Source organism: Burkholderia sp. 572 (assembly GCF_040545135.1).
Lineage (GTDB): Bacteria > Pseudomonadota > Gammaproteobacteria > Burkholderiales > Burkholderiaceae > Burkholderia > Burkholderia cepacia.
In genome coordinates this window covers 674825-732006 of the sequence record NZ_JBEPLH010000001.1, presented here as the reverse complement: position 1 = coordinate 732006, position 57182 = coordinate 674825, and the positions used below count along the sequence as shown (strand labels likewise).

At 65.2% G+C, this 57182-nt stretch carries 49 protein-coding genes and 2 pseudogenes (1 of these 51 cut by a window edge); 28 read left to right on the top strand and 23 right to left on the bottom strand.

The window, feature by feature from the left end:
• Positions 1–429 carry the 5' portion of a MetQ/NlpA family ABC transporter substrate-binding protein gene (locus ABIC51_RS03360; protein ID WP_027790482.1) on the bottom strand. 402 nt of this gene lie to the left of the window's left edge, so the window shows 429 of its 831 coding nt (coding positions 1–429); its start codon is at positions 427–429; its stop codon lies off the left edge, out of view.
• A gap of 422 nt (positions 430–851) precedes the next feature.
• On the opposite strand from ABIC51_RS03360, the gene ABIC51_RS03355 reads away from it, so the two are divergent.
• The 4 genes from ABIC51_RS03355 (at position 852) to ABIC51_RS03340 (ending at position 5921) form a co-directional block, all read left to right on the top strand.
• Positions 852–2216: a 2-hydroxycarboxylate transporter family protein gene (locus tag ABIC51_RS03355; RefSeq protein WP_021156390.1), complete on the top strand. Its 1365-nt coding sequence runs from the start codon at positions 852–854 to the stop codon at positions 2214–2216.
• 115 nt (positions 2217–2331) lie between these two features.
• Positions 2332–4215 (top strand): sensor histidine kinase, encoded by a 1884-nt coding sequence (locus tag ABIC51_RS03350; protein WP_354006349.1) that lies wholly within the window; start codon positions 2332–2334, stop codon positions 4213–4215.
• Positions 4205–5566: a sigma-54-dependent transcriptional regulator gene (locus ABIC51_RS03345; protein WP_146253715.1), complete on the top strand. Its 1362-nt coding sequence runs from the start codon at positions 4205–4207 to the stop codon at positions 5564–5566. The genes ABIC51_RS03350 and ABIC51_RS03345 overlap by 11 nt, the downstream gene beginning before the upstream one ends.
• A 25-nt stretch (positions 5567–5591) precedes the next feature.
• Entirely contained in the window at positions 5592–5921 is a 330-nt protein-coding gene (locus ABIC51_RS03340) for a DUF3579 domain-containing protein (protein WP_354006361.1), read from the top strand.
• A gap of 169 nt (positions 5922–6090) precedes the next feature.
• Here the strand turns inward: ABIC51_RS03340 and ABIC51_RS03335 are convergent, their stop codons facing one another.
• Positions 6091–7149, bottom strand: a complete 1059-nt coding sequence (locus ABIC51_RS03335) for a cation:proton antiporter (RefSeq protein ID WP_301764105.1) — start codon at positions 7147–7149, stop codon at positions 6091–6093.
• A 371-nt stretch (positions 7150–7520) separates the two neighbouring features.
• Between ABIC51_RS03335 and ABIC51_RS03330 the strand changes: the two are divergent.
• Both ABIC51_RS03330 and ABIC51_RS03325 read left to right on the top strand, forming a co-directional pair.
• A pseudogene (locus ABIC51_RS03330) lies at positions 7521–8006 on the top strand (STY4528 family pathogenicity island replication protein); the annotation flags it as partial.
• A 360-nt stretch (positions 8007–8366) separates the two neighbouring features.
• Positions 8367–8771 (top strand): annotated as a pseudogene (locus ABIC51_RS03325) (integrase domain-containing protein); the annotation flags it as partial.
• Between the two features lie 37 nt (positions 8772–8808).
• Here ABIC51_RS03325 and ABIC51_RS03320 read toward each other — a convergent pair.
• The 3 genes from ABIC51_RS03320 to ABIC51_RS03310 form a co-directional block, all read right to left on the bottom strand.
• Entirely contained in the window at positions 8809–9297 is a 489-nt protein-coding gene (locus ABIC51_RS03320) for a hypothetical protein (RefSeq protein WP_146253717.1), read from the bottom strand.
• Positions 9298–9422: 125 nt separating this feature from the next.
• Positions 9423–9812, bottom strand: a complete 390-nt coding sequence (locus ABIC51_RS03315) for a hypothetical protein (protein ID WP_175862866.1) — start codon at positions 9810–9812, stop codon at positions 9423–9425.
• Positions 9809–14632, bottom strand: a complete 4824-nt coding sequence (locus ABIC51_RS03310) for an RHS repeat-associated core domain-containing protein (RefSeq protein ID WP_175862865.1) — start codon at positions 14630–14632, stop codon at positions 9809–9811. Before ABIC51_RS03310 ends, ABIC51_RS03315 begins: the two co-directional genes overlap by 4 nt.
• Positions 14633–14763: 131 nt before the next feature.
• Between ABIC51_RS03310 and ABIC51_RS03305 the strand changes: the two genes are divergently transcribed.
• Complete coding sequence (locus tag ABIC51_RS03305) at positions 14764–15102, top strand: DUF6616 family protein (protein WP_319002915.1); 339 nt, start codon at positions 14764–14766, stop codon at positions 15100–15102.
• Positions 15044–15193, top strand: coding sequence for a DUF6616 family protein (locus ABIC51_RS03300; protein WP_319000661.1), 150 nt, complete (start codon positions 15044–15046; stop codon positions 15191–15193). The genes ABIC51_RS03305 and ABIC51_RS03300 overlap by 59 nt, the downstream gene beginning before the upstream one ends.
• A gap of 265 nt (positions 15194–15458) precedes the next feature.
• Here the strand turns inward: ABIC51_RS03300 and ABIC51_RS03295 are convergent, their stop codons facing one another.
• Positions 15459–15722, bottom strand: a complete 264-nt coding sequence (locus tag ABIC51_RS03295; protein WP_186468194.1) for a hypothetical protein — start codon at positions 15720–15722, stop codon at positions 15459–15461.
• Between the two features lie 38 nt (positions 15723–15760).
• On the opposite strand from ABIC51_RS03295, the gene ABIC51_RS03290 reads away from it, so the two are divergent.
• The gene (locus ABIC51_RS03290; protein WP_048023420.1) at positions 15761–16612 is read left to right on the top strand and encodes an alpha/beta fold hydrolase; all 852 of its coding nucleotides are present in this window, start codon (positions 15761–15763) and stop codon (positions 16610–16612) included.
• A 93-nt stretch (positions 16613–16705) separates the two neighbouring features.
• Here ABIC51_RS03290 and ABIC51_RS03285 read toward each other — a convergent pair whose 3' ends face one another.
• Complete coding sequence (locus ABIC51_RS03285; RefSeq protein WP_027790477.1) at positions 16706–17146, bottom strand: PACE efflux transporter; 441 nt, start codon at positions 17144–17146, stop codon at positions 16706–16708.
• 101 nt (positions 17147–17247) lie between these two features.
• Here ABIC51_RS03285 and ABIC51_RS03280 point away from each other — a divergent pair, with 101 nt between their 5' ends.
• A complete protein-coding gene (locus tag ABIC51_RS03280) occupies positions 17248–18138 on the top strand; it encodes a LysR family transcriptional regulator (RefSeq protein ID WP_354006348.1) in 891 nt (296 codons plus the stop codon).
• A gap of 153 nt (positions 18139–18291) precedes the next feature.
• Here the strand turns inward: ABIC51_RS03280 and ABIC51_RS03275 are convergent, their stop codons facing one another.
• On the bottom strand, positions 18292–19227 hold the full coding sequence (locus ABIC51_RS03275) for a LysR family transcriptional regulator (RefSeq protein WP_027790475.1): 936 nt from the start codon (positions 19225–19227) through the stop codon (positions 18292–18294).
• 377 nt (positions 19228–19604) lie between these two features.
• Between ABIC51_RS03275 and ABIC51_RS03270 the strand changes: the two genes are divergently transcribed.
• Genes ABIC51_RS03270 through ABIC51_RS03260 form a run of 3 tightly spaced genes read left to right on the top strand, consistent with a single transcriptional unit; the run spans position 19605 to position 22423 of the window.
• Positions 19605–21041 (top strand): NAD-dependent succinate-semialdehyde dehydrogenase, encoded by a 1437-nt coding sequence (locus ABIC51_RS03270; RefSeq protein ID WP_059695390.1) that lies wholly within the window; start codon positions 19605–19607, stop codon positions 21039–21041.
• Between the two features lie 12 nt (positions 21042–21053).
• Positions 21054–21431 (top strand): carboxymuconolactone decarboxylase family protein, encoded by a 378-nt coding sequence (locus ABIC51_RS03265; protein WP_027790473.1) that lies wholly within the window; start codon positions 21054–21056, stop codon positions 21429–21431.
• Positions 21428–22423 carry an NAD(P)H-quinone oxidoreductase gene (locus ABIC51_RS03260; protein WP_175862862.1) on the top strand — a complete coding sequence of 332 codons (996 nt, stop codon included), beginning with the start codon at positions 21428–21430 and terminating at the stop codon, positions 22421–22423. Before ABIC51_RS03265 ends, ABIC51_RS03260 begins: the two co-directional genes overlap by 4 nt.
• Positions 22424–22516: 93 nt before the next feature.
• Here the strand turns inward: ABIC51_RS03260 and opcM are convergent, their stop codons facing one another.
• From opcM to ABIC51_RS03240, 4 genes are read right to left on the bottom strand one after another with little or no spacing between them, the layout of a single operon-like run.
• The gene (gene opcM / locus ABIC51_RS03255; protein ID WP_354006347.1) at positions 22517–24052 is read right to left on the bottom strand and encodes a multidrug efflux transporter outer membrane subunit OpcM; all 1536 of its coding nucleotides are present in this window, start codon (positions 24050–24052) and stop codon (positions 22517–22519) included.
• 10 nt (positions 24053–24062) lie between these two features.
• The gene (gene ceoB, locus ABIC51_RS03250; protein WP_027790470.1) at positions 24063–27263 is read right to left on the bottom strand and encodes a multidrug efflux RND transporter permease subunit CeoB; all 3201 of its coding nucleotides are present in this window, start codon (positions 27261–27263) and stop codon (positions 24063–24065) included.
• 45 nt (positions 27264–27308) lie between these two features.
• Positions 27309–28526 carry a multidrug efflux RND transporter periplasmic adaptor subunit CeoA gene (gene ceoA / locus ABIC51_RS03245; RefSeq protein WP_027790469.1) on the bottom strand — a complete coding sequence of 406 codons (1218 nt, stop codon included), beginning with the start codon at positions 28524–28526 and terminating at the stop codon, positions 27309–27311.
• A 33-nt stretch (positions 28527–28559) separates the two neighbouring features.
• On the bottom strand, positions 28560–29420 hold the full coding sequence (locus ABIC51_RS03240; protein ID WP_027790468.1) for an alpha/beta hydrolase: 861 nt from the start codon (positions 29418–29420) through the stop codon (positions 28560–28562).
• A 174-nt stretch (positions 29421–29594) separates the two neighbouring features.
• On the opposite strand from ABIC51_RS03240, the gene ceoR reads away from it, so the two are divergent.
• The gene (gene ceoR / locus ABIC51_RS03235; RefSeq protein ID WP_021156406.1) at positions 29595–30599 is read left to right on the top strand and encodes a putative multidrug efflux transcriptional regulator CeoR; all 1005 of its coding nucleotides are present in this window, start codon (positions 29595–29597) and stop codon (positions 30597–30599) included.
• Between the two features lie 24 nt (positions 30600–30623).
• Here the strand turns inward: ceoR and ABIC51_RS03230 are convergent, their stop codons facing one another.
• Positions 30624–31334 (bottom strand): hypothetical protein, encoded by a 711-nt coding sequence (locus ABIC51_RS03230; protein ID WP_354006346.1) that lies wholly within the window; start codon positions 31332–31334, stop codon positions 30624–30626.
• Positions 31335–31585: 251 nt separating this feature from the next.
• Positions 31586–31900: an H-NS histone family protein gene (locus ABIC51_RS03225; RefSeq protein WP_027790467.1), complete on the bottom strand. Its 315-nt coding sequence runs from the start codon at positions 31898–31900 to the stop codon at positions 31586–31588.
• 218 nt (positions 31901–32118) lie between these two features.
• On the opposite strand from ABIC51_RS03225, the gene ABIC51_RS03220 reads away from it, so the two are divergent.
• Together ABIC51_RS03220 and ABIC51_RS03215 are read left to right on the top strand one after the other, a co-directional pair.
• On the top strand, positions 32119–32913 hold the full coding sequence (locus ABIC51_RS03220; protein ID WP_226128775.1) for a response regulator transcription factor: 795 nt from the start codon (positions 32119–32121) through the stop codon (positions 32911–32913).
• A 550-nt stretch (positions 32914–33463) separates the two neighbouring features.
• Entirely contained in the window at positions 33464–33757 is a 294-nt protein-coding gene (locus ABIC51_RS03215) for a DUF4148 domain-containing protein (RefSeq protein WP_027790465.1), read from the top strand.
• Positions 33758–33965: 208 nt separating this feature from the next.
• Here ABIC51_RS03215 and ABIC51_RS03210 read toward each other — a convergent pair whose 3' ends face one another.
• The 3 genes from ABIC51_RS03210 to selD form a co-directional block, all read right to left on the bottom strand.
• On the bottom strand, positions 33966–35045 hold the full coding sequence (locus ABIC51_RS03210; protein WP_175898372.1) for a purine-nucleoside phosphorylase: 1080 nt from the start codon (positions 35043–35045) through the stop codon (positions 33966–33968).
• Between the two features lie 248 nt (positions 35046–35293).
• Positions 35294–35884 carry a LysE family translocator gene (locus tag ABIC51_RS03205; RefSeq protein ID WP_027790464.1) on the bottom strand — a complete coding sequence of 197 codons (591 nt, stop codon included), beginning with the start codon at positions 35882–35884 and terminating at the stop codon, positions 35294–35296.
• Between the two features lie 72 nt (positions 35885–35956).
• Positions 35957–37021 (bottom strand): selenide, water dikinase SelD, encoded by a 1065-nt coding sequence (gene selD / locus ABIC51_RS03200; protein ID WP_027790463.1) that lies wholly within the window; start codon positions 37019–37021, stop codon positions 35957–35959.
• A gap of 116 nt (positions 37022–37137) precedes the next feature.
• Between selD and ABIC51_RS03195 the strand changes: the two genes are divergently transcribed.
• Positions 37138–37974, top strand: coding sequence for an EamA family transporter (locus ABIC51_RS03195; protein WP_354006345.1), 837 nt, complete (start codon positions 37138–37140; stop codon positions 37972–37974).
• 51 nt (positions 37975–38025) lie between these two features.
• Here ABIC51_RS03195 and pdxR read toward each other — a convergent pair whose 3' ends face one another.
• A complete protein-coding gene (gene pdxR, locus ABIC51_RS03190) occupies positions 38026–39537 on the bottom strand; it encodes a MocR-like pyridoxine biosynthesis transcription factor PdxR (protein WP_059695399.1) in 1512 nt (503 codons plus the stop codon).
• Positions 39538–39663: 126 nt separating this feature from the next.
• Here pdxR and ABIC51_RS03185 point away from each other — a divergent pair, with 126 nt between their 5' ends.
• From ABIC51_RS03185 to ABIC51_RS03155, 7 genes are all read left to right on the top strand, one after another.
• On the top strand, positions 39664–40947 hold the full coding sequence (locus ABIC51_RS03185) for a 4-aminobutyrate--2-oxoglutarate transaminase (RefSeq protein WP_027790460.1): 1284 nt from the start codon (positions 39664–39666) through the stop codon (positions 40945–40947).
• 83 nt (positions 40948–41030) lie between these two features.
• The gene (gabD, locus tag ABIC51_RS03180; RefSeq protein WP_021156413.1) at positions 41031–42500 is read left to right on the top strand and encodes an NADP-dependent succinate-semialdehyde dehydrogenase; all 1470 of its coding nucleotides are present in this window, start codon (positions 41031–41033) and stop codon (positions 42498–42500) included.
• 545 nt (positions 42501–43045) lie between these two features.
• Positions 43046–43219 (top strand): hypothetical protein, encoded by a 174-nt coding sequence (locus ABIC51_RS03175; protein ID WP_155635659.1) that lies wholly within the window; start codon positions 43046–43048, stop codon positions 43217–43219.
• 50 nt (positions 43220–43269) lie between these two features.
• Complete coding sequence (locus ABIC51_RS03170) at positions 43270–43806, top strand: PAAR domain-containing protein (protein WP_081075790.1); 537 nt, start codon at positions 43270–43272, stop codon at positions 43804–43806.
• Between the two features lie 4 nt (positions 43807–43810).
• Entirely contained in the window at positions 43811–44458 is a 648-nt protein-coding gene (locus tag ABIC51_RS03165) for a M35 family metalloendopeptidase (RefSeq protein WP_048028574.1), read from the top strand.
• The gene (locus tag ABIC51_RS03160; RefSeq protein ID WP_226128779.1) at positions 44451–44909 is read left to right on the top strand and encodes an OmpA family protein; all 459 of its coding nucleotides are present in this window, start codon (positions 44451–44453) and stop codon (positions 44907–44909) included. The genes ABIC51_RS03165 and ABIC51_RS03160 overlap by 8 nt, the downstream gene beginning before the upstream one ends.
• Positions 44910–45324: 415 nt before the next feature.
• Positions 45325–45774 (top strand): OmpA family protein, encoded by a 450-nt coding sequence (locus tag ABIC51_RS03155; RefSeq protein ID WP_146253724.1) that lies wholly within the window; start codon positions 45325–45327, stop codon positions 45772–45774.
• 71 nt (positions 45775–45845) lie between these two features.
• Here ABIC51_RS03155 and ABIC51_RS03150 read toward each other — a convergent pair whose 3' ends face one another.
• Positions 45846–47390, bottom strand: a complete 1545-nt coding sequence (locus ABIC51_RS03150) for a methyl-accepting chemotaxis protein (protein WP_027790459.1) — start codon at positions 47388–47390, stop codon at positions 45846–45848.
• 421 nt (positions 47391–47811) lie between these two features.
• Positions 47812–49356 carry a methyl-accepting chemotaxis protein gene (locus ABIC51_RS03145; RefSeq protein WP_027790458.1) on the bottom strand — a complete coding sequence of 515 codons (1545 nt, stop codon included), beginning with the start codon at positions 49354–49356 and terminating at the stop codon, positions 47812–47814.
• Between the two features lie 324 nt (positions 49357–49680).
• On the opposite strand from ABIC51_RS03145, the gene ABIC51_RS03140 reads away from it, so the two are divergent.
• From ABIC51_RS03140 to ABIC51_RS03130, 3 genes are all read left to right on the top strand, one after another.
• On the top strand, positions 49681–50538 hold the full coding sequence (locus tag ABIC51_RS03140) for a class I SAM-dependent methyltransferase (protein ID WP_091920585.1): 858 nt from the start codon (positions 49681–49683) through the stop codon (positions 50536–50538).
• Positions 50535–51095 carry a GNAT family N-acetyltransferase gene (locus ABIC51_RS03135; protein WP_175862857.1) on the top strand — a complete coding sequence of 187 codons (561 nt, stop codon included), beginning with the start codon at positions 50535–50537 and terminating at the stop codon, positions 51093–51095. Before ABIC51_RS03140 ends, ABIC51_RS03135 begins: the two co-directional genes overlap by 4 nt.
• A gap of 109 nt (positions 51096–51204) precedes the next feature.
• Positions 51205–51705 carry a 2-thiouracil desulfurase family protein gene (locus ABIC51_RS03130; protein WP_175898694.1) on the top strand — a complete coding sequence of 167 codons (501 nt, stop codon included), beginning with the start codon at positions 51205–51207 and terminating at the stop codon, positions 51703–51705.
• 114 nt (positions 51706–51819) lie between these two features.
• Here ABIC51_RS03130 and pcaF read toward each other — a convergent pair whose 3' ends face one another.
• A complete protein-coding gene (gene pcaF, locus ABIC51_RS03125) occupies positions 51820–53022 on the bottom strand; it encodes a 3-oxoadipyl-CoA thiolase (RefSeq protein ID WP_146253727.1) in 1203 nt (400 codons plus the stop codon).
• Positions 53023–53249: 227 nt separating this feature from the next.
• On the opposite strand from pcaF, the gene ABIC51_RS03120 reads away from it, so the two are divergent.
• A complete protein-coding gene (locus ABIC51_RS03120) occupies positions 53250–54038 on the top strand; it encodes an IclR family transcriptional regulator (RefSeq protein ID WP_027790453.1) in 789 nt (262 codons plus the stop codon).
• 139 nt (positions 54039–54177) lie between these two features.
• Here ABIC51_RS03120 and ABIC51_RS03115 read toward each other — a convergent pair whose 3' ends face one another.
• Positions 54178–55692, bottom strand: a complete 1515-nt coding sequence (locus ABIC51_RS03115) for a M81 family metallopeptidase (protein WP_175862855.1) — start codon at positions 55690–55692, stop codon at positions 54178–54180.
• 84 nt (positions 55693–55776) lie between these two features.
• Positions 55777–57096 carry an MFS transporter gene (locus tag ABIC51_RS03110; protein ID WP_027790451.1) on the bottom strand — a complete coding sequence of 440 codons (1320 nt, stop codon included), beginning with the start codon at positions 57094–57096 and terminating at the stop codon, positions 55777–55779.
• Between the last annotated feature and the right edge of the window lie 86 nt (positions 57097–57182).

Sequence of the window (57182 nt, the reverse complement as noted above, 5' to 3'; positions counted from 1 at the left end):
ATCGTTCGCGATCGCGACCTTCGCGCCGTCCTTCAGCTCGCTGAAGCTTTTCACCTTCTTCGAATAGAGGCCGATCTTCATGATCGTGCCGGGCGCGATCGACACGAAGTTGTAGCCGCCCTGCTTGTTCGCGTTCTCGAGGAACGGGATGTGCTGGAAGTAGTTGACGTCGATGTCCTTGTTCGCGAGCGCCGCGTTCGGCGTATTCCAGTCGGTGAATTCGACGATCCGCACGTCGAGCCCCTGCGCCTTCGCCTCCTTGGCGGCAACCTTCAGCGCCTCGATCTGCGGGCTCGTCGAAATGCCGACCTTCAGCGGCGCGGTGTCGGCCCGCGCACCATTGAGCAGTGCGACGCCGAGCAGGGCGGCGGCCAGCAGGCGCGCGACGCGGCCGGCGGAAAGACGGGCGGAAAAAACGGCATGCAGCATGGGAACCACTCTCCTGTCCAAAGACGGTATCGACGGATGAGCGACGCCGCGGCGAACGCGCGGGCGTTCTCCGGACACGGGTCAAGCACGTCGGAAAAGGATCAGCCGATGATAGAGAGCGGAGCGGGGGCGGTCTACGAAGCGATTGTGCGAAGAAAATCGCGCGCGGCGATATGGCCGGCGGCCACGCAGGATCGGCGGCCCGACCGGGCGCCCGGCCGAAATCTCGGCCTGGACGCCGGGCGAATTCCGAAATCTCGGCCAGCCGGCCGGGCCGTCATTTCCGCAGACGAAATAAATCCCTTATGAATCAATGGATTAAAAATATTCCGTCAGGCTGCATTTCTGGCATGGGGGTTGCGTAATAGACGGCACACGATGCCGCGAAGCGATGCAGGCATTCCAACATCAGGAGACACGTCTTGCAGACCTCTATCCATACCCCGTCCCATCCGGAGCCGGTTTCCAACGCCGTCGCCGCCCCGCGCGAGCGCTTCTGGCCGGAAGGCTGGTGGAAGCTGATGGAAATCCGCATCGGCATCATCCCGCTGCCCGTCTACTTCATCCTGCTTGCGCTGATCGTCGGCTTCTCGGTCACCGGCAAGGTGCCCGGCGAGATCTCGATGGCGATCGCGGTACTCGCGTTCTTCGGCTTCACCTGCGCGGAACTGGGCAAGCGCCTGCCGCTCCTGCGCAACATCGGCGCCGCCGCGATCTTCGCGACCTTCGTGCCGTCGGCGCTCACGTACTACCACGTGCTGCCGAAGCCGGTGCTGAACCTGACGGTCGAATTCACGAAGTCGACCAACTTCCTGTACCTGTTCATCGCGTCGATCATCGTCGGCAGCATCCTGAGCATGGATCGGCGCGTGCTGATCCAGGGCTTCGTGAAGATCTTCATCCCGCTCGCGGCCGGCTCGGTCGCGGCTGCGATCGTCGGCACGGCGGTGGGTACCGCGCTCGGCCTCGGCGCGCGCCACACGCTGCTGTACATCGTCGTGCCGATCATGGCGGGCGGCGTCGGCGAAGGCGCGATTCCGCTGTCGATCGGCTATTCGGAACTGATGCACCTGCCGCAAGGCGAGATGTTCGCGATGGTGCTGCCGCCGGTGATGCTCGGCAGCCTGACCGCGATCATCCTGTCGGGCGCGCTCGACATGCTCGGCAAGCGCTTCCCGCACCTGACCGGCAACGGCCGCCTGCAGGTCGGCGAATCGGGCGACATGACGCCCGAGAACGAGGAAATCCGCGGCCACGTCGACGTCTCGCACATCGCGGGCGCCGGCATCACGGCGATCACGCTGTACCTGGTCGGCCTGATGGCGCACAAGCTGTTCGGCCTGCCCGCGCCGGTCGCGATGCTGTTCCTCGCGGTGCTCGTGAAGCTCGCGCGCGCGGTGTCGCCGCCGCTGCAGGAAGGCGCGTTCGTCGTCTACAAGTTCTTCTCGACCGCCGTCACGTACCCGCTGCTGTTCGCGATCGGCGTCGCGATGACGCCGTGGGACAAGCTGACCGCCGCGTTCACGATCGTCAACGTGGTCACGATCGTGTCGACCGTCGCGACGCTGATGGGCACCGGTTTCGTGGTCGGCCGCCTGATGAAGATGTACCCTATCGACACCGCAATCGTGAACGCCTGCCACAGCGGGCAAGGCGGCACCGGCGACGTCGCGATCCTCACGGCCGCGAACCGGATGCAGCTGATGCCGTTCGCGCAGATCGCGACCCGCATCGGCGGCGCGATCGTCGTCACGGTCACGCTGATCCTGATCGCACACTTCGGATGACGCGCCGCCGCGCGCTCCGTCGCGCAGGCCGCTTCGCACGCGCCGCCGCCGGCCTTGCCGGCGCGCGGCGCGCGTCGTTCGGGGCGTCGCTCCGGGCGGCCGGTTGCGGGCTTCGATGAGGGCGAACGTGCAGAAGAGCTTCAAGGGAATCCCGTGGTGGGGCTGGGCATCGGCCGGCGCGCTGTACGTGTGCGTGGCGGCCGCGGCCGTCGATTTCGCGTGGGAGCGCGCGATCGACGCGCTCGAGGAAACCGGCGCGCACCGGCTCGACCTGTATGCATCGAGCCTGAAGAGCGAACTCGGCCGCTTCGAGATCCTGCCCGGCCTGGTCGCGCGGCAGGACCGCGTGCGCGCGATGCTGAAAGCCGCGCCGCACGATGCCCCCGAGCTCGTGCACACGGTCGACACGTACCTCGAAGCCGTAAACCGCGACGCGGGCAGCGGCGCGGTCGACGTGATCGACCTGCAGGGCGACGTGATCGCCGCCAGCAACTGGAACGAGACGCTCAGCTTCGTCGGCACCAACGTGTCGTACCGGCCGTATTTCAAGGACGCGCTCGCGCGCGGCAGCGGCCGCTTCTTCGGCATCGGCACCAATACCGGCGTGCCCGGCGTCTACTTCGCGAGCGCGGTGCGCGACGACGGCGTGCCGATCGGCGTCGCCGCCGTGAAGATCAGCGTCGACCCGCTCGAATCGGCGTGGCGCGCGCCGGGCGTCGCCGCGATGGTCGTCGACGGCAACGGCGTGGTCGTGATCTCGACCGAACCCGCGTGGAAATTCACCGCGCTGCGCCCGATCACCGCGCAGCAGCAGCGCGACATCCAGGCGTCGCGACAGTACGCGGGCCGCACGGTCGACGCGCTGCCGTACCGCCGCATCGGCGACCGCAGCGCGGCCGCATGGTTCGGCACCTTCCCCGATCCGCGCCACGCCGGCCGCACCACACGCTATCTCGTGATGTCGCGCCCCGCGCCGCAGGCCGGCGATTCGCTGATGGTGCTGCTCGACATCGCGGGGGCGCGGCGCCAGCAGCAGACGGCCTTCGTGTTCGTCACCGGCGCGTTCCTGATCGCCGCGCTGCTGGCCGGTTACGCGATCCAGCGCCGCCGCGCGATCGTCGCGCGGCTGAACGCGCAGGACGCGCTGCGGCGCGCGAACGACCGGCTCGAGCTGACCGTCGCGCAGCGCACGGCCGCGCTGACGGCCGCGAACGAACGGATGCAGCGCGAGATCGTCGAGCGCGAGCGCACCGAGCAGCGGCTGCGCGCGTCGCAGCAGGAAGTCGTGCATGCGGGCAAGCTCGCGGTGCTCGGGCAGATGGCCGCCGGCCTCACGCACGAGCTGAACCAGCCGCTCGTCGCGATCCGCACGCTGTGCGACAACGCGCGCACGTTCTTCGAGCGCGGCCAGCCGGCGCCGGCGCTCGCCAATCTCGAACGGATCGGCAAGCTCGTCGACAGCATGGCCGTGCTCACCGGCGAGCTGAAGACCTTCGCGCGCAAGCCCGACGTCGAGCGCGTCGCGGTCTCGCTGAACGAGGCCGTCGCACATGCGCGGCTCATCTACGATGCGCGGATCCGCGACGAAGGCGTGCAACTCGACGTGCACATCGCACCCGGCACCGCCGTGTCGGCCGAATCGAGCCAGTTGCAGCAGGTGATCGTGAACCTGCTCGGCAACGCGCTCGACGCGGTCCGCGACGCGCCCGTGCGCCGCATCGTCATCGAGGCCACCGGGCCGGACGAAGCCGGCCGTGTGCGCGTCACGGTCGCCGACAGCGGCGCGGGCATCGCGCCCGAGGTGCTGCCGCACCTGTTCGAGCCGTTCGTCACGACCAAGCCGCGCGGCCAGGGCCTCGGGCTCGGCCTCGCGATCACGTCGCGCATCGTCGAGGCGTTCGGCGCGAAGATCGCCGCGACGAACCGCGACGAAGGCGGCGCGCAGTTCAGTATCGAATTCGCGGCGGCAACGCTGCAAAGGACAGAGCATGGAAGATGAGATTCGGGTGCTGGTCGTCGAGGACGATGAAAACGTCCGGATCGGCGTCGAGCAGGCGGTGGCGCTTGCCGGCTTCGCGGTCGATGCCTTCGCGTCGGCCGCCGACGCGCTTCATCACGTTGCGCCCGGCGCGCCGGTCGTGATCGTGTCGGACGTGCGGATGCCGGGCATCGACGGGCTGCAGCTGCTCGATCGCGTGATGGCCATCGACGCGCAGATTCCCGTCGTGCTGATCAGCGGCCACGCCGATATCTCGACGGCCGTCGGCGCGATGCAGGTCGGCGCGTACGACTTCATCGAGAAGCCGTTCTCGTCGGACGTGATCGCGGGGCGCGTCGCGCGCGCGGTCGAGAAGCGCCGCCTGACGCTCGAGGTGCAGGGCCTGCGCGCGGCGCTGAACAACTGGCAGGGCATCGAGGCGTTCGTGCTCGGCAAGTCGCCTGCGATGGCCGACGTGCGCAAGAAGATCCTGCGCCTCGCCGATACGTCGGTGTCGGTGCTGATCACCGGCGAAACGGGCACCGGCAAGGAACTGATCGCGCGCAGCCTGCACGACTTCGGCGGCCGGCGCGACGCGCATTTCGTCGCGCTGAACTGCGGCGGCCTGCCCGAGCAGGTCTTCGAAAGCGAACTGTTCGGCCACGAGGCCGGCGCGTTCACGGGTGCGATCAAGAAGCGCATCGGCAAGATCGAATGGGCGGACGGCGGCACGCTGTTCCTCGACGAGATCGAGACGATGCCGGTTCCGCTGCAGGTCAAGATGCTGCGCGTGCTGCAGGAGCGCGTGGTCGAGCGGCTCGGCGCGAACGAGCTGATTCCGGTGGACTGCCGCGTGGTCGCCGCGTCGAAGGCCGATCTTGCCGAATTGGCGGCCGACGGCCGCTTCCGCGCCGACCTTTTGTATCGCCTCAACGTCGCGCAGATCGAGCTGCCGCCGCTGCGCGAGCGGCGCGAAGACGTGCCGCTGCTGTTCGAGCATTTCGTGCTCGCGGCCGCACGGCGCTTCGGGCAGCCGGCGCCGGTCGTCACGGCCGCGCAGGTATCCGAACTGATGACGCACGCATGGCCCGGCAACGTGCGCGAGCTGCAGAACGTGGCCGACCGCTTCGTGCTCGGGCTGACCGGCGACAGCCTGCTGTCGTCCGGTGGCACGCCGGCCTCGGGCGGCACGCTCGCGGAGCAGCTCGCGTATTTCGAGCGGATGCTGATCGAGGACATGCTGCAGCGTCACAACGGCAACGTCGCGGAGGCCAGCGAAGCGCTCGGCATGCCGAAGAAGACGCTCTATCACAAGCTGCGCAACCTGCGGATTCCCGCGCGCGGCGACGCGGCGGCCGATGGCGGCGAATGACGCGAACGAGGACACGCACGACAGCATGGATCGCATCGACATCACCGAACACGGCCGCGTCGCCGGCCACCTGATTCGCGGCGTCACGCGCGCGCAGAAAACCTTCCGCCCGAGCGACTGGCCCGAGCGCCTCGCGGGCGTCATCACGCTGTTCGTCGGCGAGCGGCGGCCCGGCTATCCGTGCGCGCTGTCGCGGCTCGCGATGCCGGTTGTCGACCGCGGCGTCAAATGCCTGTTCGTGTCTGACGAATTGCGCACCGTATGCGTGGACGCCTTCGACTTCGCGATGCAGTTCGCGGCCGACAACGACCTCCCCGTCGAACTTCAGACCGCGCCCGCGCTGGCGGTGCGCTGACGCGCACATAGCGCTCGGCGGCTTAAAACCTCCAACAAAACGAGGCATTCGTGAAAATCGCCGCTTGCAACATCTGCCAGCAACGGCTTCAATATTTATTGCTTTAGCGCCTCCACGCGCTCGCACATCAAGGTATCCGCCGCGAGCCTGCGCGGCCATTCTTCTCGATCTAACGTGTGATCGTTTCCACCGTGGGCACGGTCGATGATCGAGCTTCAACCACTCGTCGCTGATCCTGCATCAGCCAACGTATCAGCGGCGTCGCGATAAAGGTACTCGCAATGGCCATGATGACAAGCATCGTGAAGGTCTGCTTTGGGAGCACGCCGAGATCGTAACCAATGTTCAATGCGATCAGTTCCATCAATGCGCGCGTATTCATCGAAACTCCGATGGCTGCCGCGCTCCGTCGGCTTTCCCCCATGATGCGACTGGCGATATAGGTACCACCGAACTTCGCAACGAAGGCGAGCATGCATACCAAGCCAAAAACCACCCAGTCATGCAGTGTCGCCAGGGATCCCACGTCGGTTCGCAACCCCGTATAAGCAAAGAAAACGGGGATAAAAAACACGTGTACGAAGCCGCTTACCCGCTCGTTCCACTGCGCCACAAATTGTCGGTTTTCATGCAGTGCAACACCGATCACGAAACCACCGATGATGGCGAAAATACCCAGGTTACTCGTGATCGACGCCGATACGAGTAGCGTCAGGAGTATCCAGGCAATCGCGCTCGTACTCAATTGCCGTTCCGCGACCAGGACGCGCGAAAGCCAATACCGCATTGCGGGGCGCACGACCAACAGCACGGCACCGACGTAACCAAGCACCAGCAATGCGTTGAGTGCAAACTGCGCGGGATCAAAACGCGATATGACCATCGTGGAAACCGCGCCGAGCAACAGCCACCCAAAGATGTCATCAATCGCCGCTGAGCCGATCGTCAGCGCCGCCGTCCGTGTGTGCGATAGACCAAGCTCCATGAAGATCCGACCGAGAATCGGAATAGCGGTGATCGATATGGCCGTAGCAAAGAACAACCTGAACGCAAGCAGATCGGGGCGTGGCTCGGCGAGCGTCTCCCATAGCCACGGAGCAGTGACAAAACCCAACGAAAATGGCACGGCCACACCCACGATACTGATCACCGCAATGGCCGACCGCCCCTGCCGCAACTGCACCTTGAAATCGAACTCCATCCCGATACAGAAGCAAAAGAAAGCTATCTACCCATTTGAATCTAAAGCGTTTTTTAAATTCGCCTTAGGTGCTTGGACATAAACTTGGACATACGTTCATGCCCTGGCGCTTCGTGGACGACCGTGGATAGCAATGGAAACGCCCAATGCCACGGGAAAGCGGGTTCTGTGGATATCTTCCGCTGCCAATCGCCGGTCAACGCTGGCCAAGAGACAGGCCCTGTCTCTCATGGAGGCCAGATGTGCTTGATTCTAGCCTCGAAGCCCACTTTTTTCACGCCCTTGTTCGCCCGTAAATAGGGGCGGGCGCATGCCGGATTGTTCGACGACACGAAAGCAGGCTTCGGCTGACATATGGCCCATCTGGCTACCTCGCCAGGACCGTATGGAGTCTGAGCATGTTCGACCAAACCAACCCCTCGTCCAATGATTCGCGTGCCTCGGCTAATCCCCGCTCGCCTGGCAACGTCAGCGTGCCGCTGGCCTTGCTGCTTGATGAGCGGCTGACGCCGCTGGAGCGCAATGCCTGGATGGTCTTTCGCGCCCGTGTGGGTGAAGACGGCACCAGTGCCCTGCCCAACTACGAACAGATGCGCCCGTTCCTAGCCTGCAAGGCAGGCAATCAGAGGGCAGCGTACGAAACGGCCTCGCGCACCGTCTGCGTGCTGCGCATGACGCGCTGGGTGCATCTGGCGGGGCATCGCCGCGACCCACTCACCGGCCAGGTGCTGAACACACTCTATGCCGTGCATGACACTCCTCACTCATGCTTGGAGGTGTGTGCCTCGGACCCCGAGTACATCGAGTTGTTGGAGCGCTCGGTCGCGCATCCCAATCATGTCGTGCGCTCGGTGGCGATCGGCGTTCTCAACGAACTGGCGGCGGACGGGGACTTGCCCGCGCCTCTGCGCAAGCGCATTGCCTTGGCGCGCTCGTGGTCGGGGTTCGGGAATGACGACGACACCAGCAACCCGCCTGCGCCACCACGGGGGAAAGCACCTTCGCCGGCCGTCCACAGTGACGTGGGTTCGACCACATCGAAGGCTGATTCGCCAGTACGTACGTACCGCGCAAGCGCGCAAGAAAGCGACCCATCAACATCGGCGTCCCCGCGGCGGCTGCCGCCATGCCTGGACAAGATGGCACCGGACCAGCACCGCGATGTGCAGATGGCCTTGCAGCGTCTGCCAAGTGAGCACCAGCAAGATGTGCTGGACGAGTTGGAGGCCCGCGTGCAGTTGGGTGACCGGGGCGACCATATCGCGCTCAAGGGGAGTTGGACCAAGGGCGGGCGCGAGCGCACCGTGCCGATCACGACAACCGAGCAGCGGCGCGTGCTCGACCTGGCGCACCAGTTGGCTGGCGCGGGCTCGCTGATTCCGGCGCACAAGAGCTATATCGGGCAGCGCCGCACCTACGACGGGCAGTGCAAGGCGGCGGGCCTGAGCAACATGCACGGCCTGCGGCATCGGTACGCGCAGGATCGTTACGAAGCGTTGACAGGCTGGAAGGCACCTGCCGCGGGCGGGCCTTCGGCGCGCACGTTGACGCCTGCTCAACGCGCGCTGGATGCGCAGGCGCGGCAGGCGATCAGCCGCGAGCTGGGACACAAGCGGACGCAGATTACGGCGGTGTACTTGGGGCGATAAGCTTCGTTGCCCGGTATCGCCTTGGTCAGCATCAAACTCACCACCCTCCGAATTCAAAATCATCCATGATTCGCCGAAGAGCAACAGAGTCCTCGCCGTCAGGATTCGTCTCATGCATCTGCTCAAAACATAGCTCGGCAAGGTAAAACTCGTCTGGATTTCTTATCTTTCCTCGTTTGATGATTTTTTGAATCTTTTCCGACTCCCTTTCAAAGAATCCTGGAATTTCAGATTCCACCGCCTTGATGTACTCATTCATGAGTGACTTGCGGATTTCGATTGGCTGGGCGCGAAAAATAAAAGGTGTTTCGCGAATTGCCTGCTTAAAACCAGCAACCAAATCGGACGGCTTGAATTCTATTTCTTCACCATTGACATAACGCTCACACTCTCCGCGAGCTGCGTCCATCCTCTTTTTGAGCAGTCGAGCATCGCCAGCATCGAGCGATTCGAATATCCTTTCTATTTTATTGAGCGCACCCATTAGTCGAAGCACTTCTTGCTTTGTTTTTGATATTTTTCCCATTCCCTCTCATTTCCAGTATCGCCTTCAGCGATGAAGCAAACTCAGCAGACTCCACAAAAGACAAGGGCGAGATCAAGCTTATCATCGAGGCGATGCTCTATCAGAAAATAAATCCTACCCCGTCGCTACTTATCATTAATTATCTCATGATAAAATTTAGAATTATCTTTCATGAATCGCATGAAGTCATTTTTAATATAAACCCCATCTACCTCGTAGAAACTAAGCTCATATTTACAATCTTCGTGACTAACCACCGTCATCAGGTCTCGCCCATTGCCGTCTTTTAGGCTGTAGGCCAAAATATTCTTGCTCACATTCAGCTTATATCCATTGATTGAGTATCCATGCTCGCTGCCGTAGGCTTGCAGGACTTTTATCACCTCGTCCCTATAATCCCCCTTCGTGACAATCGACGCCCCGCCCCTGGCAGATATGTGCGTATAAGTTATGCCATATTTAAAAAAAACAAGGGCACCCAACACCAACGCAGCCATAATTGCCAAGACTTTCATTTTCCACACACCTCGGATTTTATTGCCGCATCTAGGCTATTAAATCCAGGGCGATATAGCTTCATATTCAGAAGCGCTCTAACAGATCTAGGGATGCCATACCAAGACCCTGAGCTAGTAGTTCCCTCGCCAACGCTCTTTACGAATATCTTATTGTCTTCGGTCACTATTGATCGCTCAACGTATCCAGCGGAAAATATGTGATCTTCCTCAGTAACGTTGTAGAGCTTCATTTTAGAATCGTCTACGTAGTGGGAAACAGTGCCACCGTTCAACCCTGCGAATCTAATTGCAGTCTGATCCCGCGCTTTAACTTCACTCGACGGATCCCATCCTGGTGCCGGATGCCTCTTTAGCGAGCGCCATGCATTGCCCGCCGTACACGAAGGGCAGCTATTAATCGCGCAGAGTTCCGTCTTCATCATGTAGTAGTGGTAATAGCCGCCGCTCTCGTCGTATTCGCCAGCAGACATGTTGGGCTGGGCTTGCAAGCCAAGCGCATCCGTATTGGTGATTGGATTTCTTGCATAAGCATGATTGTGTACCCCACCTGCATATCCAATCGGGTCCTTGCTGACGAACCGCCCCACCTCCGGATCGTAGTACCGATACCGGTTGTAGTGCAGCCCCGTCTCGTGGTCATGGTACTGCCCCTGGAACCGAATCGGGTTGCGCAGCTCGACCCGTCCGTCCAACGCCTTGCGCAGCGCCTCTTTCACTACGCCCCACGCACGATACTCCGCCGCCCACGCAATCTCGCTATGCTCGTCCGTCAGTTCCAGCGGCGTGCCGAGTTGATCGCACTGGTACCACGCCAGGCTGTCGATCGGCGGCGCTGGCGGCGGCGGTAGCCACAGCGGGTCTTCGTCCTGCCGGTAGTAATCGCCATACTCCGGCTGGTCGAGCAGTTCGATGGCGTCCTGCCGCACCGCCTGCGCCACCGGCACAAAGCTGCCCGGCTCGTAGACGTAGTGCGTGGTGCGCGCGCCGAAACCATCCTCGTCGGCGATCTTGCTCTCCCACGCCAGCGTGTCGCCGTCCCACCCGTACAGCGTGAAGCCGCATTGCAGCTCGCGGTTGCGCTTCACCCGTTCGCTACGGTTCCAATGCGGCCCTGCCTCGCGGCGTTCCTCGTAGTGGGCCTTGCTGTACTTCGTCAGGCGCCGGCCGAGGGCGTCATAGCTGTAGTCTGCCTGCAGGCGCTCGTCTTCGTAGTGCGTCAGGCGGTCGAACAGGTCCCAGGTGTAGCGGCTTTCCTTGCCCTGGTGCCAGCGCTTGCTGAGGTTGCCGCGCGCGTCGTACTGGTAGTGGGTGCCGGCGTACTGCTTGAGCAGGTTGTCCAGCGCCTTCGGACGCGGCATGTGCTGGCGCTCCGCCTCGCGCTGTTCGGCCGGATCGATCAGGTTGCTGGCCGGGTCGAACGCGAAGGTTTCATGGCCCAGGCGGCTTTGTGCCTCCAGCAGCCGGCCCACCGGATCGTAGCGGTAGGCCAGTTGGCCGCGCCGCGTGTCGTTGATGTCGGTGAGCTGGCCGCTGGTGTCGTAGCGGTAGCGGCGCACCAGCAGGCGGCTCGACCCCACGGGCTGAAGCATGTCGCGTGCCAGCACCTGCTCGCTCAGGCGGCCCATGGCATCCCATTGCTGCGTCTGCAGCAGGCGGTTGCCCTGGGTGCGGACGATTTCGCGGTGCAGGTCGTCGCGCTCGTAGCTGACCAGTTCGCGCTCGTCCAGTTGCAGGGCCAGCAGGTGGCCACTGCCGTAGGTGAGCCAACTTACGCGGTGGCCATCCGGGCGCACGGTGGCGGTGCGCAGGTTGTGCGCGTCGTATTCGTGCTGCCATACCGCGACCAGCGGCTTGCCGAGCCGGGTGTAGTGCTGGTGCTCGCGCACCAGGTTGCCAGCCGGGTCGTGGAACCATTGCAGGCGGCTGTGGGCGTTGGTTGCCAGCGCCAGGTTGCCGTTGCCGTCGTAGGCGAAGGTTTCTACCTGCCAGTCCCACTCGCCCGGTTCGGCATCGCCGGTCTGCAGTGCGGCGCGCCGCTCGGCCAGACGGCCCATCGCGTCGAAGGTGTAGGCGGTGATGCGCTGGCCGTCCACTGCGCGCGCCAGCTTGCCGGTTTCCTTCTCGTACTCGTAGCGGGTAGTCGCGCCGTCAAAGCCCGTTTCCGCGAGCAGGCGGCCCATCGGGTCGTAGTGGAACTCCGCATCGCGGCCGTTTTCGTTGCGCAGCGCGGTGAGCTGGCCGAGCTTGTCCCACTGGTAGCGCAGGGTTTGGCCAGCGGCGTCGACGCGGCTGGCCAGGAGCCCGGCCTCGGTGTAGTCCCATTCGGTGCGTCTGCCCAGTGAGTCGATGTGGCTCAGCAGGCGGCCTTCGGCGTCGCGCTCGAAGTGCTCTTCGCTGTTGTCGGCGTGGCGGATCGCGGCGAGCTGGCCCGCATCGTAGCGGTAGCGGGTGACGTTGCCTGCCGCATCGGTGAACTGCACGAGCTGGCCGCGCTCGTCATAGGCCCATTGACTGGCCTTAGCCGAGCAGTCGACGTAGCGCGTGAGCTGGCCGTTGGGGTTGTATTCGAGCTGCTTGGTCTTGCCGCTGGCGTCGGTGATGCCGATGGGCAGGCCCATCAGGTTGTAGGCGTATTCGGTCTTGTTGCCGAGCGGATCGATGGCTTCGATCAGCCGGCCGCGCGTGTCGTAGTCGCGCAGCCAGAGGCCGCCCTCGGCATCGCTGATCTTGATGAGCTGGTCTTTCGTATCCCACGCGTAATGCACCACCGTGCCGTCGGCACGGATGTGTTCGAGCAGGTTGCCGACCTCGTCGTAGGCGTAGCGGTCGTCGCTGCCGTCGGGACGGATGTAGTGGACGACGTTCTTGGCCGGGTCACGAAACAACCACTCCGACCGGCCGTCTGGATAGGTGATGCGGCTGGTGTAGCCAAGGCTATCGTAGTAATGCCGTGTTTCCTGCCCGTGGGCATCGGTGACGTAGGTGAGGCGGATGTCCTCGTCCCACGCCAGGCGCACCGCAAAGCTGCCGTCGTCGGCCCACTCATGCACGGCGCGGGCATCGGGGCCTTCGCCCTGCCATTCGAGGTTCATGGCGCGGCCGGTGCGGTCGGTGTAGCGCGTGATCAGGTGGTGCTGGTACTGGTAGGTCCAGACGGCGGCGTTCTCGTCCTGGGCCAGCGTGAGGTCGCCCGCCTCGTCGTAGCGATACAGGCTCAGGCGGCGCTGGGGCTCGTCCTCGCCCATCAGCCACAGGCCGATGAGGCGGCCATGGGCGTCCACGTTAGTGCCGAGGTGGGTGTGCGGCTGGCTCGGGTCGTCCTGGTAGGTGACGAGGTCGGAGAGCACCACGCGCTCGCCCACACGGTGGTCGTAGCCCAGCAGCAGGCCCGCGCCGCCGCGCAACTCGATCTGCGTGAGCAGGTAGCGGTCGCCGTGGCGCTGGTAGGTTTCGCGGCGCTCGAAGCCACGGCACAGCACCAAGCTGTTTTCGCTGACCCGGATCAGCGTAAGGTTCTCGATGCGGTCGTCGTGCGCTTCGCCGATCTTGGGCTGCGGGTAGTCGAAGCTGCGGCCATCGGCACCGTGGTAGCGCAGGCCCTCGCCAACCACATCGAGGCGCGTGGTGTACGGGGTGATCCAGCGCGCACCGAGTTCACCCGCATCGTAGGCTTCCAAGTTGGAGCGGTAGGTGCGCGTCCAGGCAAGGGGGAACGGCCCGGGCAGCGCGAAGTCGGTGTGCGAGAGGGTTTCGGTGCCCGTGGCAAAGCTGATGCTGCTGCCGCTGCCAGACGGTGCGCCGTTCTTGCACCTATTGGGGTCTTGCTCGGCGGGCCGCTCCTTGACCCGCACATCGAGGGACTCGCCGGGGCGCTGGCTCCCAGCGATGCTGGTCGCGTCGGGCTTGATGTTGGCGCTCTGCCCGGCACTCGTTTTCCGGGCCTCAAGCGAGCGGACCAGTCTCGCCGCAACCCACCCCACGCTGCCAGCTTGCGCGGCCTTGCCCTGTTGCCGCACCTGCTTGCCCAACAACGCGGCGAACTGGCGTAATGCCTGGGCGTTGGTGCCGGCCAGCGCCGGCGACTCAAGGGGCGAACGCTGTTCGAGAGGGGGGCGGGCAGCCGCGTTACTGCGAAGGAATTGATGGGCCGCGTCGTAGAGGTTGGAAAATGCAGCGGCTGGATCGCGCAGCGCTGTTGCCGATGCGCTTGCCCCAAGGGATTTCGGCGCAGAGGGCTTCGCCCGGACCAGTGCCTCCAAGCCATTGGCAAGGTCCAACAGCAGGCTTTCGCCGAAGGCGGCTGCCGCGTCCAGCAGACCGGGTAGCCTTGACTGCGTTTGTCGCGCGAGATTTTCCAGTTCTCCCTGGATGCTGTCGTTCAGGTTGGTGGCGAGAGTGCGCAACGCTGCCTCGCCTACCAACGAGTCCCCACTTTGCAGGAGTTCCTGCCGCGCCAGGAACAGGGTGGGCCGCAGCACCATGCGGGCAGCGGCGGTATCCGGCGCGGGCATCAGGCCGATCAGGTTGAGGCTGGCGCTGAACCAGTCAGAGGCGTGAGGTTCCGGGTGGGTCGTGAGGGTGACGATATCGCCGAGCAGGTCGGCCAGGTTCAGGATGTTGAGGACTGCAGGGAAATTCCCGGCGGCAGTGTGCAGGCGGTTCAAGTTCGCGCTGCCATGGCTGATGGCGCCCAGCCATTCGTCGAACGCCGAAATGCTGAGCGCCACGTCGCCCAACCGGATCTGGTTGAGCGGCGCGACCGAGATGTGGCGCTCAAGGGATACGTCGGTGGATGTGCTGGATGCTTGGCTTGCCATAGATGCTCCAAGTGGCTGAGCACCTACGGTTGCTGCCGCCAAGGCCGGACTGGCAGCAGGTTCTCAGCAGATATATGGACGTCCGTGGACGTTTTCGCAAGCAAGCCTAGGTATCTGCCGTTCCCCTGTATATGGGACAGGTTCGAAAAGTACAGAGGTCTTGTTTCGAGCACATGCAGGTAGCCCCGAGGCCTGGTACGCCTGAAAAGGCCAAGAGGCCCTGGCTTTACCTGGTGGAACTTTATTCGCCGTCGCCGGCCTGGGAGATTTTGTCAGACGATCACCGTCGTGTATTCCTTGACGGCATTGCCAAAGGCATGGCCGAACTCGGTACGCTAGGTATCGAGATGTTGACGTTGAGCGAAGTTGCCCCCCGACGTCCGACGCTCTACGCATCACCGTTTCGTCGGCATCTGGCGCTTCCCGGATGCGACCGCTCGGGACGCTTTACTCAAGGGCATCCACGATAGCGGCTGGTATCGTTACTTCCATCACGTCAATGCCGCAACTCAGGAAGGCGAACTAGGTGAGCATCTGAATACGTTGGCGAGCTATCGCTAGAATCTCGGGCTTCGTGCCTGCCATGTAGGCCACGCCATGCGCGCCTGTCGTCTTGATCAATAATGTGGCCGATTGCCATACCGGTTGCTCGAAGGCTCGAATGGATGATGTACGGTCGACTGTACGCCTGTCCCCAGATCAGGCGCCGCGCCATGAAGCCCCTCACTTCACCACCGTTGCACTACTGACTGCCACCGCCCTGCGCACCGTATGCACGGACGCCTTCGATTTCGCGATGCAGTGACAACGACCTCCCCGTCGAACTTCAGACCGCGCCCGCGCTGGCGGTGCGCTGAAACGCGGGCCGCGTTCGCGGCGCGCGCCCTTCCCGTTTTCCTGGTTGCGATGCGCGGGCGCGCAGGCCGTCGCACGCGCCTTTCCGGGCCTGTCCGGCTTCACGGCCAATCGTTAGACGATTGAAAGCATCGGCACCCATCCCCTTCCGACAAGGGTTTGCGGCCGAGCCATCAAAAAAATTGATCGTCACGATGAAAATTATGCGTTTTCCTTGCAGGTTGCCGTGATGCATAGTTGCGTCGTGTTGACGCACCTTTGAGTCTTTCAGTCATGAACATGCGAATCGAGCCGTCCGTGCTCGCGAACCCCGACCTGCAATTTGCGACGCTTTCGTCAGGCATCAGCCTGCCGTATGTCGAGCGGGGCAGCGGCGCGCCGATGGTGTTCGTGCACGGCTCGCTGTGCGACTACCGCTACTGGGATCCGCAGCTCGCGTCGCTGTCGGCCCACTACCGCTGCATCGCGCCGAGCCTCAGCCATTACTGGCCGGCCGTCGAAGCGGGCATCCAGGACGAGTTCAGCTGGCAGAACCACGTCGACGAGCTCGCCGAGTTCATCGACGCGCTCGATCTCGGCCCCGTGCATCTGGTCGGCCACTCGCGCGGCGGCAGCGTCGCGTTCAACGTCGCGCGCCAGCATCCGCAACTCGTCGAATCGCTGACGCTCGCCGATCCAGGCGGCCCGCTGCAACAGCCGGGCGTGCGCGAAGCCGCGCTGCCGGCCGCCGCGATCGCGCTGCGCACGAAGGCCGTAAGCCTGATCGGGCAAGGCGACGTCGAAGCGGGCCTCGAGATGTTCGTCGATTCCGTGAGCCTGCCCGGCGCGTGGAAGAAAAGCACGTCGCGTTTCCGCACGATGGCGATCGACAACGCAAGCACGCTGCCGAAGCAGTTGCGCGACCCGCTGCCCGCGTACTCGCAGCACACGGCCGGCGACATCGCGTGCCGCACGCTGCTGATCGACGGCCAGCGCAGCCCGAAGATGTTCCGCCACAACGTCGATACGCTGACGCAGTGGATCGGCAATGCGCAACGGCAGACCGTCGCCGGCGCATCGCACGGGATGAACGCGGCGAGCCCCGCCGTGTTCAACCGTTACGTGCACGAGTTCGTCGCCGCGTAACGCGAGCGGGCGGCATGCGCGCCGCCCGGCCTTCCTCTCTCTTGCAGAAGCGAAACGGCGCGGGCAATCCGCATCGTTTCGCATCCCTCTGCATCACGCAGCCGATGCCGCCTTGCGCGTCACCGCATCCGGCAACCCGAACACGCTGTCGAACGCCCAGTTGTACGTGAACGTGAAGATCGGGAAGAACACGATCAGCACCGCGTCGTACAGGAACGCCTGCCATAACGACACGTCGAGCCACCACGCGATCAACGGAATCAGGAACGTCACGAGCGCGACCTGAAACCCGATCGCATGCACGACACGTCGCCCGACGGTGCGCGTCGTTTCGGTGCGCCGCCGCTCCCACGCCTCGAACCCAAGGTTGTACAGAAAATTAACGGTGACGCCCGTCGTCGAGATCATCACGCCGAGCAGGCCGCTCGTCGCCGCGCTCGCGCCGCTCAGCATGCCGAGCACCGACGACGCAACGAGGATGCCGAGCACCTCGAACATCACGACGTAGACTATGCGTCTCTTCCATCCTTGCATGACCGACCACCTTCGTTTCGAACAAGGTGGCGAGACTACAGCGGACACTTCGTCCGTAAAAGTCAGGTCCTTTCAATTTTTCTGACAGGAGGCGGCCGACCATGCTGACCAGCGATCACATCGACATGCTGCTGACCGTCATCAACGAGGGCTCGTTCTCGGCGGCCGCGCGTGCGCTCGGCCGCACGCCGTCGGCGGTCAGCATGGCGATCGCGAACCTCGAGGCCGAACTCGACCTCGTGCTGTTCGACCGCGGCACGCGCGAGCCGACGCCGACCGCCGCGATGGCCGCGCTGCTGCCCGACGCGCGCGCGATCGCCGAACGGCTGCATGCGCTGCGTGCGCATGCGCAGCACTTGTCGGAGGGTGTCGAGGACACGCTGCGACTGGGGCTCGCGGCCGAAATCGACGGTGCGCCGATTGCGCGCGCGCTGGCCGCCGTCGCCGCGAAATATCCGGCGCTCGCGGTCAGCGTCGTCACCGCACCGCAGGATGCGATCGTCGACGCGCTGCATCGCGGGGCCGTCGATCTTTGCGTCGCGTACGGCGGGCTCGATCTTCATCCGCAGGAACAGATTCACGCGCTGTGGACCGAGACGCTGATCGCGGTCGCCGCGCCCGGCCATCCGGCGATTGCCGAAGCCGCGCATCCGGAGGCGATCGAGCGTTTGTCGGGGTTTCGGCAGATCGTGATCGCCGATCCGGAGCGGCCGCTCACCGACGTGCGGCCGCTGATCGGCAACCGCACGTGGAAGGTGACCGACATGGCGACCGCGATCGCGCTCGTGAAGGCCGGTCATGGCTGGGCGAACTTGCCGGAATCGATCATCGACCGGTATGTGGCGGACGGCGAACTCGCACCGCTCGTGTTCGCGAACATTCGCAACGGGCTGCCGCTGCCTGTGTATTTGCGGCGGCCGAAACATACGGGGCTCGGCAAGGCCGCCGGGGAACTCTTGCGGGCACTGCGGGCTGAAGACAGTCCGCATTGAGCGGTGCGGCGATGGCGTCGCCACAACGTCCGTCAACGCCGGACGACTTGACCGTTAGTTGCAGTCACTGGACCACCGCCGCGCGCGTTCGGCGGCAGAAACGCGTTCCCGGTCATCGCTCGACCTGCCCGACCATGCCGGCCGTGAGGCGGGTCATACGACCGTGATGGCGAGTTCCTCCGCATACGCCTCCAACCGGTCGCCTACCCGCAACTTAAGGACATCGATGAACCGTTTGATCTTCGCGTCGACGAACTGACGGGACGAATACACCGCATAGACGTTGCGCTGGGCGGTGTGGAATTCAGGCAGCACGCGAACGAGCGATCCTTTACGCAAATCGTCGATTGCCGAGAAGGCGGCGATCAGCCCGATCCCCGCGCCCTCGCGCAGTACCGTGGACATCGCATCCATGTCGTTGACGCTGAAGTGCGATCCCGCCGGACGATACACCGCCTCGCCGGCCCTGCCTTGCAGACGCCATTCGTCGGGCGCGTAATCGACCGTGCTTAGGAGCACACATGTGTGGTCGACGAGCTCTTCCACGCACGCGGGAGCCGGACGATGCGCCAGATACTCGGGCGACGCCGCCAGAACGCAATGGCTGACGCCGATCTTCTGGCTCACATACGCCGAGTCCGGCAGCGTGCGCGCAATCACGATCGCCACGTCGAGTTGCTCTTCGAGCAGGTTCGGCATCCGCTGCGACAGCATGAGATCGACCGATACCTCCGGGTATGCGTTCCGATAGGCAAGCACGGCTTGCGAAACGAGTTGACGGCCTAATCCCGGCACCGCATGCACGCGCAACACGCCGCGCGGCTCCAGCAGCGCATCGCGCGCTTCCGCTTCGGCCCGTTCGATGTCCGAGAGGATCGCAACGCTGCGCTCGTAAAAACGTCGCCCCGCATCGGTGACGACGAGCCGTCGCGTCGAGCGCTGCAGCAACCGCGTGTTGAGATTGTCCTCGAGTACCGAGACCGCTCGGGAAATGTTGCCGACCGTCGTATCGAGGTGGTTTGCGACAGCCGTGAAACTGCCCATCTCGACTACCTTCGCAAACACCGACATGGTGTGAACCTTGTCCATTACGCACCCTGGTTTTGAATTGATCGCCGAATCGCTGCGTTTCGGCCCGCGCGAGCCTGTTGATCATAGGGCCCGCGCCTGCTTCGTGCAGTCAGCGCGCAATCCCCTGTCGTTTTCGCGCATCCTTTCAATGCGCTTTCATACTGGTGCGGGATTTTCCCTCCCGAGACAAGATTCATTCTTTCCGGCCCCTCTAAGTTGCCGCCCGCTTCACGCCTAGACTGGGTCCCGAAGTCAGGCAATCAGAACGCGGAAGTATCGAACCCGAGCTCGGCCCGCCACGGCGAATCGTCCAGACACGGCGTGGCGCAGGTTCCCCTGTCCGGCTCGTGGCGAACACACATCGAATCGCAATCCTAACCATAGAGGCTAATACCATGGACATCAGTTACGACGCGCTTCATCTTTTCATCAACGGCGAATGGATCGGTGCGAGCGAACGCGAAACGGCGCCGGTGATCAACCCCGCCACGCAAATCGAGATCGGGCGCGTCCCGCTGGCGACGGCAGCCGATCTGGATCGCGCCCTGCAGGCCACCGCACCGGCTTTTGACGTCTGGCGCAACACCGTGCCTGCCGAACGCGCGCGCATTCTGAAGCGTGCGGCGGAACTGATGCGCGAGCGCGCCGAGCACATCGCGACCGTCATGACGCTCGAGGAAGGCAAACCACTGGCAGAAAGCCGCGACGAAGTCCTGCGTGCCGCCGACTATTTCGAATGGTTCGCCGAAGAGGCTCGCCGTATCGACGGCCGCGTGGTGCCATCCAACCGCCCGGGCGTGCAACAGCTCGTGAAAAAACAGGCAATCGGGCCCGTCGCCGCATTCACGCCATGGAATTTTCCCGCGATCACCCCGGCGCGCAAGCTCTCCGCCGCACTCGCCGCCGGATGCAGCGTCATCATCAAACCCGGCGAGGAAAGCCCCGCAACGGCGCTCGCGCTGGCACGTGCACTGGACGACGCCGGTTTGCCGAAGGGCGTGCTTCAAGTCGTATTCGGCGTGCCCGACCAGGTGTCGAAGCATCTGATCGCTTCCCCGGTCATCCGGAAGGTGACGTTCACGGGCTCGGTACCGATCGGCCGCCTGCTGTCGGCGCGTGCCGCCGAAGGCGTCAAACCCATCACGCTGGAGCTGGGCGGGCACGGGCCCGTCCTCGTATTCAACGACGCGGATGTCGAGAAGGCCGCGGTCGACGGTGCGGCGAACCGCTTTCGCGGTACGGGCCAGGTCTGCATCTCGTCGACGCGCTTCCTGATCCAGCGCGAAGTCTACGACGCGTTTGTCGGGCACTTCGTGCGCGCCACCCAGGCCCTCAAGGTCGGGAATGGCATGGATGCCGGCACGCAGGTCGGGCCGCTGGCCAATCCGCGCCAGCTTGCCAAGATGGAAGAACTCATCGCCGATGCGGTGGAACGTGGCGCAAGGGTCCTCGCCGGCGGAAAGCGCATCGAGGGCGAAGGATATTTCTTCGAACCCACGGTCCTCGCCGACGTACCGAAGGACGCGCGCGTGATGCATGAAGAACCGTTCGGCCCGATCGCGGTGCTGATGCGCTTCGATGCTCTCGCCGACGGGCTCGCCGAAGCGAACCGGTTGCCGTACGGGCTCTCCGCCTATGCGTTCACGCGCAGCGCGCGCACGGCCATTGATGTCGCGGACGGTCTCGAAGCCGGGATGATCGGCATCAACCAGTACCGCATCGTGTCGACCGAACTGCCGTTCGGCGGCATGAAGGAAAGCGGCCACGGCTCGGAAGGCGGCACCGAGGGCATCGAGTACTACCTCACGCACAAGTTCATCAGCCAGGCTTGAAGGAGTATCGCCATGTCTCATACGCATTTCGACAGTCCGCGCGAGGCCGCGCGGGCCTTCACGCCGACGCTCTCGGCATTCGTCGACGACACGCTCTACCCGCGCATCTGGAGCGATCCGTCGCTCGCGCCGCGCGACCGCAGCCTCGTGACCGTCGCCGCCCTGATCGCGGGGGGCCATCTCGACGAGTTGCCGGCGCACCTGCGGCGCGCGTTGACGAACGGCGTCACCCGCGAAGAGCTCTCCGCGGCAATCACTCACCTCGCGTTCTACGCCGGGTTTCCCGCAGCGATTTCCGCTTCGGCCGTGGCGCAGGCAACGCTGGGCGCACAACCTCGGCCCGACGATCTGGCCGGTCATTCAGCTCCCGCACAGGAAGGTGTGAAATGAAAGCCATCACGTTCAAGGAATTCGGCGAGGCCGAGGTTCTCCAATTGGCCGAAGTCCCGGCACCCGAGGTTCGCCCCGACGATCTACTGGTACGCGTTCATGCCGCGGGCGTGAATCGCGCGGATCTGACACATCGGCGAGGCGGATACGGCCGGCCCAATTTCGGCGACTCCACCCTCATGGGGCTCGAAATCGCCGGCGAGGTGATCGAGACGGGCAGCGCCGTGCAGGGCTACGAGGTGGGTGATCGTGTAATGGGCGTCGTGGGCGGCGGGGCCTATGCGGAACTGGCGCGCATCGACTGGAGAATGGCGATGCCCATTCCGGCAACGATCGACTACGTGCACGCGGCTGCCATACCGGAAGTTTTCGTCACTGCGCACGAAGCGTTGTTGCATCTGGGCCGCTTGCAACGCGGCGATTCGGTGCTGATTCACGCAGCGGCGGGCGGGGTGGGTTCCGCGGCGGTCCAGCTCGCCTACGCAACCGGCGCGACGATATTCGCGACCGCCGAAGCGTCGAAACTGGAACGGATCGTTCAACTCGGCGTGGACCATGCGATCGACTACAAGGCGCAGGATTTTTCGGAAGTCGTCGCAAGCAGGACAGGCAAACGCGGTGTCGACGTCGTCATCGACTTCGTGGGCGCGCCGTATTTTTCGCGGAATGTCGCGTCATTGGCAAACGGCGGCCGGCTGGTGCAGGTCGGCATACTCGGCGGCGGCGGTGACGTGAGCGTTGCGCTCGATCAGATCCTGTACCGTCATCTGCAAATCATCGGCACGGTGATGAAGTCGCGCGACCCGCGCGAGAAACACGCGATGGTTCGGCGATTTCGCGAACATTGGCTGGACCGCTTTGCGGGAGGCGCGGGCCTCGAACCGGTCGTCGACAGCGTGTTTCCTCTCGCCGATGCCGCGGCGGCTCATCGACGGATGGAGTCCGCCGTGAACGTAGGCAAGATCATCCTGACGATGAGCGAAAACGCCTGACGCCATAAAAAACCCCGGCATGCAGACCAGAGCCTGCATGCCGGGGTTCTTCGCTTCACTGCCGGCGAGCGACGATTCGCCCGCCGTTCGCGCTCAACGCGCGGCGACTTCCGCCTTGACGGACGCCGCATCGCCGACCGCCGTCGGCGCGGGCCCCCATCCGCCGCCGAGCGCGCGGATCAGGTTGACGGTCGACACGGCCTGCGCACCGGTCAACTGGTTCGACTGCAACTGCGACTGCAGCACCGACCGCTCGCTGTCGATCACGTCGAGATACGCGACCTGGCCTTCCTGATACTGCGTGCGCGACAACGTCGCCGCGCGCCGCGACGCATTGACGGCCGCATCCTGCGCGCGGATCTGGTCGTCGAGCAGGCGCAGGTCGGCGAGATTGTCCTCGACCTCGCGGAACGCGACGAGCACCTGCTGCCGGTAGTTCGCGACCTGCTCGTCGTACTGCGCGCGCGCCTGCTGCACGCCGGCCGCACGGCGCCCGCCGTCGAACAGCGGCAGCGTCAGCGCGGTGCCCGCGAACGGCCCGAGCAGGAACGTGCGGCTCGACCACAGGAACAGGTTGCCGAGCGTCGACGCCTCATAGCCGAACGCCCCCGTGATGTCGAGCTTCGGGAAATACGCCGACTTCGCGAGGCCGATCCGCGCGTTCGCGGCCGCCATCGCGCGCTCGGCGGCCGACACGTCCGGACGGCGTTCGAGCAACGCGGACGGCAGGCCCGGCGGCACCTTCACCGCGACCGGCACGATCGGCGTTTCCTTGAACGCGAAATCCGCGGGCGCCTTGCCGAGCAGGATCGCGAGCGCATGCTCGGATGCCGCGCGCCGGCGCGCGACGCCGACCGCATCGGCCTGCGCGCTGGCCAGCTCGTTCTTCGCGCGCGACACGTCGAGCTCGCTGATGTCGCCTTCGTTGAAGCGGCGCTGCACGAGTTGCAGTGCCTGCTCGCGCAACTCCACCGTGCGGCGGTACAGGTCCTGGTCGGAATCGAGCTGGCGCAGTTCGAAGTAGTTCTGCGCGACGTCCGCCTGCAGCGCGAGCTGCACCGAACGGAACAGCGCTTCGCTCTGCGCCTGGTCGGCACGCGACGCCTCGACGTTGCGGCCGACACGGCCGAACAGGTCGGCTTCGTAGGACACCGTACCCTGCGCGCGCCACAGCGTCGCATTGGTCGGGCCCGTGCCCTGCGGCTGGAACTGCGACGCCGACGACAGCCCTTCGCGCGTCGGCCCGAACCCGGCGCCGACCTGCGGGAACCATTGCGAGCGCGCCGAACGCGTCGCCGCGCGCGCTTCCTCGACCCGCGCCGCCGCGGCTTTCAGGTTCTGGTTCGCGGCGAGCGCCTGGGTCTCGAGCGAGTCGAGCACCGGATCGCCGAACACCTTCCACCATTCGCCGCGATGTTCGCCGTCCGCCGGCTCAGCCGTCTTCCAGGTGCCGGCCTGCTCGCCGGCGGCGAGCGCCGGCGCTTCCTTGAACGCGGCGGGCACCGCCGCATCCGGGCGCTTGTAGTCGGGGCCCACCGCGCACGCGGCGAGCAGCGTCGCGAGCAGGGTGCTCGCGGCCGCCACCTTCGCGAAGCGCATCAGGCCGTTCGTGTTGTGCATGTTGTCCATCTTTTTATCCTCAAGCATCCGAAGCCGGTACGCCCTGGGCCGGCACGCCGTAGCCGGACGAGTCCTTGCCGGCGACGTGGATCTTGCCGCCTGCCAGCGTACGCAACACGACGTAGAACACCGGTGTCAGCATCAGCCCGAACAGCGTCACGCCCAGCATCCCGAAGAACACCGCGACACCCATTGCATGGCGCATTTCCGAACCGGCCCCCGTCGACGTGACGAGCGGCACGACGCCCATGATGAACGCGATCGACGTCATCAGAATCGGGCGCAGCCGCAGCCGGCTCGCCTCGATCGCGGCCTCGAGCGGCGTCCTGCCGTCGTGTTCGAGCTCGCGTGCGAATTCGACGATCAGGATCGCGTTCTTCGCCGACAGCCCCACCAGCACCATCAAGCCGATCTGCGTGAAGATGTTGTTGTCGCCCTGCGTGAGCCACACGCCCGTCAGCGCCGACAGAATGCTCATCGGCACGATCAGGATCACCGCGAGCGGCAGCGTCAGGCTTTCATACAGCGCGGCGAGCACGAGGAACACGAGCAGCACGCTGATCGGGAACACATACATCGCCGAATCGCCGGCAAGGATCTGCTGGTACGTGAGGTCGGTCCACTCGAACCGCACGCCGCGCGGCAGCGTTTCATGCGCGATGCGCTCGATCGCGGCCTGCGCCTGGCCCGACGAGAAGCCCGGCGCCGGGCCGCCGTTGATGTCGGCCGCCGTGTAGCCGTTGTAGCGCACGACCATTTCGGGGCCGAACGTCGGCGTCACCGTGACGAGCGACGACAGCGGCACCATCTCGCCCTTGTCGTTGCGCGTCTTCAACTGCAGGATGTCGTCCGCACGCTGGCGGAACGGCGCATCGGCCTGCACGCGCACCTGGTACACGCGCCCGAAGCGGTTGAAGTCGTTCACGTACAGCGAGCCGAGATACACCTGCATCGTGTTGAACACGTCGGTCACCGGCACGCCGAGCTGCTTCGCCTTCACGCGGTCGAGATCGACGTTGAGCTGCGGCACGTTGATCTGGTAGCTCGTGAACAACGGGCCGAGTTCCGGCGCCTGCTGCGCGCGCTTGATGAAGTCGTTGGTCGCATCCGCGAGCCGCGCATAGCCGACCGCACCGCGATCCTCGATCTGCATCTTGAACCCGCCGAGCGTGCCGAGACCGAGCACCGGCGGCGGCGGGAACACCGCGACGAACGAGTCCTTCATCGCGCTGTACTGCTGGTTCAGCGCACCCGCGATCGCGCCCGCCGACAGCGCCTTGCCGTGCCGTTCCGAGAACGGCTTCAGCGTGACGAACACGATGCCCGCGCTCGAGCTGTTCGTGAAGCCGTTCACCGACAGCCCCGGGAACGCGACCGCGCTCTCGACGCCCGGCTGCTTCAGCGCGATCGAGCCCATGTCGCGGATCACCTTCTCGGTGCGATCCAGCGATGCACCGTTCGGCAATTGCGCGAACGCGATCAGGTATTCCTTGTCCTGCGCGGGCACGAAGCCGCCCGGCACGACCTTCGACACCAGCACGGTCGCGCCCACGAGCACGAGGTACACGCCGAGCATCAGCGTCTTGCGCGACAGCACGCCGCGCACGCCGCGGCCGTAGTTCTCCGCACCGCGATGGAACACCTTGTTGAAGCCGCGGAAGAAGCCGCCGAGCACGCGGTTCATCACGCGCGTGAGCCAGTCTTCCTTGTCGCCATGCCCCTTCAGCAGGATCGCGGACAGCGCCGGCGACAGCGTCAGCGAGTTGAACGCCGAGATCACCGTCGAGATCGCGATGGTCATCGCGAACTGCTTGTAGAACTGGCCGGTCAGGCCCGACATGAACGCGAGCGGCACGAACACGGCGACGAGCGTCAGCGCGATCGCGATGATCGGCCCGCTCACTTCCTGCATCGCCTTGTAGGTCGCCTGCCGCGCGTTCATCCCGCTTTCGATGTTGCGCTCGACGTTCTCGACCACCACGATCGCATCGTCGACCACGATCCCGATCGCGAGCACCATCCCGAACAATGACAGCGCATTGATCGAATACCCGAATGCGAGCAGCAGCGAGAACGTGCCGATGATCGACACCGGCACCGCGATCAGCGGAATCAGCGACGCGCGCCAGGTCTGCAGGAACACGATCACGACGATCACGACCAGCGCGATTGCTTCGAGCAGCGTATGCACGACGGCCTTGATCGACGAACGCACGAACTGCGTCGGGTCATAGACGATCTTGTAGTCGACGCCCGCCGGCATGTCCTGCTTCAGCTCGGCCATCGTCTTGCGCACTTCGTCCGAGATCTGCAGCGAGTTCGCGCCCGGCGACTGGTTGATCGCCATCGCGACGGCCGGCTTGTTGTCGAGCAGCGAGCGCAGCCCGTATTCGGATGCATCGAGCTCGATCCGCGCGATGTCGCGCAGGTGCGTGACGCCGCCGTCCGGCGTGGTCTTCACGACGATGTCGCCGAACTCGTCTTCCGTCTGCAGACGGCCGCGCGCGTTCACCGACAACTGCAGCGGCGTGCCGGGCAGCGACGGCGACGCGCCGATCACGCCGGCCGCGACCTGCACGTTCTGCTCGCGGATCGCCTGCACGACGTCCTCGGCCGACAGCCCGCGCTGCGCGACCTTCTGCGGATCGAGCCACACGCGCATCGCGTAGTCGCCCGACCCCCACAGCTGCACCTGGCCGACGCCCTGGATCCGCGACAGGCGATCCTTCACGTTGATCAGCGCATAGTTGCGCAGGTAGGTCATGTCGTAGCGGTTGTCCGGCGAGATCAGGTGGACCACCATCGTCAGCGTCGGCGAGCTCTTCACCGTCGTGATGCCGAGCCGCTGCACGTCTTCCGGCAGGCGCGGCAGCGCCTGGTTCACGCGGTTCTGCACGAGCTGCGTGGCCTTGTCCGGATCGGTGCCCAGCTTGAACGTGACGGTGATCGTCATGTTGCCGTCGCTGTTCGCCTGCGACTGCATGTAGAGCATGTCCTCGACGCCGTTGATCTGTTCTTCAAGCGGCGACGCGACCGTCTCGGCGATCACTTTCGGGTTCGCGCCCGGATACTGCGCCTTCACGATCACGGAAGGCGGCACGACTTCCGGATATTCCGAGATCGGCAGCAGGAACATCGCGATCACCCCGCCGAGCAGGATGATCACCGATAGGACTCCTGCGAAGATCGGCCGGTCGATAAAGAATTTTGAAATGTTCATGTGTGGCTCTGTCTGGTTGAACGCGGATGCGAAGCGGCGGGCCGCTTACGAATCCGCCTTCGCCGGGGCGGCCGGCTTCGCGTTGTCCGCCAGCGGCGCGGACGGCGCGTCACCGCCCGTCATCGGGACCATGTGCGGCTTCACCTGTTCGCCGGGGCGCACGCGCTGCGTGCCGTTCACGACCACGCGATCGCCTGCCGCGAGGCCGCTCACGATCACGCGCCGGTTGCCGTGCTGCAGCCCCTGCTGCACTTCGCGGTACGACACGCGGCCCTGCTGGTCGACGACGAACACGAACTTCTTGTCCTGGTCGGTGTTGATCGCCGCATCGTCGACGAGCAATGCCTCGTGCGGCGCGCTGCCGCCCACCTTCACGCGTGCGTACAGGCCCGGGACGAGCGCACCGTCCGCATTGTCGAAGCGTGCGCGCACGCGGATCGTGCCCGACGACGTGTCGAGCCGGTTGTCGACCGAGTCGATCTCGCCGCTGCGCGAGTAGCCGGTTTCGTTCGCGAGGCCGAGCTCGACCGGCACCTTGCGGCCGTTGCGCGCGCCGTTGATGTATTGCAGGTAGGTCTGTTCGTCTGCGTCGAACGATGCGTAGATCGGCGACACCGACACCAGCGTGGTGAGCGGCGCGGCCGACGCACCGGCCGACACGACGTTGCCGAGCGTGATTTCCGCACGCGACACGCGGCCCGACACCGGCGCGGTGATCCGCGTATAGCCGAGGTTGATGCGCGCCGTTTCGAGCGCGGCTTCGGCGGCCTTCAGGTTCGCGGCCGCTTCGCGCGCCGCATTCTGCTTCTCGTCGTAATCGCGCTTCGCGATCGCGTTGTCGCCGATCAGCCGCTGTGCGCGCTGCCAGTCGGTCTGCGCGTAACCGTTGCGCGCTTGCGCGGCCGCGAGCTGCGCGGCCGCGCGATCGGTTTCGGCCTGGTACGGGCGCGGGTCGATCACGAACAGCACGTCGCCCTTCTTCACGAGCGCGCCGTCCTTGAAGTTCACCGCGACGATCGTGCCCGACACCTGCGGGCGCACGTCGACTTTCTCGACCGCTTCGAGGCGGCCCGAATAACTCTGCCAGTCGGTGACGGTCTGCGGCACGACGGTCGCGACGTCGACTTCGGGCAGCGGTGCAGCCGCTTTCTCGGGTGCGTTCGCGTTCACGCGCATCGCGCCGAACGTTCCGAGGCCGACGACGGCAAGCGTCACGATCGCGGCTGTCGCGATTCGGGAACGGGAGGTGCGTAGGATGGCCATGTGGATCTCCAGGTAAACGTGGATTGGTTCTGGTTATTCGGAACGGTTGGGCTGGCGCGCCTGGAAGCGGCACTGGAAGAAGCGCACGGCTTCCTCGAAGGCGGCTTCGTGCGTCGCGAGCGCGGCATGCGTGATGTCCGGATAGCGGATCACCTGCGTGAGCACGCCCGACGAGATCAGGCAGCCCGCATATTTCTCCGCCTCGACGTGCAGCACGTCGTTCTGCGCGGTGACGACGAGCGTCGGCGGCAGGCCCGCGAGGCGCACCGATTCGAGCGGCGCCGCATACGGGTGCATGCGTTGCGCGGCCTGCGGCAGATATGCGCGATAACAGGCCGCGCATTCGCGCGCGGTGATGTCGGACGCGAGGCGCTCGGCGTCGCCGATGCGCGTCATGCTCGGGTCGAGCATCGGCCCGAACAGCGCCTGCGCGACGATCGACACTTCGCCGCGATCGCGCGCAATGAACGCGAGGCAGTTCGCGAGCTGGCCGCCCGCGTCGTGACCCGCGACACCGATCTTCTTCGGGTTGCCGCCGAACGCGCGGGCGCGCGTCGCGGCCCACACGGCGGCGCGATACGCATCCTCCGGCGCGGCCGGAAAGGGAAAGGCCGGCGCGAGCGAATAGTCGACCGACACTACGAGAGCTGGTAAGCGTTCTGCTAAAAAACGCGCAGCGAAATCGGCGTCTTCGAGCGAACCGCGGACGAAGCCGCCGCCGTGGAAGTAAAGCACTACTGGCAACCCGGTCTTGTCCGGGCGCCGGTACAGGCGCAGCACGATGTCCTGCGCGTAGCCGGGAATTTCCACTTCGGCGACCGTCAGCGCCGCGCCCGCCGTGGCTTGCGCGGGCAACGCGGCCTTCAGGAATTTGCTGAATTCAGAAGCGTCCATGACGATGCAGCATCCATTTCGAGATGGAACGAATTCTGGGTCCGGCAGACATTGGGATAAATGCCTATAATCCGGCAACACAATTCAACGCCCCCGAACAATCCGAGGCTGCGTTTACCCACGAGGTAGCGCAGCCTTCTTGTTCCGGCGGCAAATTAGATTGCGGAGGTTGTGATGGACCGGCTTCAGGCCATGCAGGTGTTTACTCGCGTCGTCGATACAAGCAGCTTCACCAAGGCAGCAGAAACGCTCAGCTTGCCGCGGGCGTCCGTCACGACGATCATCCAGAATCTCGAAGCATTCCTCGGTGTGCGGCTGATGCACCGGACCACGCGTCGGCTGTCGCTCACGCCGGACGGCGCCGCCTACTACGAACGATGCGTGCGCATCCTCGCGGACGTCGAGGAAACCGAGGCGAGCTTCCAGGCGAACAACCGGAAGCCGCACGGAAAGTTGCGTATCGACATGCCGGGCTCGATCGGGCGGCTGCTCGTGATTCCGTCGCTGTGCGAATTTCATACGCGCTACCCGGACATCGACCTGCAGCTCGGCCTGTCCGACCGGCCGGTCGACCTGCTGCAGGAAGGGGTCGATTGCGTGATCCGCGTTGGTGCATTGCAGGACTCGTCGCTCGTCGCGCGCCGGGTCGGCCTGTTCGAATGCGTGACGGTCGCGTCGCCCGACTATCTCGAGCGCCACGGCGAGCCGAAGACGATCGACGACCTGAGCCAGCACAAGGCCGTCAACTACTTCTCGAGCCGCACCGGCCGCACGATCGACTGGACGTTCCTGACCGACGGCCAGGAAGTCGAGATGAAGATGGAGGGCATCGTGTCGGTGAACGATGCCGATGCGTACGTGACCTGCGGGATCGAAGGCTTCGGGCTGATCCAGCCGCCGCTCTTCATGGTGTTGCCGCATCTGCGCGAAGGCCGGCTCAAGGAAGTGCTGCCCGGCGTCAAGCCGCTGCCGATGCCGATCTCCGTCGTGTATCCGCACAGCCGCCATCTGTCGCCGAAAGTGCGCGTATTCGTCGACTGGATCGCCGAGGTGTTCGACCGTTGCCCGCTGCTGAGCGGCAAGGGCAGCCTCGACGCGACGTGCAGCAAGCGTACGTTCGAGGAAGCCGAACGCGCGCCGGTGCTCGACACGCCGGTCATCAACGAATGGGTCGCGTAGGCGCGACGCTCCCGCGCACGCCTGTCACTTCGTTCGCCACGCGCGCATGAACTCCGCGGCCCCCGTGCCTGGCGCGCAACTGCCCGGCCGCCTTGCGCGCGCCATCGCCCGCGCGAGTTCCGCACGCTGCGCGCTTACGTGCCGAGCGCAATAGCGGTCGATCACGCCGAGTTGGCCTTTCAGGAACGCGATGGTCTGCTCGATGCCGCCGCGCACGCTCGCGTGCGATCGCGCGAGCACTTGATATTCGGCCATCATCGTGCGCGCGAGTTGCCGGCGGCGCTGCACCAACGCCTGGACATACTGCAGCGGCGGATCCGACAACGGCTCGGCGAGCCGCGCGCACATCGGATACCGGTCGAACTCGCGGGCCAATGACGAGAGCAGACGGGCACGCGCGCCCTTGCCTTCGGGCGGCATCCCGGCCGCCCCCGCGATGAAATCGCGAGCCTGATGCGCGTGGGCGACGGCCACCGGCAGTCGCGCCGCCTGCAACGCGCATGCCGCGTGGGACTCGGCACCGCCGGACGACTCCAGCACGATGCGCGCCGGCGCCCATTCGGCAATCGCATCGGTCAGCGACTCGATGCCGTACGTCTCGTTCCGGTAACCGAGAATCACTCGCAACGACGAGACGTCGACCTCGAGGATCTCGCGCGTCACGCTAATGCCGACGAATACGCGCTCCGGCGTCAGTTCGTTGCCGTCCCGTCGCGCTGCCGGCTCATTGTTCATACGAATCTGCCCGTCGGGCTCGTCTTGCGATCCGGTCGAAGACAAGAAAAATGGGGCGTTATTGTTCGCCACTAGAACTGCCATAATCTAAATGTAATATTCACGGACAGAACCGGTTCCATTCGCGGCGCGGCTCAACCCGAGCCATCGCGGTCGGCCCTCGGCGTGTTCCATGCCGACGGTACCCGGCCCTCGCATCGACACCCCCGATACCCGCATGACAAGACAACGCCCTTTCATCCGCTCACTAATCAGGAATCCTGACCCTGCGACTGCTCGAACGACGACCTGTCGATCAGAAACCGGTCGCGATCCTGACCACGCAGCCATGCCGGCTCGCGGCCCACGCCGCACCACGTCTGCCCCGTCCGCGGGTCGAAATACTTTGCCCTGCGCTTCCGGGCGCCGGCCGCACCTGCCGGGAATACATCCTTGTACGTGAACCCGAATTCCTCGATGCAGCGCCGGACTTCGAGCAGCACCGTCTCCGATATGGCGAGACGCTCGCGTTCGAGCTGCTCTTCGAGCAGCGCCTTTTTCTCCATGAACGACTTGTATATCAGCATGCGATTTTCCCCTCAATTCGGCTCTTTACAGGACTTCACCGAGACGTCGCCGGCACATCCAAGCGTAATCACGCTGCCGCTTCGTATTGACAACGTTTGTCAACAACAATCGTTGAAAACAGATGATTCATACGTCGTTAAAGGCTGTTTTTGCCTATGATTAGCATGTTTTATGCGTTCAAAATTGTTGACAATTACGAACATGAAACGATGCGAACATGCGCGGCAAACCACCGGCCGCCCGCCCTCGCACCGTTCGTCAGAATCCTCCGACCCACGCTCGATGCAGCACGATCGACCTGCTCGCTAACAAAGGAGTGCGAATCATGAACGTTTTATATCTCGAGGACGACAACGCATATGTCGAAATGATCACTTCAATACTCGAGAAATCCGGACACCGCGTGCATGCGGTCGGCAACGGCTGTCACGCGATCCGTCACCTGGAGAACGCGGTCGTCGACCTGCTGATTCTCGACTGGCAAGTGCCGGGGCTGTCGGGGTTCGAGGTACTGAAATGGACGCGCGAGCGCATCGGCGGACGCTTGCCGATCCTGTTCCTGACGAGTCGCGTTCGGGACGACGAGATTTTCTCCGCGATCAACGCCGGCGCCGACGATTACATGGTCAAGCCGATCAACCAATTCGAACTGCTGGCCCGCGCCAACGCGCTGCTGCGGCGCGCGTATCACAGCGGCGGCGCGCCGCAGGACGCCCTCGATATCGGCGGCTACCGGATCGACACGAAGGCGCGGACCGTGCTGCTCCATGGCGAGCATGTCCGGCTGACGCCGCGCGAATTCGATCTCGCCGTGCTGCTGTTTCGCAACCTCGGCCGCATCATGCCGCGCGACGCGCTGATCCTTTCATTGTGGGGTCGCGACATGACCGGCGTGTCGCGTAGCCTCGACACGCACATCTATCGACTCCGGATGAAGATGGCGCTCCAGCCGTCGAACGGCGTGCGGCTCAGCGCGGTCTATACGCTCGGCTATCGGCTCGAAGCGATCTGACGTTCGACGGCGGCCACACCCGTTCCGCCCTCGGACGGCATCGCCGGGCTGCCGCGTTCGTCGGCCGCCGCATGCAACGGCGCGTCGCGGTGTGTGGCATTGCACCACCGCGTGCAGAAGACTATTGCGTCATTCGGATTGATCGCCGCGCGACGCCCCGCCCGATCGGTCGAATTCCGCTACCGCCCCCGGCCAGCAAGGCGTCCCGTATCCCCCACTACCTGTGCGGCTTTCGATTGTTCCGCCATCGCGACAATTCAATTCGCGTCTGCCGCATTTATCGCGACGGAACAGATACCTAGAGTAAACCCTGTCGCGCACCTCGTTGCGCATCGAACAGATCCCGCTTGATGGGACCGGGGCAAGCGCTCAAGCGCCAGCTCCGACAGTGCAAAGCATGGGATCTGGGTAAGCGCTGAAACGCTAACTCATATCGACCGCAAAGCATGGGATCTGAGTAAGCGCTGAAGCGCTAACTCATATCGACCGCAAAGCATGGGATCTGAGTAAGCGCTGAAGCGCTAACTCATATCGACACAGGAGCTACACCATGAACCGCCGCCACCTTCTCTCCGCCCTGGCCCTCACGCTCGCCGTGTCCGCCCCGGCCTTCGCCGATTCGGGTACGCCGCATGCCGGCGACTACGGCAATACGTCGTGGTACTCGCAGCACTACGGCCCGCGCACGCGCGCCGAAGTCAGCGCGGAAGTCGAGCAGGCCCGCAAGGACGGCACGCTCGCGTACCTGCGCAAGGCAAATTCGTACCCGCAAGGGCTCGAACTCGCGCAAGGCCCGTATCGCTCGATGCCGGAAAGCAACCAGCTCGCCGGCGGGGGCCGGTAAACGTGCAACGCCGCGCAACGGGTTGCCCCGTGCGCGGCGTCGCGACACACCTATCGACGACTCGCCGAGTCAGTCAGTTGCAGGAGCACATGATGAACGACCAACTCCCTTCGCCGCTCGATCACTGGGACGACACCACGCCGGTCTGGACGCCTTTCCGTTCGGCCCCGCACTCGCATTGACCGCCGGCTGAGCCGTCGCCTGGCCCTCAACGGCGCGGCACCCCGTCGCGCCACTCGCCCCAGTGCGTCACGATGTCCTGCACGAGCGGATTGCCCGCGCGATACAGGTTTTCGGTCGCCGGAGCGAAGCCGCCCTGTTCCGCGTAGTTCAGCAGGTTGTCGGCACTCGTCTGCCCCGCATACGGCCGGTCGAAATCGGACCCGGTACGCAGCACCGCGACGCGCGACAGGTCGACCCGCTTCACGCTCGCCGCACGCTTGAGCGCTTCATACGTCGCGTTGTCTTCCTGGGCGGTCATGCAGTAGGTGCCCTTGCCGTCGGTCAGGATCTTCGTCCACTGGCGCGCGCGCTCGCCGATCAGCGTGCCCGAGAACCACGTGTTGCCCGATGACGTATCGCACTGGATCACCGTCGGCGGCCGGTTCGCCGGCGCATACGTGAACTTCGCGCGCGCGGCCTGCGCCTGCGCGCTGTCGGCGAGCACGACGTTGCGCGACAGCGCGACCGCGGCGTCGGTCAGCTGCGGATTGAGCTGGAACACCTCGGTGCGATAGTCGAGCGGCGGCTTGTCGTTCGGGCTCTTCGTGTTGATGCCGAGAAAGCCGGTATTCCAGCCGGCCGGAATCTCGCGTGCATCGAGCTCCCACTGCAGGCTGAAATCGACGAGGTACTTCGACCACGCGGCCGAGCCGACCGTGCCTTGCGCGGGGTCGACGCCCGCGATGCCGGAGATCAGGAAATACGTGCGGCGCAGATCGAAGCGCTGCGAGAACGTGAGCGCCATGATCGTCGCCGACGCGTTCGCATAGCCCATGCCGGTCGTGACCACGCACACGTCCTGCTTGTTGCAATGAACGTTCGGGTAGTCGGGCGACAGGCCCGGCACGGCGATGTCGCGCCACGGGCCGAGCCGGTCGAGCCATGCCTGGCCCTCCGGACCGAACATCGTGATGATCATGACCTTGACCGGGCGGCCCTGTGCACCGGTCTCGGCGAATGCATTGTTGCCCGCGTTGTTGCCCTGGTTGTCCTGCGCGATCGACGGCGCGGTTGCACAGGCTGCGAGCGAGAATGCAGCGGCGGAAAGAATGGAGCGAGTCAGCATCGGCGTTCCTTGTTTCGATGATGTTGGGTGAGAACGGCTCTCGTAGACTGCGCGACGGAGTATAGAACGGGCGTGCGCGTTGCGGAACCCGACTACGAAACGACGGCCGGTGCGTCGGTTCGGGTGCGGCGCACGCGGGAAGCACAACGGAAATTCGCTCCGCACGTCGACATACCGTCAGGAATACTATCCGGTTGATCGCCACCGACACGTCGATCGCACTTGCGCGCCCGTCGCCCGGCAAACCGCTACAGCCGTGCCAGTCCTGCCACCCCATACCCCAGCACGACAAGCGCCGCGACCACGTGGCTCGCCGCGAGCAGCCCCGGCGACTTCACGATCCGGCCGATCACGCTGCCGCCGAATGCGAACACCAGCTGCCCCGCGAGGCTGCCGGCAAACACGCACGCGGCACCGAGCAGCCAGTGCCGCTGCGCGCCGGCGGCGGCCGTTGCATAGCCGTAGAACAACAGGATCGTCAGCGGGTTCGCCAGCGTGACGAAGAACATCGATGCAAACGGGCGGCTGCCCGGCGGCCGCGCATCGCCGTCAAGCGTGCGGCGGCGATCCCGCAACGCCTGCCACAGCATCCGCGCGCCCATCGCGAGCAGCACGAGCGCCCCCACCAGACGAAACAGCGACAGATGCGCCGCGAGCGTGCTCGCCAGCATCGCGCCGAGCGTGAACGCGACGACCGCGTAGCAGCCGTCGGCCGTCGCGACGCCCACCGCCGCGCGCACGCCGCTTGCGGTGCCAGCGCGCATCCCGTAGTTCGCGATCATCAGCGCAACGGGCCCGACCGACAGCGCGATCATCAGCCCGAACAGGAAATCGTTCATCGGTCGTCGATGCCTTCGATCGAAGGCACCGATTCTAGCGAACGCAAAAATCTCCGGTGCGGCGATTCGGCATCACGCGACATCGACGCGCGCAGGCCCGTCCACCATCTCGCCGATCACGCCCGCGCGGTCGAAGCCATCGGCACGGAAGCACGCGAGCACGTCGTCGACGGCCTCGGGCGCGCACGCGACCAGCAGGCCGCCCGACGTCTGCGGATCGGTCAGCAGCGCCTGCGCGACGGGCGGCAGCGTGTCGGCCAGTTGAACGTCCGCGCCGTACGCGGCCCAGTTGCGGCCCGATGCGCCGGTGAACACGCCGTCGGCCACGAACGCCTCGACGCCCGCGAGCCACGGCAGCGACGCGTAGTGCACGCGCGCGGTGAGGTGCGCGCCACGTGCGAGTTCGAGCGTATGACCGAGCAGCCCGAAGCCCGTGACGTCGGTCAGCGCATGCACGCCCGGCAGCGCGGCGAGGTCGGCGCCCGGACGGTTCAGCTTGGTGGTCGTCGCGACCATCTGCGCGTAACCCGCGGCATCGAGTTGGTTCTTTTTCAGCGCGGCCGACAGCACGCCGACGCCGAGCGGCTTGCCGAGCACGAGCACGTCGCCCGCACGCGCGGCCGCGTTGCGCTTCACGCGCGACGGATGCACGACGCCGATCGCCGCGAGCCCGTAGATCGGCTCGACCGAATCGATCGAATGGCCGCCCGCCACCGGAATGCCGGCGTCCGCGCACACCGATTCGCCGCCGCGCAGCACGGCCGCGATCGTCTCGTGCGGCAGCACGTTGATCGGCATCCCGACCAGCGCGAGCGCGAGGATCGGCTTGCCGCCCATCGCATACACGTCGGACAGCGCGTTGGTCGCGGCGATGCGGCCGAAGTCGAACGGATCGTCGACGATCGGCATGAAGAAGTCGGTGGTCGCGACGATCGCCTGCTCGTCGTTGAGACGGTAGACGGCCGCGTCGTCGGACGTCTCGGTACCGACCAGCAGATCCGGGAACAGCGCGGGCGGCGTCGCGCGCTTCAGCAGCTCGGACAGCACGCCCGGCGCAATCTTGCAGCCGCAGCCGCCGCCGTGCGACAGGCTCGTGAGGCGCGGAACGGCAGGCTGGGCTTGGGTGGCTTCGGTCATCGTCGGCATCCGGTGAATAACAACACGACATTATCGACAATTCCGTGCGAGTGCGCCCGATACCCACATAATGGCGGCGCACTCCCCGATCCCGCTGCCGCCCGCACCTTCCGTCCATGGATCACCTCTTCATCGGCCTCGTGCTGTGCTCCGCGTTGCTGCACGCCATCTGGAATGCGTTCCTCCACGTCAGCGAAGACCGGCTCGTACAGCTCGGCACGATGTCACTGCCCTATTTCGGGTTCGGCGTCGCGGGCGCCGCGCTACTGCCCGCGCCGGCACCCGCCGCGTGGCCGTATATCGCCGCGTCGGCCGCGCTCGAGGTCGCGTACTGCTTCACGCTGGCGCGCGCCTACCGCAGCGGCGAGTTCGGGCAGATCTATCCGATCGCGCGCGGGATCTCGCCGCTGCTCGTGTCGGTGCTCGCGCTCGCCTTTCTCCACGAACAGCCGACCCCGTTCGGCTTCGCGGGCATCGCGCTCGTGTCGTTCGGCATCATGTCGCTCGCGCTGCGGCGCGGCTTCCGGTTCTCCGGTGAAGGCGTGCCGTTTGCGCTGCTCACGGGCGTGTTCATCGCCGCGTATTCGATCTGCGACGGCATCGGCTCGCGGGTGTCCGGCAGTGCGCTCGGCTACATCGCGTGGGTGTACGTGCTGTGGAGCGTGCCGCAGTTCGTGCTGGTCTGCGCGGTACGTGGCGGCCCGCGCGCGGTGCTCGCCTCGCGCACGGCGCTCACGCAGGGCGCGATCGCCGGCACGATCTCCCTCGCCGCTTACGGGATCGTGATCCTCGCGTACCGGTACCTGCCGGTCGGGACGGTGTCGGCGCTGCGCGAAACGAGTTCGATCTTCGCGGTCGCGATCGGCTGGATCGTGATGCGCGAGCGGCCCGGCGCGCAGCGGCTTGCCGCGTGCGCGCTGGTGGTCGTGGGCGCGGCGCTGATCCGCCTGTAGGCGGCGCGCGCGACACGCGTTCGTCTGCGGGTCGTGTCGACCTGCCAGGCGTCAGACCGCGACCGCCGCCCCGCCGAATGCCCGCTCGTCGATCGCCTCGGCGAGCGTCGCGAACGCCGTCGCGATCTCGTCCTCCGGCACGCACGCATAACCGAGCAGCAACCCCGGCGCCGCGCGTTCGCGATCCGCGTAATAACCCGACAACGGTCGCACGACGATATTGCGTTCGAGCGCGGCCTGCGCGACCGCACGATCGTCGACGCCTTCCGGCAACTGCGTGACCAGATGCAGCCCGGCATCGCTGCCGAGCGCGTGCAGCGTGTCGCCATAGCGTTGCGCGACCGCGTCGAGCAGCACCTCGCGGCGCTGCCCGTACAGCGTGCGCATCTTGCGGATATGCGACACGAAGTGCCCTTCCGCGATGAATTCGGCAAGCACCGCCTGCTGCAGCAGCTGCCCTTCGCGGTACAACTCGGCGCTCGCGGTCGCGAAACTTTCCGCGAGCGGCTCGGGCGCGACCAGGTAGCCGACCCGCAGCCCCGGGAACAGCGTCTTGCCGAAACTGCCGACGTAGATCACCTGCCCGGCCGTGTCGAGCCCCTGCAGCGACGCAAGCGGGCGGCTGCCGTAGCGGAATTCGCTGTCGTAGTCGTCCTCGATGATCCAGCAACCGTGCTGGCGTGCGTATTCGAGCAGCATCCGCCGCCGCGCGAGGCTCATCACCATCCCGAGCGGATACTGGTGCGACGGCGTGACGAGCATCAGCTTCGGCGGTTCGGCGAGATCGGCGGCCGACGGTGCGATGCCTTCCTCGTCGACCGGGATCGGCCGCGTCGTCAGCCCCGACACGTTCAGCACGCTGCGCACGCCCCAGTAGCACGGGTCCTCGGTCCAGATCGCGTCGCCCGGGTCGGTCAGCAGCCGTACCGCGAGGTCGATCGACTGGTGGATGCCGGTCGTAATCACGATCTGCTCGGGCGTGCAGCGCACCGAGCGCGACGTGCGCAGGTAATCGGCCAGCGCCTCGCGCAGCAGCGCGAGCCCGCCGCCCGGCGCGTAGGTCAGCAGGTCGGGGCGCAGCCGCCGCCAGTATTTGTTGTGCAGCCGCGTCCACACGCGAGCGGGAAAGCGCGACACATCGGGCACGCCCGGCATGAACGCGCCGCCCTGCCGTTTCGACACGCCGGCCCCTTCGACGAGCCGCGTACCGCGCGCCGACAGCCGCCGCGCGGACGGCTGCACGAGCGCCGGGTGGGTGGCGGTCGCGTCGGGTGGCGCGCCGACGATCTCGTCGGGCGCGCTGTCGGCCACGAACGTGCCGCGGCCGGTCGCCGAGTTCACGTAGCCTTCGAGTGAAAGCTGTTCGTAAACCTGCGTGACCGTGTTGCGCGCGATTCCGAGTTCGGCCGCGAGGAGCCGCGACGACGGCACGCGCGTGCCGGCCGGCAGTTCACGCGACAGGATCGCCTGTTGCAGCAACCGGTGAAGCTGCCGGTAGATCGGCTGTTCGCCGCCTCGCACGAGGCGCTGCGCCAGCCAGTCCGACAACACGCTCGCGCGCATGATTGGCTCCTGAATATTTATTGAAATGGCTCTGATTGTCAGAGCCAAATGTGATTATAGTCGCCTCCATGGGCTGTCGAAGCGCCCGATTTTCACCTCACCGGAAAGAACATCAAGGAGATGACCGTGAAGAATGCCGACCTGCAGGCCCGCAAGAACGCCGCCACCCCGCGCGGCGTCGGCGTGATGTGCGATTTCTACGCAGCCCGCGCCGAGAACGCGGAACTGTGGGATGTCGAAGGCCGCCGCTTCATCGATTTCGCCGCCGGCATCGCGGTGCTGAACACCGGCCACCGCCACCCGAAGATCGTCAAGGCGATCGCGGATCAACTGAACAACTTCACGCACACCGCTTACCAGATCGTCCCGTACGCGTCGTACGTCGAGCTGGCCGAGAAGATCAACGCACGCGCGCCGGGCGATTTCCCGAAGAAGACCGCGTTCTTCACGACCGGCGCGGAAGCCGTCGAGAACGCGATCAAGATCGCACGCGCGGCCACCGGCCGTCCGGGCGTCATCGCCTTCTCGGGCGGTTTCCACGGCCGCACGATGATGGGCATGGCGCTGACCGGCAAGGTCGCCCCGTACAAGCTGAACTTCGGCCCGTTCCCGGGCGACGTGTTCCACGCGCCGTACCCGAACGCCGTGCACGGCGTGACGACGGCCGACTCGATCAAGGCGATCGAGATGCTGTTCAAGGCCGACATCGATCCGAAGCGCGTCGCCGCGATCATCTTCGAACCGGTCCAGGGCGAAGGCGGCTTCAACCCGGCGCCGGCCGAATTCGTGCGCGCGCTGCGCAAGATCTGTAACGAACACGGCATCCTGCTGATCGCCGACGAAGTGCAGACGGGCTTCGCCCGTACCGGCAAGCTGTTCGCGATGCAGCACTACGACGTGCTGGCCGACCTGATCACGATGGCGAAGAGCCTCGCGGGCGGCATGCCGCTGTCGGGCGTCGTCGGCCGTGCCGACCTGATGGACGCGGCAGCGCCCGGCGGCCTCGGCGGCACGTATGCGGGCAACCCGCTGGCCGTGGCATCGGCGCACGCCGTGCTCGAGATCATCGACGAAGAGAAGCTGTGCGAGCGCGCGACGCAACTCGGCGACGTGCTGAAGGCGAAGCTGAACGCGCTGCAGGCCGACGTGCCGCAGATCGCCGACGTGCGCGGCCCGGGCGCGATGATCGCGGTCGAGTTCCTGAAGCCGGGTTCGGGCGAGCCGGATGCCGAGTTCACGAAGCGCGTGCAGACGCGTGCGCTCGAGCGCGGCCTGCTGCTGCTCGTATGCGGCGTGTACTCGAACGTCGTGCGCTTCCTGTTCCCGCTGACGATCACGCAGGTCGTGTTCGACGAAGCGCTCGTGATCCTCGAGGAAGTGCTGAAGGAAACGGTCGGCGTGCCCGCCTGAGTTCCTGCCTTCCGAATGCGCCGCCGCCGTCGTCACGACGGCGGCGGCCTTTTTATCCGTCATCTTCAAAGCAGGCGATTCATATGAGCACTGTTCAGGAAACCCTGGCACTGAAAGATCCGTCGCTGTTCCGCCAGCAGGCGTACGTCAACGGCGAATGGCAAGGCGCGACGAACGGCGAGACGTTCGAAGTCCGCAACCCGGCGACGGGCGGCCTGCTCGGCACCGTGCCGGCGATGGGCACGGCCGAGACGCGTCACGCGATCGAAGCCGCGAACGCCGCATGGCCGGCGTGGCGCAAGAAGACCGCGAAGGAACGCGCGGTCGTCCTGCGCAAGTGGCACGACCTGATGATGGAAAACGCCGACGACCTCGCGCTGATCCTGACGACCGAGCAGGGCAAGTCGCTGGCTGAAGCGAAGGGCGAGATCGGCTATGCCGCATCGTTCCTCGAATGGTTCGCGGAAGAAGGCAAGCGCGTGTACGGCGACACGATCCCGACGCCGGCGAGCGACAAGCGCATCGTCGTGACGAAGGAAGCGATCGGCGTGTGCGCGGCGATCACGCCGTGGAACTTCCCGGCGGCGATGATCACGCGCAAGGTCGGCCCGGCACTCGCCGCAGGCTGCCCGATCGTCGTGAAGCCGGCCGAGGCGACGCCGTTCTCCGCGCTCGCGATGGCCGTGCTGGCCGAGCGTGCGGGCGTGCCGGCCGGCGTGTTCAGCGTCGTCACGGGCGACCCGAAGGCGATCGGCGGCGAGCTGACGTCGAACCCGATCGTGCGCAAGCTGTCGTTCACCGGCTCGACGCCGGTCGGCCGCCTGCTGATGTCGCAATGCGCGGCGACGGTCAAGAAGGTGTCGCTGGAGCTCGGCGGCAACGCGCCGTTCATCGTGTTCGACGACGCCGATCTCGACGCGGCCGTGCAGGGCGCGATCGCATCGAAGTACCGCAACAGCGGCCAGACCTGCGTGTGCACGAACCGCTTCTACGTGCATGAAGCCGTGTACGACCAGTTCGCGCAGAAGCTCGCGGCAGCCGTCGGCCAGTTGAAGGTGGGCCGCGGCACCGAGCCGGGCGTCACGCAAGGCCCGCTGATCAACGAAGCAGCGGTGCTGAAGGTCGAGGCGCACATCGAGGACGCGCTCGCGAAGGGCGCGACCGTCGTGACGGGCGGCAAGCGCCACGCGCTGGGCCACGGCTTCTTCGAGCCGACCGTGCTGACGGGCGTCACGCCGGCGATGAAGGTCGCGAAGGAAGAGACGTTCGGGCCGCTCGCGCCGCTGTTCAAGTTCGGCAGCGACGATGAAGTGATCCGCCTCGCGAACGACACCGAATTCGGCCTCGCCGCTTACTTCTACAGCCGCGACATCGGCCGCGTGTGGAAGGTCGCCGAAGCGCTCGAATACGGGATGGTCGGCGTGAACACGGGCCTGATCTCGAACGAAGTCGCACCGTTCGGTGGCGTGAAGCAATCGGGCCTCGGCCGCGAAGGCTCGCACTACGGCATCGACGACTACGTCGTGATCAAGTACCTCTGCCTCGCCGTCTGACGGTTCAGGGCCTGGCACCGCTTCGGTGACAGGCCCTGACCGCCCGGCCGGAACCGGGCGGTCCGACGCGGGCCGGCGTCCCTCTCCGTCGTGCCCGCGTCGTCTCGTTACGCACGAGGTCGCCCCGCTCTGCGTACCCTGTTTCGATCGCTGTATCCGCCGATACGTCGTATCGCGCGCGAATCTCGTTCCAGTCTCATTTCTCACTTCGCTGCACGCCGCCAGATTGAGCGCTCCGCCTCGATCCGGTTTGCACGCGCATGAACACTTCATCCTACGGCCCCCCAGTGTGCAGAGTCAGTGCACGCAGGAACCGCTGCAGCGGGTGGTGCCGTGACATACGTTAATAGTCTCCGACTTGACGGACGGGCAGTTATAACGCTCGGCCGCGTTCTGCTCGATACCCCTTCGCGTCGACCTCGATGATCGCTTTTGATCATCAATCTCCGTCGGACTCCAAAATAAGAATCGTACTCGTTCTATAGACAGAGAAAGTCTTACCGGCCACTGTCTATGGCTCGTCCATACACAAGGTATCCGAGTCCATGGAAGAAGAACATGCCGCCTACCCGTACTTTATTCGCTCATCGATCCGGCTTTACGCGATGGTGCAGCAGCGACACACCTCGCAGGCCGATGCGGAAACAGAAGCACTCGCGCGCACTCCTACGACCATTGCCTTCGCAAAATTTCACGATCGACCAATACGCGATTTATGACCCGGAGTCAGCCGATTGGGTCTTTACCAACTTCGATTGAGGACATAGCCATGAGCCGACGAGCGATCAGGAACGGCGACGCAACGACGACAGGTGGAATCGTTATCGCAGGCACTGCAAGCATATTCGTGGACGACAAGCACATTGCCTTGGATGGCGACAAAGCGACGTGTGGAAATTGCGAGGGAAGGTTCCCGATAGCGGGAAGCGCGGTATCCGTCGTCGGTGACGGACGTGCCGTAGCCGTCGAGGGCGACGCGGTACTTTGTCCATGCGGACAAAACTTTTTAGTCGCGAGCAACAACTGCATGTTTTTCATTGAAGACAGCAGCGGCCATGGCTCGGCTACCCCCTTCATCGGATATTCGGCATTCCCACCCACGCGGTACGCGCCGGCATCGGACATTTACAGCGATCAATTTGTGATCCGCGACGTGAGGACGAAGCAACCGTTAAGCAACGTGCGCTACTGGATCAAGGATCGATCCGGAAACGTGCATGCATCCGGCGTGAGTGATCGGCACGGCTGTACCGTGCGCGTACGAACAGAACATGCGGAAGCATTGAAGCTTGTAATCGAGGACTGAAACGATGGGAAACCAAACTACCGTCGCCGAGACAACAACAAACACCACCGCAGGATCGCAGACATTTGCCGATGTTGACTTGCGACCGATCTGCGAAAACATGACCAATTCGGAATTCCGCAAGGTTTTTTCCGTAGCGCAAGGACGAGCGATTGACCGGTTGACGATCCGCATTGCTGATTTACAAAAGTGGTCGAAGGTCGATAAGGGCCGGGTATTCAAATGGTTCGGTCGAAATGACGAGCGCACGCGTATGCACCTACTCACCGGCCTGACGAAAGTGCTTGCCGTGGTTCGAGCATTCAACGAGAACAATGTGGTTCGAAGCGGCAGCGCTGGCGATCTTGCGACGGGTTGCACGCCTCACCCACGAGGAACGACAAACGAGGCCGCCCACGTATGCGCGCCGGACACGGCAACACACACGATCGCCATCAGTGGGCGATTCTGCACGATGCGCCCGTGGACAGCGAACGCTGATTCGCACGTGTCAACTATCATTCACGAAGCCACCCATTTCCAAGACACCATGTCGTCGACCGATGACCAATACACGATTACGCCCTTGCTCCCCGGTTGGGGACGGTCAAACCCAGACTTGGCAATCAACAATGCCGACAGCATCGCGGGGTACGTTGTTGACATTGAATAAGGTCGTCACTGCCGCCGCGCTCGTGTTGAGCTGCGCACATACGGCGTTCGCATGCGATGGTCCGTCGAACATGCCCGGTTGGGATTTCGATGTTCGATTCGACAACAATTCAAGCGACCTATCTACCTCCGAACTGGCGAAGCTGTCCGTATGGTCGAACGACATGCGCAATCGCTTCCCCATTGTCGATGTGGTGTCAGTTGTCGGATTGGCCGAGCCGACGGAACGAAGCGCGCAAGAGCTTGCGCACCGACGCGCAGCGAACGTCAAAAGCGCGCTAGATCAATTCTTGATTCGGGGCGAACGAAATTCGATGATCGCGCGAATCTACAAGCTGCCGTTTCCTGCGAGCGAGTTTGATGACAACGGGCGGCGCGTCGAGATCACATTCGGCCCGGGATGCCCTAACCACTGCTGCCCGAACCTGAATCCCACACCCAGGGCGCAATGAGGTAACACGACGCACCCACGCCGGCCCGCGCGATGCGGGCTGTCTTCCTCCTGCCTCGCAGGTTCCCGCGATTAGCGGAACAGGTTGAGCGCCTCCACCAGCCGCGTCGCCTGCTGCTTCAGACTCTCCGACAACAGGAATCCAATTGTGCAAGCCTGCCGGACAGCGGCCAAAATCACGCCGTCGTATGCGAACCCAGCCCGCACAAGCGAGGCATTGCCGGCTATTCGAAATTCTGCAGTGACTCGTTCGGCTAGCAGTATCACGAATCAAAGATAAAGGTAGCTGCGCATGGATGTGCGACGACCCACGAGTAGCGCCACACAGCAAACTCATCAATCGCTGACCATGGAACGCATCCCGGATGCGGGTGTCCTCATTCAAAAATGCCAACGGCGCCGCGGGTACGATATCGATGGCGACTAAACTCCTGACCGCCGCCGCGCTCGCGTTGAGCTGCGCACAGGCAGCGTTCGCCTGTGACGGTGCGTCGAACATGCCCGCCCATTACATCGATATTGTTTTCGATGCGGATTCGAGTGCGATTTCTCCGACCGAACTCTCGAGGTTGTCGGCATGGTCGAGCGACATGCACAAGCGATTTCCGATCATTGATACGGTATGGCTTATCGGACTGGCCGAACGAACCGAGAACAACGCGCAACAGCTCGCAACGCAACGAGCGGAAAACGTGATGGCTGTTCTGGATCGGCATTCGATCCGTGGCGAGAAAAGCGCCCTGGCGGGGAAGATTTTCAAGCCAGACGAGTTCGGTCAATCCGGGCGACGCGTTGAAGTGAACGTCAGTCCGGGATGCCCCAACCACTGTTGCCCGAACCTGAATCCCGTACCCAGGGCGCAATGACATAGCAGGACACGCCCAAACCGGCCCGCACAACGCGGGCCGCCTTCCTCCTGCTTCACGCGTTCCCGCCATCACCGAAACACGTTCACCGCCTCCACCAGCCGCGTCGCCTGCTGCTTCAGGCTCTCCGATGCCGCCGTGCTCTGCTCGACCAGTGCCGCGTTCTGCTGCGTGATGTTGTCCAGGTGCACCACCGCCTGGTCGACCTGCGCGACGCCCGTGCTCTGCTCGGCCGTCGACGAGCTGATCTCCGCGATCAGATCCGACACGCGCTTCACCTGCGTGACGATGTCCTCCATCGTCTTGCCCGCGCCGTCGACGATCCGCGCACCCGATTCGACGCGCTCGACGCTCGCGCCGATCAGCGTCTTGATCTCCTTCGCCGCGTTCGCGCTGCGCTGCGCGAGCGCCCGCACCTCACCGGCCACCACCGCGAAACCGCGCCCCTGATCTCCGGCCCGCGCCGCTTCAACGGCCGCATTCAGCGCAAGAATGTTGGTCTGGAACGCGATGCCGTCGATCACGCCGATGATGTCCGAGATCTTTCGCGAGCTGGCGGTGATGTCGTTCATCGTCGCCACCACCTCGCTCACCGCCTGCCCGCCGCGCCCGGCGGCTTCGCTCGCCGACACCGACAACTGGTTCGCCTGCAGCGCCGTCTCCGCATTGCTCGACACGGTCGCCGTCATCTCGGCCATCGATGCGGCCGTCTGCTGCACGCTCGTCGAAGCCTGCTCGGTGCGCGCGCTCAGGTCGTTGTTGCCCTGCGCGATCTCGTTGCTCGCGCGCTGCACGTTCAGCACCTGTTCGCTGACATCGTCAACCAGCCAGCGGAACATCAGCCCGAGCTGGTTGATCGTGCGCAGCGTCATGCCGATCTCGTCGACACGGTTCATCCGCACGCCGCTGCGGCTCTCGCCGGTCGCGACGCGCAACGCCTCGTCGCGCAACTGCACGAGCGGGCGCGCAATCTGCGCATCGAGCCACAGCCCCGCGGCCACCGCGGCGCCGGCCGTCACCGCCGCGAACGCGGCGAGCCCGCCACCGGCCAGCCCGCACGCCCAGCCGCCGGCCACCACGACCGGCGCAAACACGCACAGCGCCGCATGGAGCCGCGCCCGCACCGACATCGTCTGGAACAGCGACGTGAAACCGGCCACACCCTTGCGGACGATCAACCCCTTGTGAAAATGCCGGTTGCCGGCCCGACCTTCGCGGAAGTCCTTGTAGAGCGCCTCCGCGGCCGCGATCTCGTCGCGCGTCGCCTTCGTGCGCACCGACATGTAGCCCTTCGGCTCGCCGTTGCGCATCACGGGTATCGCGTTCGCACGCACCCAGTAGTGATCGCCGTTCTTGCGGCGGTTCTTCACGAGCGCGGTCCACGGCTCGCCGCCCTTGAGCGTCGCCCACATGTCGGCGAACGCCTCCTTCGGCATGTCCGGATGCCGCACGACGTTGTGCGGCTGGCCCTCGATCTCTTCGGGAGAAAAACCGCTGACCTGGATGAATGCCGCGTTCGCGTAGGTAATGTAGCTGTTCGCGTCGGTGGTCGACATCAGCGTCGCGTCGTCGGGAAAATCGAATTCGCGTTGCGTGACGGGCTGGTTGTTGCGCATGGTGTGGAGCTCCGGGTAACGGATCTTGCGTCCGCTTGTCGATTGATTCGCGACCCTGCACATTGCGGTCAATCCGCATGCGCATTGGTCATGCTCCTGCACTTTCGGCAACTTTTACGAAAACATTATGCCTTGCCCGGGTAAATATGCATTAAAAATGCATCACCTTGCCTTTACCGAACAATCCGTTTACTGATGAAACTAAACACCAGGCCAGGCAACGGTTTGACGAATATTCGTCTGATTAATCCGCGTAATTCGTCCGAATCGATTCAATGCATGAATGCAAAATCCTGAATACGAATATTTCTCGTTTCGCGTATTTTGATTGAATCGAAAAACCTGAACGCGCATTACGCGCGTCAATCACGATGTCACGATGCATCGATCGGGCGCGCACATCGCGTGCGCGCCCCGACAATCACCGGAACACGTTCACCGCATCCACGAGACGCGTTGCCTGTTGCTTCAGGCTCTCCGACGCCGCCGTGCTCTGCTCGACCAGTGCCGCGTTCTGTTGCGTGATGTTGTCCAGGTGCACCACCGCCTGGTCGACCTGCGACACCCCGGTGCTCTGCTCGGCCGTCGACGAGCTGATCTCCGCGATCAGATCCGACACGCGCTTCACCTGCGCGACGATGTCCTCCATCGTCTTGCCGGCCTCGTCCACGCGCCGCGCGCCCGACTCGACGCGCTCGACGCTCGCGCCGATCAGCGTCTTGATCTCCTTCGCCGCGTTCGCACTGCGCTGCGCGAGCGCCCGCACCTCGCCGGCGACCACCGCGAAGCCGCGCCCCTGTTCGCCGGCGCGCGCCGCTTCCACGGCCGCGTTCAACGCAAGGATGTTGGTCTGGAACGCGATGCCGTCGATCACGCCGATGATGTCCGAGATCTTTCGCGAGCTGGCGGTGATGTCGCTCATCGTCGCGACGACCTCGCCCACCGCCTGCCCGCCGCGGCCGGCCACTTCGCTCGCCGACATCGCGAGCCGGTTCGCCTGCAGTGCGGTCTCCGCGTTGCTGTCGACGGTCGCCGTCATCTCGGCCATCGACGCAGCCGTCTCCTGCACGCTCGACGCCGCCTGCTCGGTACGCGCGCTCAGGTCGTTGTTGCCCTGCGCGATCTCGTTGCTCGCGCGCTGCACGTTGTGCACCTGCTCGCTGACGTCGTCGACGAGCCAGCGGAACATCAGCCCGAGCTGGTTGATCGTGCGCAGCGTCATGCCGATCTCGTCGACGCGGTTCATCCGCACGCCGCGCCGGCTTTCGCCGGTCGCGACGTTCAGCGCCTGGTCGTGCAGCCGCTTCAGCGGACGCACGATCTGCGCATCGAGCCACAGGCCGGCCGCCGCCGCCACGCCGACCGTCACGCCGGCAAATGCCGCGAGGCCGCCACCGGCGAGCCCGCACGCCCAGCCCGCGCCGACGACCGCCGGCGCAAGCACGCACAGCGCCGAATGCACGCGCGCGCGCACCGACATCGTCTGCGACAGCGACGCGATACGCAGCAGCCCCGTGCGGATCACCAGCCCCTTGTGGAACCGGCGCTGGCCGGCCTTGCCGTCGCGGAACGCGCGATACAGCGCGTCGGCGGCCGCGCTCTCGTCGTGCGGCGCCCTCGTGCGCACCGACATGTAGCCCTGCGGCTCGCCGTTGCGCATCACGGGTATCGCGTTCGCACGCACCCAGTAGTGATCGCCGTTCTTGCGGCGGTTCTTCACGAGCGCGGTCCACGGCTCGCCGCGCTGGAGCGTCGCCCACATGTCGGCAAACGCCTCGCGCGGCATGTCCGGGTGGCGCACCACGTTGTGCGGCTGGCCGACGAGTTCCTCGTTCGTGAAGCCGCTCACCTGCGCGAACGTCGTGTTGGCGTAGGTGATGATGCTGTCTGCATCGGTCGTCGACATCAGCGTGACGTCGTCGGGAAAATCGAATTCCTGTTGGGTAACGGGCTGGTTATTGCGCATGCAAGGCTCCGAAAGGCGGATCTGTCGTCCGCGCCGCGCTGAAATCACGCTCAGTAGCCGAAAAACGGTTTATCGCTTAACGACGGTCTTCATCTTACTGTCGGCATATTGGGGAAAAACCTTACCCTTTCCTTGAATAAAATATCCAATTCGTCCGCCGCCATGATTTCGATCAAATAATCCGGCAATAATCGCCGCGAGCGTTCATCCCAATGTCACGCCACGCTGCGCAACGACGTCGCGTGGCAGACCCACGCCATCGACCGTTGCGCGCGGCGAAACGATTCCGTTTATCCTGCTCCATTCAACCGGTATTCGAATTCGATGAAAAAGGCATTACACGAACTGAATCGGCTGTCCTGGAATACCGCGACAGTCGCGCATAACAGCCACAAAGGCGATCAGGCCGCGTTTTTCCGCGCGGGCGGCTCGACGCTCTATCCGGAAGAACGCGAACTGCTCGGCGACGTCGGCGGGCTGCGGCTCCTGCACCTGCAATGCAACGCGGGGCAGGACACGCTGAGCCTCGTGCGCGAGGGCGCGGATGCGACGGGCGTCGACATCTCCGACGAAGCAATCGCGTTCGCACGGCAACTGTCGGCCGACGCGGGCCTGCCCGCGCGTTTCGAGCGCGCCGACGTGCTCGACTGGATGCCCGAGGCCGCCGCGCGCGGCGAGCGCTTCGACCGCGTGTTCACGTCGTATGGCGCGATCTGCTGGCTGTCCGACCTGAACGCGTGGGCGCGCGGGATCGCCGCGCTGCTCGCGCCGGGCGGCCGTTTCGCGATGGTCGAGTTCCATCCGTTCGCGCTGTATTTCGACGAACAGTGGAAGCCGCACTACGACTATTTCAAAAGCGACGCGACCGAGGAGCCGACAGGCGTCGGCGATTACGTCGCCGTATCCGGCACGGGGCTCGGCGCGCAGCACGACCATCCTGGCGTCGTCGATTTCGCGAACCCGCATCCGAGCTACGAGTTCATGTGGGGCATCGGCGAGGTCGTGAACGCACTCGTGTCGGCGGGGCTCGCGATCGACCGCCTGACCGAATATCCGTATTCGAACGGCTGGAAGGGCTTCGACGGCATGCGCGAGCTGGACGGCCGCCGGATGGTGCCGCCCGGTCACATGCCGAGCCTGCCGCTGATGTATGCGATCGCCGCGCATCGGGAGGCCGCATGACGCGCCGCACCGCCGCCGAACGCGACGCGCTTTGCGCACGCCCGCTCACGCGCGACGAAGTGCCGCTCGTGTGGACCATCGACCGGCGCGAGATCATCGAGCACCTGTACGTGCTGCGCGACGGCGCGCTGCATCTCGTTCCTGAGTTCTACGACGTCGGCGGCTGGCCGGAAGGCGAAGCCGACCACTACACGCCGATCCTGATCGACTGCCACGATCGCGGCGGCTGGTGCCTCGGCATGTTCGACGGCGAACGGCTCGTCGCGGCGGTCGTCGTCGACAGCCGGCCGCTCGGCCCGCACGGCGACATGCTGCAATTGAAGTTCCTGCACGTGAGCCGCGACTGGCGCGGCTGCGGGCTCGGCGAGCAGCTCTACCGCGCAGCCCGCGAGCAGGCGCACGCGATGGGCGCCGCACGCCTGTACGTGTCCGCGACGCCGTCGCAGCGCACGATCGACTTCTACCTGCGGCTCGGCTTCACGGTCAGCACAGCGCCCGACCCGGCGCTTTACGCGCTCGAGCCGGACGACATTCATCTGGAAGGGCCCGCGGCCTGACGCGCCGGCACGCGTATGAAGCGCGGGATGTCCCGCGTTGCCTCGGCTGCCCTCGGCCATCGCGCAATCACGGAGAGCAAAATTGCAGGACGAAGCACAGCCGCCAACCATGCCGAAGATCCTCGTCAGCATGTGCGTGGTCGGCCATCCGGTGCGTTACAACGGCTCGGCCAAGACCGCCGCGCACGCGGCACTCGAACGGTGGCAGCGCGAAGGGCGTCTCGTGCCCGTCTGCCCCGAACTGGCCGGCGGCTTCAGCGTGCCGCGCCCGCCCGCCGAAATCGCCGGCGGCGCATCGGGTCAGCAGGTGCTGTCGGGCGCCGCGCGCATCGTCGACGTGAACGGCACCGACGTGACAGCGCCGTTCGTCTCCGGCGCGCAAACCGCGCTGACCCTCGCGCGCACGCACGGTTGCCGCTTCGCTATCCTGGCCGACGGCAGTCCGTCGTGCGGCAGCACGTTCATCCATGACGGGAGTTTCGGGAACCGGCGGCGCGCGGGCGCCGGTGTCACGGCGGCGTTGCTGCGCGAGCACGGGATCGAGGTGTTCGCGGACACCGAGATCGACGCGCTCGAGGCGCGCCTCAGGGAGCTGTCGCAGGCCGGTTAACGACGATGCGCGGCACGAGCATCCTCGTGCCGCGCATCGTTTCCAAAGCGGCGAATCGATCGAGCGGCGAAGCGGCTCATGACCGCCGCTTCGCCGCGAGACATGAAACGCGGATCAGACGCGTTCGATCGCGATCGCAATGCCCTGGCCGACGCCGATGCACATCGTGCACAGCGCGAAGCGACCGTTCGTGCGATGCAGCTGGTACATCGCGGTCGTCACGAGACGCGCGCCCGATGCGCCGAGCGGATGGCCCAGTGCGATCGCGCCGCCGTTCGGGTTCACGCGCGGATCGTCATCGGCGACGCCGAGCATGCGCAGCACCGCGAGACCTTGCGATGCGAACGCCTCGTTCAGCTCGATCACGTCGAACTGGTCGATCGTCATCCCGAGCCGGGCGAGCAGCTTCTGCGTGGCAGGCGCGGGGCCGATGCCCATCACGCGCGGCGCGACGCCGGCCGTCGCGATGCCCAGCACGCGGGCGCGCGGCGTCAGGCCGAAGCGCTTTGCGGTTTCCTCGTTCGCGAGCAGCAGCGCGGCGGCACCGTCGTTGACGCCGGACGCGTTACCGGCCGTCACCGAGCCGTCCGGACGCACGACGCCCTTCAGCTTCGCAAGCGTTTCGAGCGACGTCTCACGCGGATGCTCGTCGCGCGACACGACCACCGGATCGCCCTTCTTCTGCGGAATCGTGACCGACACGATTTCCTCGGCGAGCGTGCCGTCCTGCTGCGCACGCGCGGCCTTCTGCTGGCTGCGCAGCGCGAACAGGTCCTGGTCGGCGCGGCTGACGTTGTAGTCGACCGCGACGTTCTCGGCCGTCTCCGGCATCGAATCGACGCCGTACAGCTGTTTCATCAACGGATTGACGAAGCGCCAGCCGATCGTCGTGTCGTAGATGTCGGCCTGGCGCGCGAATGCGCTCGCGGCCTTGCCCATCACGAACGGCGCGCGCGTCATGCTCTCGACGCCGCCCGCGACCATCAGCGCGGCCTCGCCCGACTTGATCGCACGGGCGGCCACGCCGACCGCGTCCATCCCGGAGCCGCACAGGCGGTTGATCGTCGAACCCGGCACACCCTGCGGCAGCCCCGCGAGCAGCGCCGACATGCGCGCGACGTTGCGGTTGTCCTCGCCGGCCTGGTTCGCGCAGCCGTAGATCACGTCGTCGATCGCCGTCCAGTCGACGTCGCGGTTGCGCTCCACGAGCGCCTTGAGCGGCACGGCGCCCAGATCGTCGGCGCGCACGCCGGACAGTGCACCGCCGTAACGCCCGATCGGCGTACGGATCCCATCACACAGAAAAGCTTCGGTCATCAGTGTCTCCGCTCCCAGGACAGGCTGGGGAATGAACAGGGCGCGCCCCTTGCATTGCCCGCCGGGATGCGCTTAAATGTTCTATATACGAACATAAGATCGTGTATCGAACGTTCAACGCATCATAGGGAGTGCGGGGACGACCTGTCAAGCGCCCGGTCCGCCGTGCGGTTGGCGTGTCGGGCCCCGTGCGCTATCTTCTCGGCTGCACGATATTCCAGGCGCTCATGACAACCGAAGACACTCAGACGAAACCCGGCGACTCCTACGTACAGTCGTTCGCACGCGGCCTCGCGGTGATCCGCGCGTTCGACGCGGCCCGTCCGGAGCAGACGCTCACCGAGGTCGCCTCGGCCACCGGGCTCACGCGCGCGGGCGCGCGCCGGATCCTGCTCACGCTGCAGACGCTCGGCTACGTCGAGGCCGACGGCCGGCTGTTCCGGCTCACGCCGAAGATCCTCGAGCTCGGCTTCGCGTACCTCACGTCGATGCCGTTCTGGAATCTCGCCGATCCCGTGATGGAGCAACTGTCCGAGCAGATCCACGAAAGCTGCTCGGCGGCCGTGCTCGACCGCACCGAGATCGTCTACGTGCTGCGCGTGCCGACCCGCAAGATCATGACGATCAACCTGTCGATCGGCAGTCGTCTGCCCGCGTACTGCACGTCGATGGGCCGCGTGCTGCTGTCCGCGCTCGACGACGCCGCGCTCGACGAAACGCTCGCGCAAAGCGGCATCCGCGCGCATACGGCGCGCACGATCACCGACCTCGGCGAACTGAAGGCAGCGATCGCACAGGTGCGCCAGCAGGGCTGGGCCGTGGTCGACCAGGAACTCGAAGTGGGCCTGATGTCGCTGTCCGCGCCGATTCGCAACCGGCGCGGGCAGATCATCGCGGCGATGAACATCAGCGGCAACGCGCAGCGGCATACCGCGAAGCAGATGGTGAAGGAGTTTCTCGAGCCGTTGCAGCAGGCCGCGCAGACGGTGTCGGAGCTGGTGGCGCGGCGCGGGTGAGCGCCGATCCGCGCGCGGGTACGCGCACGCCGCGCGGCGTGAAACGACGCGCGGCGCCCTGTGTCGGCCGGCGCGACGGCGTTGTCCAGGACAGCCGCCCGCTCGCAGGCGTACCGGCGCGCCGGCGGCGTGCCGTGCGTCAGCCGTTGCCGACGAATGCGTCGCCCATCGGCTTCGTCCGGATGCCCGGGGCCAGCCGGGTCCACGGCAACTCGGCCGGATCGGCCGTCATCGGGCCGGGCGCCGTGGCAACGAGCACCGCCTCGGCGATCCCCTGGAAGTCGGCGCGAAAATGCACCGAGCTCTTGTTGACGAGGATGCGCATCGCTTCCGGCTCGACGCCGCCCACGCGATAGAGATTGCGGTCGAGCATCTGCGCCTTGCCGCTGCTCACCACGATCAGCACACCATCGATCCGCAGGCAGGCGACGGGGCCGATATCCGCGCGCATGCCGTTCATCATCGGGCCGTCATACCGGCATACGCCGTCCGACAACTTCACGACCTCGAAACGCGCGTGGACCGGCTCGTCGCCGGGCACGCCGGAAACGCCGCCGAGCGCCAGCTCGACGAACGCCCCGACCCCGGCGCGATGAGCCGCCGCGGCGGCAGCCGGGTCCCAGATCAGGCCGATCGCCGCCTCTCTCGCGCCATTGCGCAGCAACGCCCGCAGCATGCCCGTCGTGTTCGAGTCGCCGCCCGCGCCGGGGTTGTCCTGCGTATCGGCGATGACGACCGGCTTGCCGGCCCCGTCGGCAAGCCGCATCGCTTCGCGCACGGCGGCATCGGGCGACAGGAACGGCACCTGCCACGCGGCCTCGTCCGCCAGCATCCTGTCGTAGAGCGCCTGCACGGCGGCCTCGGCCGACGCGGCGTCATCGCCGTAACCCCAGATGACCGGGCCGCATTCGGGAAAATCGGCCGCCGGAAAACCCGGTGCGAACGACAGCGATACCACGGCCCCGGTTTCCAGCGCCGCGAGCTGCGCATACATGCCGCGCGAAGGCTCGAGCAGCGTGCACATGCCGTTGATCGGGATCAGGAACGGCAGCCGCCGCACCGCGCGATGCAGCGGGCGGCCACCCGCCGCCCGTGAGACGAGCAGGCGCTCGAGCAGCGCGGCCGCGCGTTCGCCGGTCTCGGCCATGTCGACATGCGGATAGGTGCGGAAGGCGACCAGCGCGTCGGCCTCGTGCAGCATCTTCGCGGTGACGTTGGCATGCAGGTCGAGCGACACGACCACCGGCACGGCCGGGCCGACCGCGGCGCGCACGCGCTCCAGCAACGTGCCTTCGCCGTCGTCGGTATGCTCGGCGACCATCGCGCCGTGCAGGTCGAGGTACACCGCGTCGTAGCCTCCGCCGCGAACCGCCGCGAGGATTTCACCGGCAATGCGCTCGAACGCATCCTCGGTCACGTGGGCCGACGGGCTCGCGCCCGCCCAGATGACCGGCAGCAGGGTCCAGCCGCGTCGCTCCGCCGCGACGATGAATCCGCCCGCGGGAATGTTGACGTCGCGCAGCGCAAGCACGTCGTCGCCCCGCACCATGGCCGGGAAGCCCTCGCCGCGCTCGAAGTTCGCGTAAGCGGCTTTCGACGGCGCAAACGTATTGGTTTCATGCTGAAAGCCGGCAATCAAGATCCGCGTGTTCAAAAACGTGTCTCCGGAAATAGGTAGTCAAGGCACGGGCCGTGCTGCGCCGCGACGGAGGTCGCGAGCGCCTGCGGGCCCGCGATATCACGCTGTCGCCAACGCGTCCTGCGGCGCGGGCAGCCGGTTCGCCACGAGCACCGCGGCGCCCGCGACCAGCAGCGCGACCATGACCAGCAGGCCGGCTGCCATGCTGCCCGTCGCCGAGTGGATCGCACCGATGATGGTCGGGCTCAGGAAGCCGCCGATCAGGCCGATCGTATTGATCAGCGCGATGCCGCCCGCAGCCGCGTCGCCCTTCAGGTATTGCGACGGAATCGCCCAGAACACCGTGTACGCGGCCCAGATCATCGACGTGGCGATCGTCATGCCGACCAGTGAGATGACGAGATTGCCGTTGGCCGTCGTCGCCACGGCCAGCGCGATCGCGCCGATCAGGGCCGGCACGGCGCTGTGGAAACGGCGTTCGCCGCGGCGGTCCGACCGGCGGCCGATGACGATCATCGCGATCGCGGCGCAGACGTACGGGATCATCGAGTACAGCCCGATCTGCATCGTGTCGGTCACGCCGTCGGCCTTGAGGATCGACGGCAGCCAGAAACTCACCGCGTAGATCCCGCAGATGATCGTGAAGTACGCGAACGCCAGCAGGTACACGCGCGGGTCGCGCAACACCTGTCCGAACGAGTGATGACCGGCGCCGGGTGCGTGCAGCTCGGCGGCGAGCATGCGCTTCTCGTCGTCGGTCAGCCAGGTCGCGTCGGCCGGCCGGTCGGACAGGACCTTGAGTGCGAGCGCGCCGAGCAGCACGCACGGCAGGCCTTCGACGATGAACATCCACTGCCAGCCGGCCAGGCCGTGGGCACCGGACAGCCCGGTCATCAGCCACGCCGACAGCGGCGAGCCGAAGGCGCCGCCGATCGGGCCCGCGAGCATCACGACCGCCATCACGCCGGCCATGCGGCGCTGGCCATACCAGTAGGTCAGGTAAAAGATCATCCCCGGCGCGAAGCCGGCCTCGAACACGCCGAGCAGGAAACGCATCCCGTAGAAGGTGGTCTCGTTGTGGACGAACATCATGCCCGCCGAGGTCAGGCCCCACAGCACCATGATTCGGCTGATGGTCTTGCGTGCGCCGATCCGCGGCAGCAGTAGGTTGCTCGGGATCTCGAACAGCACGTAGCCGAGAAAGAAGATGCCCGCGCCCAGCCCGTACACCGCATCGGAGATGCCCAGGTCGCTCTGCATCGAGAGCTTGGCGAACCCGATATTCACGCGATCGAGATAGGCGAACGTGTAGCAGAGCAGCAGAAAAGGCAGCAGGCGCCAGTTCAGCTTGCGATACAGGGCCTGATGCGCCGGGCTGTCGGGCGCGACCGGGTCTTGAGGGGATGGAATGGCGGACATGCGCTCTCCTTTAGGGCGTATTGCTTCGAATCCCGCATCGATGATCGACTCCGTTCGAATCGTCGAGGAGCCGAAAAAGCAGCGCA

Bases quoted from the DNA above. Each gene is read 5' to 3' on its own strand.
- ABIC51_RS03305 (WP_319002915.1), top strand. From the start codon at position 14,764: ATGGGACAGGTTCGAAAAGTACAGAGGTCTTGTTTCGAGCACATGCAG.
- ABIC51_RS03310 (WP_175862865.1), bottom strand. From the start codon at position 14,632: ATGGCAAGCCAAGCATCCAGCACATCCACCGACGTATCCCTTGAGCGC.
- opcM (WP_354006347.1), bottom strand. From the start codon at position 24,052: ATGGACAACATGCACAACACGAACGGCCTGATGCGCTTCGCGAAGGTG.
- ABIC51_RS03270 (WP_059695390.1), top strand. From the start codon at position 19,605: ATGGACATCAGTTACGACGCGCTTCATCTTTTCATCAACGGCGAATGG.
- ABIC51_RS03205 (WP_027790464.1), bottom strand. From the start codon at position 35,884: ATGAACGATTTCCTGTTCGGGCTGATGATCGCGCTGTCGGTCGGGCCC.
- ceoB (WP_027790470.1), bottom strand. From the start codon at position 27,263: ATGAACATTTCAAAATTCTTTATCGACCGGCCGATCTTCGCAGGAGTC.
- ABIC51_RS03350 (WP_354006349.1), top strand. From the start codon at position 2,332: ATGAGGGCGAACGTGCAGAAGAGCTTCAAGGGAATCCCGTGGTGGGGC.
- ABIC51_RS03210 (WP_175898372.1), bottom strand. From the start codon at position 35,045: ATGCTGACTCGCTCCATTCTTTCCGCCGCTGCATTCTCGCTCGCAGCC.
- ABIC51_RS03195 (WP_354006345.1), top strand. From the start codon at position 37,138: ATGGATCACCTCTTCATCGGCCTCGTGCTGTGCTCCGCGTTGCTGCAC.
- ABIC51_RS03345 (WP_146253715.1), top strand. From the start codon at position 4,205: ATGGAAGATGAGATTCGGGTGCTGGTCGTCGAGGACGATGAAAACGTC.
- ABIC51_RS03145 (WP_027790458.1), bottom strand. From the start codon at position 49,356: ATGCGCAATAACCAGCCCGTTACCCAACAGGAATTCGATTTTCCCGAC.
- ABIC51_RS03225 (WP_027790467.1), bottom strand. From the start codon at position 31,900: ATGCTGATATACAAGTCGTTCATGGAGAAAAAGGCGCTGCTCGAAGAG.
- ABIC51_RS03175 (WP_155635659.1), top strand. From the start codon at position 43,046: ATGGAAGAAGAACATGCCGCCTACCCGTACTTTATTCGCTCATCGATC.
- pcaF (WP_146253727.1), bottom strand. From the start codon at position 53,022: ATGACCGAAGCTTTTCTGTGTGATGGGATCCGTACGCCGATCGGGCGT.
- ABIC51_RS03285 (WP_027790477.1), bottom strand. From the start codon at position 17,146: ATGCAAGGATGGAAGAGACGCATAGTCTACGTCGTGATGTTCGAGGTG.
- ABIC51_RS03260 (WP_175862862.1), top strand. From the start codon at position 21,428: ATGAAAGCCATCACGTTCAAGGAATTCGGCGAGGCCGAGGTTCTCCAA.
- gabD (WP_021156413.1), top strand. From the start codon at position 41,031: ATGAGCACTGTTCAGGAAACCCTGGCACTGAAAGATCCGTCGCTGTTC.
- ABIC51_RS03290 (WP_048023420.1), top strand. From the start codon at position 15,761: ATGAACATGCGAATCGAGCCGTCCGTGCTCGCGAACCCCGACCTGCAA.
- ABIC51_RS03220 (WP_226128775.1), top strand. From the start codon at position 32,119: ATGCGCGGCAAACCACCGGCCGCCCGCCCTCGCACCGTTCGTCAGAAT.
- ceoR (WP_021156406.1), top strand. From the start codon at position 29,595: ATGGACCGGCTTCAGGCCATGCAGGTGTTTACTCGCGTCGTCGATACA.
- selD (WP_027790463.1), bottom strand. From the start codon at position 37,021: ATGACCGAAGCCACCCAAGCCCAGCCTGCCGTTCCGCGCCTCACGAGC.
- ABIC51_RS03155 (WP_146253724.1), top strand. From the start codon at position 45,325: ATGGCGACTAAACTCCTGACCGCCGCCGCGCTCGCGTTGAGCTGCGCA.
- ABIC51_RS03165 (WP_048028574.1), top strand. From the start codon at position 43,811: ATGGGAAACCAAACTACCGTCGCCGAGACAACAACAAACACCACCGCA.
- ABIC51_RS03340 (WP_354006361.1), top strand. From the start codon at position 5,592: ATGGATCGCATCGACATCACCGAACACGGCCGCGTCGCCGGCCACCTG.
- ABIC51_RS03140 (WP_091920585.1), top strand. From the start codon at position 49,681: ATGAAAAAGGCATTACACGAACTGAATCGGCTGTCCTGGAATACCGCG.
- ABIC51_RS03120 (WP_027790453.1), top strand. From the start codon at position 53,250: ATGACAACCGAAGACACTCAGACGAAACCCGGCGACTCCTACGTACAG.
- ABIC51_RS03215 (WP_027790465.1), top strand. From the start codon at position 33,464: ATGAACCGCCGCCACCTTCTCTCCGCCCTGGCCCTCACGCTCGCCGTG.
- ABIC51_RS03135 (WP_175862857.1), top strand. From the start codon at position 50,535: ATGACGCGCCGCACCGCCGCCGAACGCGACGCGCTTTGCGCACGCCCG.
- ABIC51_RS03240 (WP_027790468.1), bottom strand. From the start codon at position 29,420: ATGGACGCTTCTGAATTCAGCAAATTCCTGAAGGCCGCGTTGCCCGCG.
- ABIC51_RS03130 (WP_175898694.1), top strand. From the start codon at position 51,205: ATGCCGAAGATCCTCGTCAGCATGTGCGTGGTCGGCCATCCGGTGCGT.
- ABIC51_RS03230 (WP_354006346.1), bottom strand. From the start codon at position 31,334: ATGAACAATGAGCCGGCAGCGCGACGGGACGGCAACGAACTGACGCCG.
- ABIC51_RS03265 (WP_027790473.1), top strand. From the start codon at position 21,054: ATGTCTCATACGCATTTCGACAGTCCGCGCGAGGCCGCGCGGGCCTTC.
- ABIC51_RS03320 (WP_146253717.1), bottom strand. From the start codon at position 9,297: ATGGGAAAAATATCAAAAACAAAGCAAGAAGTGCTTCGACTAATGGGT.
- ABIC51_RS03315 (WP_175862866.1), bottom strand. From the start codon at position 9,812: ATGAAAGTCTTGGCAATTATGGCTGCGTTGGTGTTGGGTGCCCTTGTT.
- ABIC51_RS03280 (WP_354006348.1), top strand. From the start codon at position 17,248: ATGCTGACCAGCGATCACATCGACATGCTGCTGACCGTCATCAACGAG.
- ABIC51_RS03275 (WP_027790475.1), bottom strand. From the start codon at position 19,227: ATGGACAAGGTTCACACCATGTCGGTGTTTGCGAAGGTAGTCGAGATG.
- ABIC51_RS03295 (WP_186468194.1), bottom strand. From the start codon at position 15,722: ATGCATCACGGCAACCTGCAAGGAAAACGCATAATTTTCATCGTGACG.
- ABIC51_RS03150 (WP_027790459.1), bottom strand. From the start codon at position 47,390: ATGCGCAACAACCAGCCCGTCACGCAACGCGAATTCGATTTTCCCGAC.
- ceoA (WP_027790469.1), bottom strand. From the start codon at position 28,526: ATGGCCATCCTACGCACCTCCCGTTCCCGAATCGCGACAGCCGCGATC.
- pdxR (WP_059695399.1), bottom strand. From the start codon at position 39,537: ATGCGCGCGAGCGTGTTGTCGGACTGGCTGGCGCAGCGCCTCGTGCGA.
- ABIC51_RS03170 (WP_081075790.1), top strand. From the start codon at position 43,270: ATGAGCCGACGAGCGATCAGGAACGGCGACGCAACGACGACAGGTGGA.
- ABIC51_RS03110 (WP_027790451.1), bottom strand. From the start codon at position 57,096: ATGTCCGCCATTCCATCCCCTCAAGACCCGGTCGCGCCCGACAGCCCG.